Genomic DNA, 57,671 nt, shown 5'->3' on the forward strand with positions numbered 1-57,671 from the left:
TAATGATGGCAGAGAGGTCACACCCGTTCCCATACCGAACACGGAAGTTAAGCTCTCTAGCGCCGATGGTAGTTGGGACCTTGTCCCTGTGAGAGTAGGACGTTGCCAGGCTAATATTATTCCGCAGTAGCTCAGTGGTAGAGCTATCGGCTGTTAACCGATCGGTCGTAGGTTCGAGTCCTACCTGCGGAGCCATTATGCTTCCATAGCTCAGCTGGTAGAGCACTTCCATGGTAAGGAAGAGGTCACCGGTTCAAGCCCGGTTGGAAGCTTGGGAATAGGTTTAAAACTTTTTTGGCCCGTTGGTCAAGTGGTTAAGACACCGCCCTTTCACGGCGGTAACACGGGTTCGAATCCCGTACGGGTCACCACTTTTGGAGGATTAGCTCAGCTGGGAGAGCACCTGCCTTACAAGCAGGGGGTCGGCGGTTCGATCCCGTCATCCTCCACCATATATATTTAAAATGTCGGAGGGGTAGCGAAGTGGCTAAACGCGGCGGACTGTAAATCCGCTCCTTCGGGTTCGGCAGTTCGAATCTGCCCCCCTCCACCATTTTCTTTAAAATAACCTGAGAGGGTTTATTTTTTTGAAAAGATAACCATACTAGTAAATATTAATGGGCTATAGCCAAGCGGTAAGGCAACGGACTTTGACTCCGTCATGCGCTGGTTCGAATCCAGCTAGCCCAGCCATTTACGAGCCATTAGCTCAGTTGGTAGAGCATCTGACTTTTAATCAGAGGGTCGAAGGTTCGAGTCCTTCATGGCTCATCATTTTTGCGGAAGTAGTTCAGTGGTAGAATACAACCTTGCCAAGGTTGGGGTCGCGGGTTCGAATCCCGTCTTCCGCTTAATTAATAAGGGGCCTTAGCTCAGCTGGGAGAGCGCCTGCCTTGCACGCAGGAGGTCAGCGGTTCGATCCCGCTAGGCTCCATCTAAATAAAAAAGCTTATATCATACGATGTAAGCTTTTTTTGTGTTTAAAAAGACAACTTTTATACTTGTCGTTTAAAATGAAGAAAACGTAAAAATAAGGGATGGGGAGATAATTGTGAAAGTTGTTATTGCATCTGATTCATATAAAGAAAGCCTAAAAGCTATAGAAGTATGTGGAGCTATTGAAAGAGGTTTTAGAGCAATTTTTCCTAATGCAGAGTATGTGAAAATACCAATTGGAGATGGAGGAGAAGGGACGGTTGAATCACTTGTTGATGCTACAGGGGGGAGAATTATATCAATTAGTGTGACAGGACCGCTTAGAGAAGGTATACAAGCTTTTTATGGCATTTCTAAAGATAAAAAGACAGCGTTTATTGAAATGGCAGCAGCATCAGGATTACAGCACGTTCCAGTTGAAAAGCGCAACCCACTTATTACAACGACAAAAGGAACAGGAGAACTTATATTACATGCGCTAGATCAAGGAGTGGAGTACATAATTTTAGGACTTGGAGGAAGTGCTACAAATGATGGCGGGGCAGGTATGTTAGCGGCTTTAGGAGTAAGGTTTATAAATGGTAAGGGTGAAGTAATAGATCCATCTGGAGGCACATTACACTCGATTGTTACTATTGATTTTTCACGAATGGACCCACGCTTAAAGGGCGTAAAGATAGAAGCGGCATGTGATGTGGATAATCCATTAGTCGGAATGCAGGGAGCATCTTTCGTATTTGGGAGACAAAAGGGTGCAAATATAGAGATGATGAAAGAGCTAGATGAGAATTTACAACATTATGCGAATATGCTTAAACGATATGTATCTTTTGATGTATCTGAAATACCTGGTGCAGGGGCAGCGGGAGGAATGGGAGCGGCTGTTATTTCAGTGTTAAAGGGAGACTTGCGTAGGGGCATTGAAATTGTATTAGATTATACAAATTTCGATAAACATATAGAAGATGCACATCTTATTATAACTGGTGAAGGTAGAATAGATAAACAAACTGCATATGGAAAGGCTCCTGTGGGTGTTGCGGGGCGTGCAAAACGTTTTTCTGTGCCTGTAATTGCTATTGGAGGGTCTGTATCATCTGATTATTCAGCTGTGTACGAGAAAGGAATAGATGCGGTATTTAGTATCACAACGAGACCGATGACACTAGAAGAAGCATATAAAGTAGCAGAAGAAAATATTGAAATGACAACGAAGAATATTGCAACAGTATGGAAAATAGCATCAGAAAAACACTTCTAAATATAGGAGTGTTTTATTATTATTATTTAATAATAGTGATTGCGATTGTTTCATTAAGTTAATTTTATACATAGAATAGTCTTAAAATTTGGTTTTCAACGTGAATATAAGTGAATAAATTGTATATCCATACAGAAAAATGTCGAGTTGAGTCAGACTATATAAAAGATTTAAAATATTTAGTGAAGGCATAAAAGGGGGATACTATCTATGAAAAAAGAAATCTCAGTTATTGGAGTTCCAATGGATTTAGGACAGATGCGTCGTGGAGTTGATATGGGACCGAGCGCGATCCGTTATGCAGGGGTAATTGAAAGAATTGAAGAAATTGGATATGACGTTAAAGATATGGGAGATATATGTATAGAGAGAGAAAAAGAGATAGATGAAAATACAAAATTAAGAAACCTTACACAAGTTGCAACTGTATGTAATGAATTAGCAAGTAAGGTGGATCATATTATAGAAGAAGGTCGTTTTCCACTTGTATTAGGTGGTGACCATAGTATTGCTATCGGTACATTAGCTGGTGTAGCAAAACATTATAAAAACTTAGGCGTTATTTGGTATGATGCACACGGTGATTTAAATACAGAGGAAACTTCACCATCTGGAAATATTCATGGTATGTCACTTGCAGCAAGTTTAGGTTATGGACATTCTTCACTTGTAGATTTATACGGAGCATATCCAAAGGTGAAAAAAGAGAATGTCGTAATTATCGGTGCGCGTGCATTGGATGAAGGAGAAAAAGATTTCATTCGCAATGAAGGTATTAAAGTGTTCTCAATGCATGAAATTGATCGTATGGGGATGACGGCTGTGATGGAAGAAACAATCGCATATTTATCTCATACCGATGGTGTACACTTATCATTAGATTTAGATGGTCTTGATCCTCATGATGCACCAGGTGTTGGAACGCCTGTAATTGGCGGTCTATCTTATCGTGAAAGTCATTTGGCGATGGAAATGTTAGCAGAAGCTGATATTATCACATCTGCTGAATTTGTTGAGGTAAATACAATTTTAGATGAGAGAAATAGAACGGCAACAACAGCAGTTGCTTTAATGGGTTCTTTATTCGGTGAAAAACTAAAATAAATGTAAGAAAAGCAACTGAGAAGTTGCTTTTTTTATTTGAAAATAAGCGTATAATAATGATTTATATTATACTGTACAATAAAAATGTTTGACATCTTACCAATTTGAGCTAAAGGGGGTTGTTTGTAATTGTCGTTTGTTTCATGTATGGTATAATTAACTAGTTGTTGGAAATACATACAGATAGAGCATAAAACAATATTTCAATATATGGATAGAATTGCTCGTAAGTAGGAGGAAGGGATAGCATGCCTTTTGAAGATACGACCATTTTGAAATATCTTAGTACGGCATTAGATATTGCCATTGTATGGTTTATTATATATAAGCTAATTCTTATAATCCGAGGGACGAAAGCTGTTCAACTTTTAAAAGGGATTACAGTTATTATCGTCGTTAAGATGATCAGTATTTTCCTTGAATTGCGTACGCTATCTTGGCTAACTGAACAAGTATTAACGTGGGGATTTTTAGCCGTTATTATTATCTTTCAGCCAGAATTGCGAAGAGCACTTGAGCAGCTAGGGCGCGGGAGTTTATTTTCGCGTGTTGGAACGCATGAGGATGATGAACCTGAAATGGTTGCAACAGCGATAGCAAAAGCAACCGAATATATGGGGAAACGTAGAATTGGTGCATTAATTACTTTGTCAAAAGAGACCGGTATGGGTGATTATGTGGAAACGGGTATTCCGCTTAATGCAAACGTATCATCGGAATTACTTATTAATATTTTTATTCCAAATACACCTCTTCATGACGGAGCGGTAATTATGCAAGGAAGTACAATTAAAGCAGCAGCATGCTATCTTCCATTATCAGAAAGTCCGTTTATTTCTAAAGAATTAGGAACTAGACATCGTGCTGCAATGGGAGTTAGTGAAGTTACTGATAGTATTACAGTAGTTGTGTCTGAAGAAACTGGTCAAATTTCTTTAACGAAAAATGGTAAGTTGCATCGTGATTTGAAGACAGAACAGCTGAAAGATATGTTATTAGCTGAATTTAGTGGAAACGAAAAAACGACTTCTTCGTCTTTATGGAATTGGAGGAGAAAGCGTCATGGATAAGTTAATGGAGAATCATTGGTTTTTAAAAGGGATCTCATTACTATTGGCGTGTATGCTTTTTATGTCAGCGACGTTAACTGAAAAAAATACGACATCAGGTATATTACCTTTTGCAAATGATACGAAAGAAACATTAACTAATTATGCTATTAATCTTAAGTATGATGAGGAGAAATATATTGTAAGTGGTATTCCGGCAGAGGGCGTTAAAGTAAAATTAGAAGGCCCAAAAGCATCAGTTGCTACAGCAAAAGCAAAAAAACAATTTGACATACCGGTTGATTTGCGAGATAGTCCAAAAGGAACTTATGAGATTTCTTTAAAAACGAACGGGCTTCCAGATGATGTGAAAGGAACAGTTCAGCCATCAACAATTAAAGTTACTCTTCATGAAAAGGCGAGAAAATATGTTCATGTAGATCTGAAATTATCAAATGAGGATCAGATGCCAGCGGGGGCTACTCTAGAAAAATCAAGCCTTAAACCGGATACTGTTGAGGTAGTTGGGACGAAAGAAGAAATTGAAAGCATTTCCTCTGCCAAAGCGTATGTTGATTTAAAAGGTGTTAATAAAACTGTTACAAAAACGCCCGAAGTTACATTATACAATAAAGAAGGAAAACGTTTAAATGTAAGAACAAGTCCATCTAAGATTAGTGTAACGTTGAATGTGGCAACGCAAACTACAGCCAATAATACTGAAAAAACTGTTCCTGTAACGTATACGAAGAAGGGGAGTTTAGCAGAAGGATTGGCGGTTACAAATATCAGTGTTGAACCGAGAGAAGTAACGATAGCTGGTCCAAAAGATATTTTGGATAATATACAATCGCTAGAGGGGGTCGAAGTAGATCTTAGTCAATTGACAGAGTCTACAACATTCGATGCCTCTGTTTTATTACCCAAGGGTGTAACAAGTGCAAAACCGAATCAAGTGAAGGTTTCGGTGGGAGTGCAAAAAACAAAACAAACGAAAACAAAAACGATTGATGGTATCCCAATCCAGAAAAATGGACTGTCTAAAGATGTTACTGCTCAGCTACTTTCGCCGCAAGATGGAAAGATAAGTGTTGATATTTCAGGAGAAGCAAGTATAGTAGATAAAATAACAGCTGCTCAAATAACAGCGGTAATTAATCTGCAAAATGTATCCTCAGGGACGAAAGATATTTCCATTCAAGTGAGCGGTCCTGGTAATATTTCAATAGAACCAAAACAAAAAAGTGCTAAAGTTACTATTGTGAAGAAAGAAAAACCAGATAAAGAAGTACAGGGTAACGGTCAACAACCGGATTCAAATACGGATCAAGAAAATCAAAATGAGAAACCAAAAAATCCTGAACCTGATTCAGAAAAAGAACAGGAAAAGAATCAAAACCAAAATCAAAATCAAGATAAAGATAAAGAAACGAGTCAAGAACCAACAGTAGATAATCAAAAAGAGCAAGAAAAAGGAGCGAATCATAATGGGTAAATATTTTGGTACAGATGGAGTACGCGGAGTTGCAAATAAGGAGTTAACACCTGAATTAGCTTTCAAAATTGGACGTTTTGGTGGTTATGTATTAACAAAAGATACAGATCGTCCAAAAGTAATTATCGGTCGTGATACACGTGTATCTGGTCATATGTTAGAAGGAGCTTTAGTAGCAGGTCTATTATCAACTGGAGCAGAAGTAATGCGCCTTGGCGTTATTTCTACACCGGGCGTTGCTTATTTAACAAAAGCACTAGATGCACAAGCGGGTGTTATGATTTCTGCATCTCATAATCCAGTACAAGATAACGGTATTAAATTCTTTGGTTCAGACGGCTTTAAATTAACAGATGAGCAAGAAGCTGAGATTGAAGCTTTATTAGACAAAGAAGTTGATGAACTACCACGTCCGACAGGTACTAATCTTGGACAAGTGAGCGATTACTTTGAAGGTGGACAAAAATATTTACAGTACATTAAACAAACTGTTGAAGAAGATTTCTCTGGCCTACATATCGCTTTAGATTGTGCACATGGTGCAACTTCTTCTCTAGCTCCATACTTATTTGCAGACCTAGAAGCTGATATTTCAACAATGGGAACTTCTCCAAACGGTATGAATATTAATGAGGGTGTAGGATCTACACATCCAGAAGGCTTAGCTGAATTGGTAAAAGAAAAAGGTGCGGATATCGGACTTGCTTTTGATGGCGATGGCGACCGTTTAATTGCTGTAGACGAAAAAGGAAACATCGTTGACGGTGATCAAATTATGTTCATTTGTGCGAAATATATGAAAGAAACTGGTCAATTAAAACATAATACAGTTGTTTCAACTGTTATGAGTAACTTAGGTTTCTACAAGGCACTTGAAGCAAATAATATTACAAGTGATAAAACAGCAGTTGGTGACCGCTACGTAATGGAAGAAATGAAGCGTGGAGGTTACAACCTAGGTGGAGAACAATCAGGCCATATTATCTTACTTGATTACATTACAACTGGTGATGGAATGTTAAGTGCACTTCAACTTGTAAACATCATGAAAATGACGAAAAAGCCATTATCTGAGCTTGCAGGAGAAATGACGAAATTCCCACAATTGTTAGTAAACGTTCGTGTAACAGATAAAAAATTAGCATTAGAAAATGAAAAAATTAAAGAAATTATTCGTGTTGTAGAGGAAGAAATGAACGGTGATGGCCGTATTCTTGTTCGTCCATCTGGAACAGAGCCACTTATTCGTGTAATGGCAGAAGCACCAACACAAGAAGTTTGTGATGCATATGTACATCGCATTGTAGAAGTTGTGAAAGCTGAAGTTGGCGCTGAATAATTAGCTGAATTTATATGAAAAAGGAGCACAAAAAGTGCTCCTTTTTCATATGTTTTATAGACGATGAAAAAAATTTCATTGACGGTTTATCCATGTTTGTTATAAGATGGTCTTGTTCTTTTTCTCAAAGGAAATATTGTAAATTATAAAAGCGCCAGAACTACAAATAGTGTAGTTGACGAGGTGGGGTTTATCGAGATTTCGGCGGATGACTCCCGGTTGTTCATCACAACCGCAAGCTTTTACTTAAATCATTAAGGTGACTTAGTGGACAAAGGTGAAAGTGTGATGAGAGAAGAGGAACGGATGAAAACTAGCTGTATAAGTATATACGGACTTAAACCCAATCGAGAGGAAGGTGAAAGCCGTTACAAGCTTACAGGGCTAGCAATATGTAATCCGTTTTTTAGTATAAATAAAAATGGTATCGGACTATGTCGTTACATGTTCGCAGAGCAGTGTAAGCATTTGTAACGGCGACTAAACATGTGTGGAATCGTAGGATTTATTGGAGAGCAAGATGCAAAGGAAATTTTATTAAAAGGTTTAGAAAAGCTAGAATATCGTGGATATGATTCAGCAGGTATTGCAGTACAAGCAGAGAACGGTGTTGTTGTATACAAAGAAAAAGGCCGTATCGCAAAACTTCGTGAAATCGTAGATGAGAACGTAGCAGCAAGCGTGGGTATCGGACACACACGCTGGGCTACACACGGTGTTCCAAGTAAAGTAAACGCGCATCCGCATCAAAGTACATCAAAACGCTTTACATTAGTTCATAACGGTGTAATTGAAAACTATGAATTAGTGAAAAAGGAATATTTACAAGATGTAACGTTCGTAAGTGAAACAGATACAGAGGTTATCGTACAGCTTATGGAACAACAAGTGAGCACAGGATTAAGTGTAGAAGAAGCGTTCCGTAATACGCTATCTCTTTTACATGGCTCTTATGCAATCGGATTACTTGATGCTGAAAATCCAAACATGATTTATGTTGCTAAAAACAAAAGCCCGCTATTAGTAGGTGTTGGTGACAACTTTAATGTTGTGGCAAGCGACGCTATGGCGATGTTACAAGTTACAGATCAATTTATTGAGTTAATGGATAAAGAAATCGTAATCGTAACGAAAGAAAGTATTACAATTAAAAACTTACAAGGTGAAACGATTGAACGTGCACCGTTTACAGCGGAATTAGACGCAAGTGATATTGAAAAGGGAACATATCCTCATTTCATGCTTAAAGAAATCGATGAGCAACCACTTGTAATCCGTAATATAATTCAAAAGTATCAAGATGAAAATGGCGAAATTGAATTAAATCAAGACATCCGCAATGCGATCTTAGATAGCGATCGTATTTACATCATTGCATGTGGAACGAGTTATCATGCAGGTCTTGTTGGAAAACAATTTATCGAGAAGTTTGCAAAAATGCCAGTTGAAGTACACGTGGCAAGTGAATTCTCTTACAACATGCCATTATTAACAGAAAGACCATTCTTCATTTACATTTCACAAAGTGGTGAAACAGCTGATAGCCGTGCAGTACTTGTGCAAACAAATGAAATGGGCCATAAAGCATTAACAATTACAAACGTGCCTGGTTCTACGCTTTCTCGTGAAGCTGATTATACACTTCCGTTATACGCTGGACCAGAAATTGCAGTTGCATCAACGAAAGCTTACACAGCACAGCTTGCAGTACTTTCAATTTTAGCGGCTGATATTGCTAAAGCAAAAGGTGAAGTTCTTGATTTCGATTTAACACACGAACTAGGACTTGTAGCAAATGCAATGATAGAACTTTGTGATCAAAAAGAAGAAATGGACGCATTAGCAAAACAATTTTTAGCGACAACGCGTAACTGTTTCTTCATCGGACGTAGCGTAGACTTCTACGTAGGATTAGAAGGTGCGTTAAAACTAAAAGAAATCTCTTACATCCAAGCAGAAGGATTCGCTGGAGGAGAGTTAAAACACGGTACAATCGCTTTAATCGAAAATGGTACACCAGTTATCGCACTTGCTACACAAGAGCACGTAAACCTTGGAATTCGCGGCAACGTGAAAGAGGTAGTAGCACGCGGAGCTAACCCATGTATCATCTCAATGAAAGGCTTAGAAATGGAAGGAGACAGCTTCGTATTACCAGCTGTACACGAAGCGCTAGCACCGCTAGTAGCAGTTATTCCATTACAACTTATCTCATACTACGCAGCACTTCACCGCGAGTGTGACGTTGATAAGCCACGTAACTTAGCTAAGTCTGTTACTGTTGAGTAGGAGATTGGTAGGTTAATAAGTATAGTTATACGTTTGAAATAAATTAAAACTAAGAAAAAACTCTGTAAAAATCATTTTACAGAGTTTTTTTAGTTATTTATTGTTTTACATAACAAATTGTTACTTGTTCGTCTATGTGGAAAATCTGTAACGCTTTACCATCTAAATTTTTAACCTCATATGATGAATAAATAGGTCTTTCCAATTTCACTTCTTGACCATTTTGAGTTCCTTTTTCCACCATTAGCGTTAACTGATGGGAAGAAACGTCTGCTTGGTATGTTCCTGTTAAGTAATTATCTTTATTTGGATAAGAACCATTTGCATATGTTTCAAATGTCTTATCTGCTTTTAGGACTAACGTAGTTTTGACTCCGTCTCCGTAATCAATACCCCAATTACCTACAAGCTCTGTACCGTCTTTATAGTTGTTCTGTACATTCTTAAACTTAGCGGAATCCTCGTCTGGTGTATCAATTTTTCCTTTGAATATACCAGTTTTATCTTGGGTACTGTATGTTTTAACTGTATTACCACTAGATAAACTCGGTGAGTTAGAAGAACTAGTACCACTTGTTGTAGAAGTAGTTGTTGAACCACCCTTAGCTTCCGCTTTTAACTTATTAAATACAGGTTTCCAAATGCGTTTTGCTTCATCTAATTTATTGTTTGCTTTATCTATGATTGCATCATCCGTATCTTTAAGTGTTTTAGAGTAATCAAATAACTTCGATACTTCTTTGAAAGATTCTTTTAACTTTTGAACAGCTTTTACAATTTCCTTATGATCTTCCTTGTATTTTCCTGGTGCATCTATACGCTCTATTTTATTAAATACTTTATCTAAGTCTTTAATACTATCTCGTACCTCTTCATTTGACTTACTTCCCTTTTTATTATCCCTCACAGAAGCATCATAGTAATCTAGACGTCTTAATAAGTCTTCTTCAATGTCTACCATAAGTTGTGGGTAATCCTCAGGCAAAACCATAATCATCTTAACATCTTTACTTTCTTCTTTTGAGTTAGTTGATTTTTCCTTTGTTTCAGATGATTTACCTTCTGTCTTAGTTTCTTTACTTTCTTGTTTACCAGATTCAGCATTTGTTTTTTCTTTTTCTCCAAATAAATTTGTTACACTACAAGCTGACATAGAAACTACTAATCCAGATGCTAGTAAAATTTTACCTGTACTCTTTTTGAAATTCTTCATATGATTTTTCAATTCTCCCTTTCAAAACATAAAATAGATGTGCTTTAGCCCCTTTAAAACTAAAAAACATACCCCTTCTATATTTATTTTATAATACCTTTCTACGTATAATATTTTACAATTAATTACAGATACGGTCAAAATTTATCTTAGTTTAACGATGTTCACAAAAAAGATGCGAAGCTTTATTCCTTCAAGTAAAGATTCTAAGTGAGTTTTGATTAAAATTTTTTTATAAAAATCTCATACTTAGTTAAAAAGAGTGATTCTATTTTGATTAATCGTTTTTTCAAAATGAATTTTTTTGTTGTTAAATAAAGATTTGTGACTTCATTTTTATCAAATTTTATTCCAAACCAATATATAGTTATAGCTTTAAAATAAATTTACAAATTTGTATATAAAAGGGGTGTTTTTGTGTCGAAAAAGAACATCTAGAATTGGTAAGTGGATAGAACTCCATAAATTAAAGTTTTACTTTATCGACTTCACTTTTATTTATCTGAATTTTCCGTTATCATTTTAAGTATTCGTGAACAATTTCCTTTATTACGGCAAAAAGAGACGAGAGATTTATGGACATTTCAAGGGGGGATATTGATGAAAGTGAATGAAAAAACATATCTAAGTATAGAAGAGATTATTTCATTGCCAACCGTATCAAGTACAAACATAAGTGATGATGGTAAAAACGTAGCATTTGTTAAGAAGACGGCTGATTGGAAAGACAATACATATAGGAATCATGTATGGATATATGAAAAAGATAAGAAGCAGAGTTACCCATTATCAAATGGTGATATAGATAGTACACACCCATTATGGTCTCCAGATGCTAGGTGTATCGCATATCTTAGTCCAGTTGGTGATGGGAAAAATCAGATATTTGTTAAGTCACTAGATGGTTATAGAGAGGTTCAAATTACCGATGAGAAAGAAGGAGTCAGTACATTCAAATGGGGTCCTACTGGCAAGGGTCTTTATTATGTTACGCAGTCAAAAGAATGTGAGGAGATAAAGAAACGTAAGGATCTATATGGAGATTTTCAACATATAGGTAAGGAACACCAGAATAATTGTTTATATTACATTGAAATAGAGAAGGTGATACAAAGTGATACAGATGAACACAAGAACAGAGTTGTTTATCAATTAACGGATGGTAAGGATTTTCATATCCATGAATTTGATATTTCAAATGATGGTAAAAAGGTTGTATTTATGGCGACACCAAGCTCAAATATGGCAGATTATATAAATGGAGATCTATACATACTCCATATTAAAGCTGGAGAGCTACAAAAGCTGAATGTGGATAAGTTGTTGGGAGGGAGTGTTTGCTTTTCTCCTGACGGCAGTGAAATATGTTACACAGCAAGCATAAGAGAGAAGGGTTACTATAGAAACCATATACAAGATAGTACGTTAGAGATATATGATATAAATACCGGAGAGCTAATTCAACCTTTAACAGATTTTGATAGTACGGTTATGCCATTACAGTGGACAGCTAAAGGGGTTTTAATTAGGTGGCAGAATAAAACGAATTATCTTATTGGATTGCTAGCCGAAGATGGCACTGTGGAAATATTAAGCGAAAAAGTAGATGGCTTTATAATGGATGCTTCTATAACAAAGGATGGCAAACATATATCCTACAATAAGGCTATAACAAATGAAACCTTTGAAATCTATTTAGACGATAAAAAAATAACGGATGAAAATAGCTTTTTCAAAGGGAAACTTAGAAGTAACAGGGAAATCATCTCATGGAAAAGTAGCGATGGTCTTGAAATAGAAGGTGTTTTATCAACGCCAGTAGAGTTGGACACTAATAAAAAATATCCTTTATTAGTAGTAATTCACGGCGGTCCGGCTTGGGCATCTTTTCCGATATTTTCAGACTGCTTCAATGAGAAATATCCGATTGAACAGTTTGTTGAAAAAGGCTTTATCGTTTTAGAACCAAATTACAGAGGAAGTTCAGGTTATGGTAATGAATTTTTAAAAGCTAACTATAGAAAACAGGGGATTGCTGATTACGATGATGTTATATCTGGAGTGGATGAACTAGTAGAAAAAGGGATGGTAGACAAGGATAGAGTAGGAGTTATGGGATGGAGCAACGGTGGATATGTATCAGCTTTCTGTTCTACGTTTAGTAGTCGGTTTAAAGCTATTTCAGTTGGCGGTGGAATAACTAACTGGAGTACCCATTATGTAAATACAGATATACCTTACTTTATTAGAATGTATTTAGGAAATACTCCATGGAATGATCCAGAGATATATACGAAGACATCACCTATGACGTATATTAAATCAGCTTGTACGCCTACCTTAATTCAACATGGGGAAAAGGATGCAAGAATTCCAATTACAAATGCATATGATCTATATCAAGGATTAATGGATATGGAAGTTGATACAGAATTAATTATATTTAAAGGAATGGCATATAGTTCTGACCAACCAGGAGTTCATGTGGCTATTATGAAGCAGAACTTGATGTGGTTTTCACACTATATTCTTGGAGAGAGTATGGAGGGTTTTAGGACTTTGTAAGGGATGTTTGTACAAGACATAAGGTTGAAACGGTCTTCATATTGAGATGATTTATTATAAAATATATACTTAAACTACTATCAGTACATAAATCAGGGAGGACTAATATGACAGGAAATAAAAATGACTTACTAGTAGAAAAACGTGAAGAGTTATTGAAAGTATTGCAAGCTCGTTTTGAGAAAAACATGAACCGCCATGAAGGTCTTGAATGGGCTAAAGTTGAAGCGAAGCTGACTACTAATAATGAAAAAATGTGGTCACTTAACGAAATGGAAGTAACTGGTGGTGAACCGGATGTTGTTGGTTATGATGAAGAAAAGGACGAATATACTTTCTATGATTGTTCAAAGGAGAGTCCTAAAGGCCGCAGAAGTCTTTGTTATGATCTTGAAGCGTTAGAATCAAGAAAAAAACATAAACCAGAAAATAACGTTATTGATGTTGCCAATGCTATGGGCATTGAATTATTAACGGAAGAACAGTATCGGGAATTGCAACAACTTGGCGATTTTGACATGAAATCATCAAGTTGGGTACAAACACCTTCAGATATTCGAGAACTCGGTGGTGCTTTATTTTGCGATTATCGCTTTGGACATGTTTTCGTGTACCATAATGGAGCAGACTCTTACTATGCTGCCAGAGGTTTTCGTGGCTCGTTAAAAGTTTAAATTAGGAGAAATAAGAAAAAGAGCCTATATTCAGGCTCTTTTTCTTATTTATATTTTAAAAGTAAACTGTTACTATGCAGTTTTACTTAATTTATATGTTCCGTGGTTGTTTTTACGGAAAAGTTTAGGGAAAACATAGCCATCTAATCCAATACGTCCAGCGTTCTGCCCTGCAACTAAAATGAACATAGTCAAAATAAGCAGGTTTGGGTTTACACTAACGGTTCCACTTAATAAAAATGAAAGATTCATTATGATTCCGAAAAATGCAGCTGTTTTTGTTAATCCGCCTAAAATTAAACCTAGACCTACTAAAATTTCTCCCCATTGAACTAAAAAGCTAAATAGGTCTGCGTTTGGAAGGACAAAATGTTGAAGAAAATCTGCCCACCAACTTTGTACTGCAGGGTGGTCACCTGATGCTTGAGCAATAGCGCCCTTTAGAAAGCCACTTGCGTCAAAAGATTGTCCGAAGACTTTGCCTATCCCAGCAGCGAGCCATGTATACCCTATGTAAAGCCGTAAAAGTAATAATATGAAAGTAGCACGTTTATCAGTTCTTAAAAAATTGATAACCATTGAAATCCCTCCAATATTGTATTTACAAGTTTATTATATATCCATTGTGAATAAATTCACAATGGATATAATGTGAACAAGTTTATGATTTTTTATTTGTAAAATTGTACATAAAGCATTTTGAAATTTATTTTTGGAAGGTGAAGAATAAATGTGGTATGGGAGCTATCTATTTTAGTAGAGAGCTCCCATAGTAAACAGATTCATGTAGTTTTTTTAGTGTATCTGGGCATTACGTATTATTTCTCTGGCTTTATATAAGGAACAACTTGCGCAGTCACCCCTACAGAAGCACCGCGAATAAAATCTTGGTTTTCTAATGCTTTAAAGTTTTCCGTTTTTCCTGTTAGCATAACACCTAAAATTTTCACTTGATCAAATGGTTTGTTTTTGTTTGCTTTTAAAAACTTCTGTATATCTTCGTCATGTCCATCGTCATCGTATTGATTAAGTGAATCAATGAACTCTTTGTACGCTTCTTTAGGAGACTTGTCTGGATTGAATCCGTAAACAGGCATACCAGCAGGTCCTTTACTTTCATCTCTGATTGGTGAGGTCATATATAGCCATACGATATTTAAGTTATCTGGTATTTTTGTTTGAACCTCTTTTAATGTATAGGGTTGATTGAAAGAGATGGCAACTTCGGCAACATAGTTGTTCATTTGTGAAACTTCACCTAATTCATTTTGCACACCATCGTGATAATCTTTAATAGCCGGATTATAAAATGTCGCAAATTTATTCTTTGTTTGTTTATCATACTCATAGAAATTTGTATCTGACCAATAAAAGCCAGGTGTTAACTCATTGAAGTCAATATGAGTCAGGAACCAACCATAAGAACTTGTTAATGTGTTCCATGGGACTACATAACCGTTAATGTTTTTGGAACGGTTTGATATAATATTGCCGCCAAACATAGATGAATTACTTGTTACTTGAGAATCAATTTGTACATTCGGTTCTGCAATTGCGTTATGTAAAAAGAGATGTTCGTGAAGTTTCGTAGAGCTTTTCGCTGCGAAGTAATTGCCAACTTTATAAATGATAGGGATAAGCATCATGACAACGATAATAGAGGTAATGATGATTTTAAGCAACTGTTTCCTTTTAGCCTTTTTTAAAGCATCTTTTAAAGAAGTATCCATTAATTTTTTCCTCCTACTTTAGAATGAATTGTCTTACGTGCACGATGTAATTTTTGTTTGACGCTGTTTACTTGAATATCTAGTATTAGAGCGATTTCTTCGTATGTAAAATTGTAATAATATTTTAAAAAGAAGGCTTCTTTATATTCTAATTTTATATATTTTAATAAATAGAAAATCTCATCTTTATTTAAAACTGTATCCAATTCTCGGTCTGTATATTGAAGTTTTGAATAGATTTCTTCAGTTAAGCAGATGTTTTGCTGTTCTTTTTTGCGTTTTAAATCAATGTATTCATTTAATGCGACTCTGAAAAACCATGGACGTATGTTACTCTCGGTTAGATTATCTAGCAATGTGTATACTTTATAGAAGGTATTTTGGATGATGTCTTCTGCATCTTCTTTTATAGCCCCTTTCGCTAGTAGTAGTTTGAACACTTCCTCCCCTAGATTGATAAGATAGGAGGTAAATATATTTTCTTTTCCCATCACTTTTCCTCCCTACACTTATACAACGAATAGGTAATGATAAATGTATACACTTAAATTTAAATTAGTTATTCACTATGGTTTATAGTACACGATACTTTATAAATAGGAGTGGTTCTTTTATTTTTTGAAATATTAAATCTTTAGTGCTAAAATAAAATTTGGAGATATATGTAAAGGAGACAAAGACTCAATATGTGGATGAACTTGTAATGATTAGAAACTAGATAGATGAATTTTTCTCTCATAAGCGAGGGTTTATTTAGTTATCTGTAAATCATTCAAGGAATGCATATTTGGCTTGTACATCCCTTTTATAAGGATAGGTGCCTATTTTATGTATCTGTCTTTTTTGTGGGAAAGTTTATATCTCTTATATAAAATATGCGTCCTTTAAACTTGGAGGAGTATATGATGAACCAATTAAAAAATAAAGTAGCAGTTATTACAGGGGTAAGTCGTCTAGACGGTATAGGCGCAGCAATTTGCAAAGAATTGGCTGAATCAGGATACGATATATTTTTTACGTATTGGACGGATTATGATAAAGAGATGCCATGGGGCGTTGAGAAAAATGAACAAATACAATTAGAAGAAGAGCTATTACAAAACGGTGTTAGAGTATCAAGCATGGAGTTAGATTTAACTCAGAATGATGCACCGAAAGAGCTTATAAATAAAGTTACTGAACAATTAGGGTACCCTCATATATTAATTAATAATGCAGCATATTCTACGAATAATGATTTCTCTACGTTGACTGCTGAAGAATTAGATAAGCATTATATGGTGAATATTCGTGCGACTACATTGCTCAGTAGTCAATTTGCCCGAGGATTTGATAAAAAATCTGGTGGTAGAATTGTGAATATGACTTCGGGGCAATTTCAAGGTCCTATGGTAGGAGAACTAGCGTATGCAACAACGAAGGGAGCTATTGATGCTCTTACTAGTACGTTGTCAGCAGAGGTAGCTCATTTAGGAATAACAGTGAATGCAATTAATCCAGGACCAACTGATACAGGATGGATGACTGAAGAGATAAAACAAGGGTTAAAGCCGATGTTTCCTTTTGGCAGAATTGGTGAGCCAAAGGATGCAGCTAGACTCATTAAATTTCTAGTAAGTGAAGAAGCTGAGTGGATTACTGGGCAAGTTATTCATTCAGAAGGTGGATTTAAAAGATAAAAAAGAAGGTATCTCACCTTGGTGAGATACCTTCTTTTTTTAATCTTTCTTCAATCTTCGTGCAACACCATTCCCTAAAGACTGTAATCCTTGAACGAGGATAATTAAAATAAAGACAGTTGCATACATTACTTCAGGTTCATAGCGTAAATGTCCGAAGCGATATGCTAAGTCCCCTAGCCCACCAGCGCCTACAAGACCAGCCATTGCTGTTGCGCCGATTAAGCCAATCGTTGCGATTGTTAATCCAAGTACAAGGGAGGGACGAGCTTCTTTAACCAGGACGTGCCAAATGATTTTTATAGTAGAGACTCCCATCGCTTGGTAGGCTTCAATGACACCGCGATCGACTTCTAGTAAAGCTGTCTCCATTAAACGTGCGATATAAGGGGCTGTGAAGACGACAAGCGGTACGATAACACCTTGTACGCCAATGGATGTTCCCATTAGAAACTTTGTAAAAGGCAAAATAAAGAATAATAGAATGATAAATGGAAGAGAGCGAATAACATTAATAACCGTATTAAGAATAGGATAGATGATTTTATTTTCATGCTGTCCACCAGGTCTCGTTAAAACAAGTGTAACACCAAGTGGCAGTGCAATAAGGATCGAGATGAGTAATGAAATAGATGTCATTTGAAAGGTTTGGATTGTGGCTTCCCATATGACTTTACCCCATTCATCCAAAAAGGACTTGTTTCCCATAATCTGTTCTACCTCCTTCTACGATGATTCCTTGCTCTTGTAAAAATGATAAAGCACGGTGGATTTCATTTTGTTCCCCTTGCATATGAACGACTAGTTTCCCATATGCTTCATATTTTAACTGCGTAATATTACCGGATAAAATATTCGGATATACTTGGAACCGTTTTGTGGCAACGGCTAAGGCAGGTTCCCCTGAAGTAGTGCCAATAAATGAAAGTGTTACAATTTCTCCAGTACTTTGTAGTTCTTTCTGTACCTTTTCTGGAATTTTCGCTGCAAATGCGCTATTTACAAATTTCTTCGTTGTTACATGTTGTGGGTTTGTGAAAATATCTTTTACAGTCCCACTTTCGACTACAGATCCATGTTCCATAACAGCAACGCGGTCACATATACGCTGGATGACATTCATTTCATGTGTAATGAGTAAAATCGTAATTCCGATTTCTTCGTTAATCTTTAATAGCAAATCAAGGATAGAATCGGTTGTTTCTGGATCTAATGCGCTCGTTGCTTCATCACTTAATAACACTTCAGGTTCATGTGATAGCGCACGAGCAATTGCGACACGCTGTTTTTGACCACCAGAAAGTTCGCTTGGATACGCATCTTTTCTATTAAAAAGATCGACAATGTGTAAATACTTTTCTACTCTTTTTTCAATTTCTGCTTTTGGAATGCCAGCAAGCCGTAACGGTAATGCGATATTTTCATAAACGGTAACAGTTTTAAGTAAATTGAATCCTTGAAAGATCATTCCGATTTTTTGTCTCGCTTTTGCTAGTTCTTTTGTCGATAACGTTGTTAAGTCTTGTTCGTTTACAATGATATTTCCTGTCGTTGGTTTTTCTAATAAATTTACACATCGAATCAATGTACTTTTACCAGCGCCACTATACCCAATGATTCCAAATACCTCGCCTTTTTCTACTTTAAGGGAAGTAGACTTAAGAGCCTCAACATTCCCTTTTTTTGTTGTAAATACTTTGGATATGTTTTTTAATTCAATCATTATCGTCAGCTCCTACCAAGATGGTAAAACTGAACCATCAAATTTTTTCTCGATAAACTCTTTTACTTCTTTAGATTGATAAGCTTTCTTTAATTTATTTACAACGGCATCATCTTTATTTTCAGTACGAACAACAACCCAGTTCACATAGGGTGAATCTTTTCCTTCGCGGAAAATAGAATCTTTCGCTGGACTTAATTTTGCACCTAATGCAAAGTTTGTGTTAATTGCAGCTGCTTTCACTTCACTTAGTTGCGTTGGTAATTGAGATGCCTCTAATTCGACAATCTTTAATTTTTTTGGATTTTCAATTACATCTTTTGCAGTCGCTTTTTCTGTAGCCTTTGGATCAACTTTTAAAACCCCTGCTTTTTCAAATAATTTTAAAGCTCGAAGTTCATTCGTTGGGTCATTTGGTACAGCAATTGCATCGCCCTCTTTTAAGTCTTTTACATCTTTTATATCTTTAGAATATACACCCATAGGGAATGTTACTGTTGAAAATACTTCAGCTAATTTCATATTGCGTTCAGCTTTAAATACATCTAAATACGATTTCGTTTGGTAGCTATTTACATCAAGGCTTTTTTCATCTAATGATACGTTTGGCGCTACATAATCATTAAATACTTTTATATCAATTTCGAGGCCATCTTTTGCTGCAACTTCTTTTACCTTTTCAAAAATTTGTTCATGTGGTCCACCTGTTACACCGACAGTAATCTTTTTCTCGTCTAATTCTTTTACCTCTTTATCTGAACTCACACTACATGCGCCTAATAATAATACTGCTCCGCTTACAATGCTTAATAATACCTTTTTCATCTATAAATCCCCCTTCATATACGTTCCAAAATAAAAAGCACCTCCCAAAAAATAAGAGAGGTGCCGAATAGACGAAATAGATTCCTCTCTTATCTTCCAAAACGAAAACTCGTTTTGCAGGAATTAGCACCTTAGCTTATACGTCATAAGCTCGGTTGCCGGGCATCATCGGGCCAGTCCCTCCGCCACTCTTGATAAGAGTATGTGTATGTAGTTTTGAATATGGTACTAATAGTAAATCGTACAAAAAGAATTGTCAATGATATTTTCAGAATATATTTTATTTTAAGGTAATCGAAACGTTCCCCTTTTTATGTCCTTTTTCTACATATATATGAGCTTCAGCAATTTCTTCTAATCGGTAAGTTCTATCAATAACAGGCTTTAGCTTTTCTGTTTCAGCTAGTTGTTTTAGTAGGTTCATATCTTCTTTACTGACTTTTGCCATCATTCCGTTCACAGATACATATTTTCCATTAGGCATTAATGCATCTGTACAAAGAGACTTATTATATTTTCCAACTGCATCAAATATAATATCATAGTGCTCGCCCCGCTTAGTAAAATCTTCTTTCATATAATCAATTACGTTGTCTGCCCCTAAAGCTGTTACTAAATCGAAATTCGAACTACTACAAATGGCTGTGACAGTCGCCCCGAAGTATTTCGCAAGTTGTACGGCAGCTGTCCCTACTGACCCAGAGGCGCCGTATATAAGTACTCGTTGCCCTTTTTTTATCTGTCCTTTTCTAAGGAAGTGCAATGCTGAAGTTCCGCCAAAAGGAATAACGGCAGCTTCTTCATATGTCACATTGGTAGGTTTTAATGCTATTAATCCACTTTCATGCACGCATGTGTATTCGGCATAACCACCAAGGTTTAGTTCTGTTAATGCAAAAACTTGATCTCCTTTTTTAAATTGTGTTACATCTGTTCCAATGTCTTCGATTTCACCGGATAACTCCACGCCAAGTATAGGTTTTCTCGGTTTTCTGAAACCTAATATGATCCGCATAGGAATCCAAAATAAGAGGGGGCTATTAAAGCCACGTATTCTACAATCTCCAGTCGATACACTTGTTGCGTGAATTTTAACTAATACTTCATTTTTTTTAGGTTTAGGCTTTTCTATATTTTGAAGTTGGAGAACATTAGGTGGTCCATACTTTGTGCAAATAATAGCTTTCATAATGACCTCCTGAAATGAGTTGTTATTATTTACATCATATTTAAACTTTTTCTCAAACATGTTGCTATATAGGAAATAAATTTAAAGAAGAATATTACGAATTATATAGATTTCATAGGAAAAGAGATGATATTATTTTTGGGAAGGAGGGGACGTTATGAAAAAAATTATTTTAATTTCAAGTTTAGTACTTGCAGTCGGTCTAGGAGTAGGGTGTAGTAATGAGAAAGCAAAAAAGACTGATGAACCGAAAAAAGAAGCTGTGCAGAAAGAAAAGGAATTAACAGCGAAGGATGTTTTTAATAAAGCGAATGAAGCTTTTAAAAACGAAGAAAATGTAACGATGACATATGATGTGGGAATAAAGGCTGAAGGAACAGAGATGAATGTAATAAAGGCCAAAATGCAATTAGAGCCGAAGAAAAAAAATTCTCGTTCTGAAATGAATGTTTCTGGTACAGAGGTTGTTGTTTATGATGTGGGTGGCAAAATTGCTGGTCAGTTGAAAAATCCTAATACGGGTGAAGTTATGTCTGTACCAGAGGAACAATTAAATGCTAACGGAATGAATGCGACTCAAGGAATGGTAGATAATTTAGAGATTCCATCGGAAATTTTAAATAAAGTGAAGATGGAGAAAAGTGGAGATAATTATAAGCTGAAGTTTGCATTAAAAGGGCAAGAGACAGAGAGTATGTTAGCTAGTATGGATGAAAAGCAGAAACAAATGCTACAAGGCCAAAATGCAAAGATAGAAGAAATAGATGGAGAATATATTATTACAAAAGATTTTAAATATGAATCAGCAAAGATAGATATGGTTATGAGTAGCAATGGTGAGGATAAAGCGCACATTATTACGGATGCGAAGTTTACATCGTATGATAAATTTGATCCAATACAATTGCCAGCAGCAAAGTAATCACTGTCAAGAGAGGTACCTGAAAGAACGGGTATCTCTTTTTGTTGCTAATAAGGAGAGTGTCCTTTGAAAAAAAGAAAGATAGTAGTGGTCATTGTCGCATATACGGTTTTGCTTGCAACGTCTGTACATACGTATAAAAAACAAATTGATCATCCTATTATGAGTGATGTAGGTAAATTGCTTCCGACAAAAATAAAACGTGTTGAAAGTGCTACGGAAGAGCGCTCGTTAATAAAATTAGTGCGAGATGCAAAAGTTTCAGGAGAGAAAATTTCCATTGCAGGCATGCAACATAGCCAAGGAGGACAGACATATTATCCAAATGGCACGATGCTCGATATGAAAGGATATAATAAAATATTAGAATTTGATCCAGAGAAGAAGCAGATTACAGTTCAAAGTGGTGTCACGTGGAATGATATTCAGAAGAAAATAAATCCATATGGCCTTGCGGTACAGGTCATGCAGTCTCAAAATATTTTTACTGTTGGTGGTTCATTAAGTGTAAATGTACACGGGCGTGATATTCGTCATGAGGCACTAATTGATACAGTAGATTCATTTAGATTGTTAATGGCAGATGGTACGGTACGTAATGTAAGTAGAGAAGAAAATGCAGAGTTATTTCCATATGTCATTGGGGGTTACGGTTTATTTGGAGTTATTTTAGATGTGACGCTGAAGTTAACAGATGATGAATTATATGAAATGCACACGAGAATGATAGATTATAAAGAATACGTATCTTATTTCAAAGAGAAAGTGAAAAGAGAAGAAAATGTTCGTATGCACTTAGCGCGTATTTCTGTTGCTCCAAATTCATTTTTAAAAGAGATGTATGTGACAGATTATACTTTGGCACAAAATCAAAATATGAGAGAAGAGTACAGTGAATTAAAGGAAGAAAATATTATAGCGGTACCGAAATTTTTACTTGGGTTATCACGTTATAGTGATTGGGGAAAGAATACATTTTGGGATATACAAAGAGGCTATTTTGAACGTACAGATGGAAAGTATGAGACGCGTAATAATGTTATGAGATCAGATAGTGCTTTTATGGAATATGAAAATCCAAATAGGACCGAAGTGTTACAAGAATACTTTGTGCCTATAGATGCTTTCACGGAGTATATAGATGATTTACGTAACGTATTAAATGAAGAAGAGTTTAATTTACTCAACATTACGATTCGTTACGTGGAAAAGAATGAAAATGCAGTTTTGTCCTATGCGAAAGATGATATGTTTGCGCTGGTTCTTTTGATTAACCAGGGACGCTCAGAGAGTGAGATAAAGAAAACAGAGGATGTCATTCGGAAGATGATTGATGTTACTTTAAAGCATAACGGTAGTTACTATTTGCCGTACTATTCTTATCCAACGAAAGAGCAGTTAAAGAGGGCATATCCTCGTATTGAAGAATTTCTCAAGAAAAAGAAGGAAGTAGATTCAGAAGAGAGATTTGTGAATTTATTTTATAGGGAGTATACGAAATGACATATAGAAGATTTGTGGCTTCGCAAAGTATCATCATGATGGCAGGAAGTATGGTATTTCCTTTTTATATATTATTGCTTCGAAACGTTGGAAATAGCTTCTCGCAATTTGGCTGGGCGTATGGCTTATTTGCTTTAACATCAGCACTTGTATATCCACTAGTGGGAAAGATATCTGATCAAGTAGGTGATAAAAAATTATTAATCATATACGCTTGGTCCATGGCAATCTTAATGCTTTGCTTTCCGATTGCCACGGAAGTATGGCATGTATATATTCTTCAAATTGTAATGGGCATTTTAGGTGCTGTGCAGCGTAATACTGAGAAGACTTCGTTAGCACGAAAGGTTGCGCAGGAAAAGGCTGGTTATGAGATTGGAAAATACCATGTGTGGACATCCATTGGCGGAGCAGTAGCGGTTATTGCCACGGGATATTTAGTAGATTTCTTTACGATTGGTACAATTTTTTATATTGCATCTATTCTATATGTAGCGAGCGGGATTGTATTAAGTAGTAAAAAAATATAACTATTCCTATTTTCACCTTAATACCCTTTATTTGTTATACTAAAAGGGAATACAAAAGAAAAGGGGACAGTGCCTTTGATGAAATTTGTAGTTTTAGCTATTCTTACTTTGTTTTTGATTCCATGGACAAGAAGTAGTAGTAAGCTTCGAGCAGTGGATAAGAAGGGAGATAAGAAGGTTGTAAAGGGTAAGAAATCATCTATTTTAGTTATTCCTGTTTTATTTTGGATAGGTATTGCAATCTATGAATACTTTTGGCTAATTGATGATCGGGTAGACTCGATTCTTACTCATTATTCTGTTGCAGTAGCAATTTTAATTGGGCTTGTTTTATTTTCACAAGATCAAATAGGGAAATTAGAAGGCACATTAAAAGGACTTCTAATGTTTATTTTACTCGCAAGTTACGGCTACTTTGGTTATTTGCATGATATAGTAATCTCGCAAAAGAAATATGATTCTGTTGTTAAGGTAGAGAAAGATATTTCAGAGCCATTTACTGAAAATGACCAGCCGTTTACAGTGCCGCCAAAGACAGCGGAGAATAAGATGAAAAAAGTATTTGGTGATATTCCAAAAGTAGCTTATTTTGAGCTAGGAGAATTAACGCCACAAATGGTAAACGGCGAGGCTTTATATGTAGCGCCGATTGAAGTTTCAGGATTTTTTAAAGCGCGTAAAGCTGAGACAATTCCAGGGTACGTAACGATGTCAGGTACGAATCCTGATGCGGAAGCGAAACTGCACCTCGGTTATAAAATGAAATATGTGCCAAGCATGTTTTTTGGTAATAATTTAGAGCGTGTGGTAAGGCAAGCAGAACCAAATTTAATCTTTAAAGGAAAACCTAAATTTGAGGTTGATGATAAAGGAAAACCATATTATACAATGACGTATGGTGAATTTATTTCAGGAAGATCTGGATTTGAGGTAGAAGGTGTTGTCGTAGTAGATGCACAAACAGGTGAAGTGAAAAGATATGATAAAGGAAAGGCACCTAAATTTGTTGATGGTGTATTAAATCATGAGACTGCATCTACGTTAAATACGTACTTTGGTAAATATATTCACGGATTTTGGAATACGAAATTCTCACAAACAGATATGAAAATTCCGACTGAGTGGGGAACGAAAGAAGGCGTGACCCCGATCTTTGGTAAAGATGGAACATTGTATTATTTTACAGACTTTACTTCTCCAAAAGAAGGAGTAGATTCAGCCCTAGGCTATTCATTAGTAGATGCACGCACAGGCAAGCTATATTACTATAATGGAAAAGAAGTAAAGGGGATTATGGATGGTTCAGCAGCTACAGAAGTAGTAGATAATTCCTTTAAGAGAGAGAAATGGCATGGGACAATGCCTGTCATTTATAACGTATACGGTAAACCAGCTTGGATTATTCCGGTTGTTGATGACGGAGGCCTAGTACGTGCACATACAGTTGTATATGCTGCTAATGCAAAAATATTTGCGACAGGTTCTTCGCAGAAAGAAGCGCTTGAGAATTATAAAAACGTAATGAGCGGTAATGGTGATACATTTAGACCAACATCAACAGGAAAAGAAGCGCAAAAAGAAGGTATTGTACAACGTGTATATAAAGAAAAATCAGGTGAAAATACAATCGTGTACGTACTTTTAGAGAATGAACAAAAGGTATTTATGATACCGGTGAAGAAATTCCCATATGCTATGTTTACAGAAGTAGGAGACCCAATTCAAATTACATATTTAGATACGGGAGAGATGATGTCCTCAGTATCTAAATTTACGAATAGCAATGTGAAAAAGTAAAGCGATAGAATTTCTATCGCTTTTTTTACATTATGAAAGAGGAAAATGCGCTGTACTTGACGTATGTTTATGATGTAACTATAATTGTTACGATTCAGTTTGTATAGGAAAGGGTGAATTGAAAAAGTGAATGAAGTTAATCACGAAATATATAAACCTGTAAAGGCAAACAGGTTATGGATGATTCTTGTATTAGGAACACTTACGGCGATTGGACCATTATCTATTGATATGTATTTGCCTTCATTACCGAAGTTAACGGATGATTTGCAAACAGGTGCATCCCTCGCGCAGCTTACATTAACAGCTTGTTTGCTTGGGCTGTCAGTAGGACAATTATTTGTTGGCTCAATTAGTGATATTTACGGAAGACGCAAACCTCTTATTATTGCTCTTATTATTTATGTTGCTTCTTCTTTACTTTGTGCTGTTGCGCCATCTATTTGGACATTAGTGTTATTGCGCTTCCTACAAGGAGCTTCAGGATCAGCCGGGATTGTTATATCACGTGCGATGGTACGTGATATGTATTCAGGTTCTGAAATGACGAAGTTTTTCTCACTGCTTATGTTAGTAAACGGAGCAGCACCTATTTTGGCACCGATTATTGGGGGGCAATTATTACAGTTTACAACGTGGCGCGGTGTTTTCATCGTTCTTGGAGCAATAAGTGTATTCATGTTAATCTCAGCTACTTTTGTATTGCGTGAAACATTACCTCCTGAAGAAAGAGAAACGGGTGGTTTGTCAGGGACTTTGGCGACGTACGGAAAATTGTTAAAGGGCCGTCTGTTTATGGGATATGCATTGTCACAAGGATTAGTAACAGCGGCAATGTTTGCATACATTTCGGGCTCACCATTTGTGTTGCAGAACATATACGGAGCATCACCACAGCAATTTAGTTTATTCTTTGCGATTAACGGCATCGGTATTATTATTGCTAGTCAGGTAACGGGTCGTTTAGCGGGGAAAGTGAATGAGAAGACATTATTTGTTGCTGGTATTATTATCGCAGCTGTTGGTGGCCTATCTTTACTACTGACAATCGTACTAGGAATAGGTTTAATCGGTGTTTTATGTTCGTTATTCCTTGTCGTATCAAGTGTCGGGGTTGTATCAACAACTGGGTTTTCATTAGCGATGAGAAATCAGAAACAAGCTGCAGGAACAGCATCAGCTTTATTAGGCTTATTACAGTTCATTTCAGGAGCTCTTGTTGCGCCGCTAGTAGGTATCGGTGGAAGTAATACAGCATTACCGATGGGGGTTGTTATTGCGCTTTGTGAAGTAGGAGCAGTGTTATGTTATCTATTTATGGCCAGAAGAAGTGAGAAGCAGTTTGAACTGCAGCAAAAACAAAATTTAGAGGCTTAACAAAAAAGAACTGATTCAAAGGGAATGTTTGAATCAGTTCTTTTTTTCATTTCTTTGAAATACCTCATACATATTATTCATGATCGTATCATATAAAACAGCAAGTTTATCCCACACCCAGCGATTACTATCGACTTCTTTTTCCCCACAGTCGATAATATCGGTATGGTCAGTAATTTTATACGCTTTTTTAACGATAATAGGAGCAATCTTCGGTATACGTGGGATTTCCTTTAAGGTATCTGCAAAGTTTCCAATGTAGACATGACCGATGATTTCGATTGTTAATGATTTATCCGATATATTGAGCACGGTATGAAATTGATTTGTATGTTGTTGTTTTAAATATTGAGCTAACTTAAATGGAGCATGCTTCTTCTTTAATACGCGGCGAAGGCTCTCTGTATTTTCGATATGAAGTGATTTTTCGCGAATAAGGAAACGAATATCTTCTCCCATAAAAGGTATTGTGTTGTACATAGATGATTCTCCTTAAAACCTTACATATGTTTGCGTTATGCATATGTAAGTCTAGCATGGTTTGTTCTTTATGTGTGCTTACAGTTTTGTAAGGTGAGTAGTAAAGCAGTGCAAAAGTTATTTGTATAAAGTGACGATACTGTGACAAACATGTTGGTATACATGTTACGATGTCGTCTTAAGTGTAAAAAGTAGGATGTTCTCGGTATAATAACAAGTGGAGATAAAAGAAACTATAATGAGTAGTAGCTGTAGATAAAAGGAGAAGAAGAGATGAAGAAGGTTTTGGGTATTGCTGTAATGGGAAGTATGATCCTTCTAGCAGGATGTAATGGAAATAAGGATACGAAAGAACCGAAAGAAAAGGTAGAGCAATCTACAGAACAAACAGAAGAAATGAAAGAATACCTTGCAGTACATGAAAAATACGATTTGAAAATGAATAAAGAAATTAATAACGCACTGCAGTTATTTGAAGTGGCAAAAGAAAAGGGCGGTAAGGAAATAACGACTGCTACATATAAAGAAGATGTGCAAAAGGTAACAACGAGCATGTTAGAAGATATTGATTATATACGAAAAGAAATTCGTGTTCCGAAGTCGAAAGAGCAAGAACATGAGGTATATGTCGGTTTCTTGAATGAATCGGAACAAGCAATGAAAAAATTACAGAAGTTAGCTAAAGAAGAAGATTCATCGTTGATTCGTGATATAGAAATTAATTTTGCAACAGCATCGACATACTATAAACGTTTTCAAGCAGAAACGAAAAAATAACCTTGCCTATGCAAGGTTATTTTTTCTTCTTACTACCGCCTACTTCTTTATTTTATTTCTCTTTTATATTCTTTTTTCGTTCCATCAGAGAAGACAACTTCTAAATCGAATTTTTGATAGTCTTTATCAAGTTTGAACACGTTCACTACTTGATCGATTACTTCTTGATCAGGAGTATCTTTATCAAATTTTAATTCTTGTAGAAGTGGGCTTAATTTTGTGATAGCCTCGTCTCCTGTTAATTTTACATCTGCTTTATGATCTTCGATTTTTGCTTCCATTTTCTTGTCAGCTGCTACATTTTTATAGTCTGCTTCGTAGTCTTTCTTTGTATCTTGGTAGTCTGCCTTTAAATCGAATTCATTGAAGTTTAGTTTTAAATCTGCAGGAGCCTCATTTTTTGCTTCTTCAGTCGTCTTTTTATTAGAAGTTGTGTCTTCTTTGGCAGGAGCTTTACATCCTGTTAATGCAGGTACTAGCATAAGAGCTAATAAAACTGATAGTAGAATTCTCATTATAAATTCCTCCTTATGTAAATTCGTTCTATACAAGTTTTTCCCAAAAACATGTAATTATGTATGTGTTGAAAATAAATTATTATCCTGCAGTCACAAGGACTAATCCGCAATTTAAATCAAAAACGATTTGTATGTATATGGTAAATTGAAGTTGTGAGGGAGGGGCTAAAATGCATGAAGAATATAAAGAGATAATAAAAAAATCAATTGAATATATAGAGAATCACTTACATGAGGAGCTTACAACAGAAAGAGTGGCATCCCACAGTGCAGTATCGATGTACCATTTTCATCGCATCTTTCAAAGATATGTTGGGATGAGTGTAACAGATTATATTCGAAAGAGAAGGTTAACTCATGCTGCGCAAGTTTTAGTGTCAACGGAGAGAGCTGTTATTGATATTGCAGTGCAATACGGTTTTTCCTCACAAGAGGCATTTACGAGAGCTTTTAAAAGAATGTTTCAATTGCCACCAAAGAAATATCGAAAGTACTTTCAGTCATTTTATATAGAAAGAGAGGGTGTTTCAATGCAAAAAGGTATACCGAAAGGATGGATCTTAAGTGGAAGTCATCCTGCTGAATATGAGATGGGTTTAGATTATGAAGTTGTCCATCAAGGAAAAGTATCTGCATACATAAAAGCAAAAGAGAATGTTACGCATGGAGGATTTTCAACATTAATGCAAATGTTCCGAGCGGATAAATATGTAGGGAAGAGATTACGTTTTACAGCATTTATTAAGAGTGAAAATGTAAGAGATTGGGCAGGATTGTGGATGCGAGTAGATGGAAAAGATACAGAACCGCTCGCTATGGATAATATGCAAAATCGCCCCATTAAAAATACGAATAACTGGCAATCGTACTCGGTTGTATTAGATATAAAAGAAGAAGCACTTGGTATTGCATTTGGTGTTTTATTATCAGGAGAAGGTTGTGTGTGGCTAGATAGTATTCGATTTGATGAAGTAGATGAAAAAATCCCTTCAACAGATTTGGCAGAGAACTTTTATGAAACACTTTTAGAAGATCCGGTGAATCTACAGTTTGAAGAAGTAGAAAAATAAAAACAAGGAGAAAAGATATGCTCAAATATGTAAAACTAATAAGTATTAGTTTAGTAATATCGTCTTGTATTATGGGAATTAATTATTTAGTTAGCTATCTTTGGTCAGGGCATATACCTTCTTTGACGTGGAGAACATATTTGATGTTTGTGTTTATATTTATGATGAGTTTTGGTTCAATGCAAAAAGAAGGAAAAGAGGATTATTGACAATAGTCTTTTTCGCCTTTCTTTCATTAACACAAATGGTTGTAACTGTGCCACATGAAATGCTTTCTAAAACATATCAAACAATTAGTGAATTATTTCCTGCAACATATGCAGCGAATGGCTATTATACAATAATATTTGGAGGAGTTAGTTTAGAGAGAAATATTATTTCATTATTAGTTATTGTATTGGTTACACAATCAGTAGCAGTGATGACTTTAGCTATAAAAGGAATGGTAAAGGGAAGAAGAAGCTCTGTAGTTAAAGAAGTATAAAATAAAAAGGTATCCTCGGTGGGATACCTTTTTATTAGCACTTATTATTTTGTAACTTCTGTCCACTTGTAGTTAAACTCACCACCGAAGTCAGTTGTTACAAGTCCTTTAATGAAAGAGCGTTGTAAGTAAGAACGGCCTTGTTGGTATAAAGGAGCGACAGCGCCGTCTTGTAATAGAATTTTTTCAGCTTGCTTCATTGCTTCAAAGCGTGCTTTTTCATCGCCAGCTAAATCTGTTTTCACTTTATGAATTAGCTCATCGTACTCTTTGTTAGAGTATTTATCGAAGTTATAAGCACTATCTGTTGTAAATAAATCTAAGAATGTAATTGGATCAGCGAAGTCAGGGCCCCAGCCGTCAATACCAATTTCATAGTCACCACTTAATAGTAGTTTTAGCTGTTGTTTACGTGGTTGTGGTTTTAAATTCACTGTTAATCCATCTAGGTTCTTTTCTAATTCACCTTTTAAATATTCACCAGTCTTTTTAGCTAAAGCATTGTCACTTGTTAATAGTTCGATTGTTACTTTGTCAGTACCAAGTTCTTGTTTTGCTTTTTTCCAGTTTTCTTTAGCTGTTTTCACATCATCCTTGACTAGATTTCCATTTTCTTTACGGAAGTCATTGCCTTCTGGGCTCTTTGCAAATTTCGCAGGAACCATTCCTTCAGCTGGAACAGCGCCGTTATTTAAGATTGTTTCTACGTAAGCTTTTTTATTCATTGCGCCGTTAATAGCAAGGCGTGCATGTTGATTTTTTAATGTTTCATTTTTCTGATTTAATCGTAAGAATTGAATACCGACTTCAGCGCGTTCTTTGAAGTTTGGATCGCTCTTATATTTATCAACAAACTCTGCAGTTAAAGCAACACGATCAATTTGTCCTGAATCATATAAGTTCACTTCTGTAGACTTATCTTTAACGACATTGAAGTTGATTTCTTCTAATTTTACAGTTTTAGCATCCCAATAGTTAGGATTTTTCTTCAATTGGAAGCTTTGTTCATGTTTCCAGTTATCTAATGTGAAAGCACCGTTATAAATTAAATGATTTGTTTCTAAACCATATTTATCGCCTTGAGACTTTAAGTACTCTTCATTAATTGGTAAGAATGTTGAGAATGTAGTTAAGCTTAAGAAGTAGGGAACAGGACGGTCTAGTTGTACTTCTAACGTTTTATCATCAACAGCTTTGACCCCTAGTTGATCAATTGGCAATTGTTTTTGGTTTATTTGTTTCGCATTCTTTATATCGAAGAATAAGAATGCGTATTCAGCTGCTGTATCAGGATTTACGGCACGTTGCCAAGCGAAGGCAAAGTCCTTTGCTGTAACAGGAGTACCGTTTGACCATTTTGAATCACGGAGATGGAATGTATATTTTGTTTTATCGGGACTAATGTCAACCGACTCAGCGACACCAGGAACCGGTTTATTATCTTCTCCCATTGCATATAGCCCTTCAAAAACATTACGCATTACGTTCATGGATTCCCCATCCGTTGCTTTTGCAACATCCATTGTTGGAATTTCTGAAGCGAATGATAAGTTAATTGCCTGTTTATCAGGTGCTTTATCGTTTGCTTTCGCTCCGCTTGCATTATCTTTATTTCCCCCGCAAGCAGTTAGTAATAGACTTGCCCCTAAAACAGATGCAACAACAGGTACAACTTTTTTCTTCATTGTTCGTTCCTCCCTAAATGTGTTGTTCGTAACGTCATAATGTCCGTGTCTTGAAGTAGCTATAGAAGGAGATAAAACCTATTATAAATATTTGTTTATAGGTAATCAGGTGTTCTATATGTATATACATGTCGAACTATAATCTATCGTTATATGTTTCAACGTAGTAGACATTATATTTTGATGGTGAAATATTTTGTTTCTTTGATTATTTAGAATATTAACACTGAAAAGAACTATATGTCAATAATAAAAATAGATTGTTAATTTCTCAGAATAATATATTAAAAAAGCAGATTCTCATGTGTGAGAGAACCTATTTTTAATATATTTTGCTAAAAAAACAATTGGTGTGGGCTAATAATAAGTGGGGATGAAGAAACCCCCACTTATTAAAGTTTCACTTTATTTTTCAATTTTTGCCCACTTGAAGTTTAATTGACCTGCAAAGTCTACTTGCACAATTCCTTTCACATAAGAACGTTCTAAATAAGATTCGCCTTTTTGGTAAAGAGGAGCGATAACAGAGTCTTTAAATAATATTTTCTCGGATGCTAGTAATGCTTCCCAGCGAGCTTTTTCATCACCAGCTAAAGTTGTTTTCACTTTTGCTATTGTTTCATCGAATTCCTTATTAGAGTAATGATCTAAGTTATAAGGGTTATTCGTTGTAAATAGCTCAAGGAATGTAATTGGATCCGCAAAGTCAGGGCTCCAGCCATCAATTCCGATTTCGTAGTCACCTTTTAATAAAAGCGAAACTTGTTGCTTACGCGGCTGAGGTTTTATATTTACTGTTAATCCATCTAGATTCTTTTCTAGTTGTCCTTTTAAGAATTCACCAGTTTTCTTATCAAGGTCAGCATCACTCGTTAATAATTCTAATGTTATCTTTTCAGAACCAAGCTCTTGTTTAGCTTTTTTCCATAACTCTTGTGCAGATTTTGTATCAACTTTTGTTAAATCGCCGTTTGCAGTACGGAAGTCTTTTCCTTCAGGTCCTTTTGCAAAGTTTTTTGGAACGAGACCAAATGTTGGTGTAGAGCCATCATTTAATAACGTATTTACAAAGGATTTTCTATCAATTGTTTGATCAATTGCTTGGCGTGCAGAAACGTTTTGAAGTACTTTGTTTTGTTGATTCATACGTAAAAATTGTACGCCTACGTTTGGACGTTCTTTAAAGTTAGCATCCTTTTTATATTTATCGACGAAGTCAGATGTTAGTTTTATACGATCTAATTGTTTTGACTCGAATAAATTTACTTCTGTTGATTTTTCTTTTACGACATTAAAATTGATTTCTTCTAGTTTGACAGTATCTTTATCCCAATAGGTAGGGTTCTTCTTAAATTTAAAGCTTTGTTCGTGCTTCCAATCGCTTAGTGTAAAAGCTCCATTGTACAAAATTGTATTATCTTCTAAAGCGTACTTATTACCTTGTACTTTAAAGAATTCCTCATTAATTGGTAGAAATGTTGGGAACGCTGTTAAGCTAATAAAATAAGGAACAGGACGCTCTAATTCTACCTCAAACGTATGGTCATCAACTGCTTTTACACCAAGTTGGTCGGCTGGAAGTTCTTTGTTGTTAATTTTTGTTGCGTTTTTAATATCAAAGAATAAAAATGCATATTCAGAGGCTGTTGCTGGATCTACGGCACGTTGCCAAGCGAACACAAAATCTTTAGCTGTAACAGGAGTGCCATTTGACCATTTTGAATCTCGCAAATGGAATGTGTATTTCGTTTTATCGCCACTTACTTCATGAGATTTTGCAACACCAGGAACAGGTTTGTTACCTTCACCAAGATTATACAAACCTTCAAATACGTTTCTCATTACTTGACCAGAATCAGTATCTGTAGCACGAGCCGTATCCATTGTTCGTATTTCAGTAGGTGAAGATAAGTTTAAAACCTGTTTACTAGGTGCCTCGTCTTTTGCATTTGCTCCGCTTGCTTCGTTTTTATAACTACCGCAACCAGTTAATAAAATACTTACTCCTACAACTGATGCAATACCGGGTACAAACTTCTTTTTCATTTGATTTTCCTCCTAAATAATTAAGTTTGGATGATGATGAGGGAAATGAAAAATAAAAAATCCCTCTTTTCATATTGAGAAAGAGGGATTTTTACGTACAAGTTATGCACCCGTATATAAACGAAGTCCCTCATTCTATCTTTCAAGCATAAAGCTTGCAGGAAGTGGCACAGTATTCAAAATGAACCTGTTGCCGAGGTTTCAAAGGGCCAGTCCCTCCACCTCTCTTGATACAATGAGTAAACGAATAAATTTTATTAATTTTTTTGTTTCTTTGATAATTCAAAATCTTACACCTTGAATAATGAAGTGTCAACTAAATGAAATATAGTTTAAATTTTCAGTTTTCTTAAATGAAAAAACCACTGCATATGGCAGTGGTTTTTCTACTAGAAGTTAAAGTTATCTGGATCTGGACCAACGCGACGATCTTCATTTAAAGCTTGAATTGCTTTCATATCATCAGCACTTAATTCAAAGTCGAAGATGTTTGCATTTTCAATAATGCGATGTTCTTTAATTGATTTGGGAATTGTTACAACTTCGTTTTGTAAATCCCAACGTAAAATAATTTGCGCAGTTGATTTATTATATTTTGTCGCAATTTCTTGTAACGTTGGATTATCTAGTAGTTGTCCTTGCATTAATGGTGACCAAGCTTCAAGCTGGATATTATGTTCTTTACAGAATGCATGTAACTCTTCTTGTGCTAAACGTGGGTGGTATTCCACTTGGTTGACCATTGGCTTAATTTCAGCAATTTCAAATACGTCTTGTAAGTGGTGAATGTGGAAATTACTCACACCGATAGCGCGAACACGGCCATCTTTATAAAGTGTTTCTAATGCTTTCCATGATTCAGTATATTTCCCTTTTACAGGCCAATGTACTAAATATAAATCTAAATATTCTAGACCTAATTTCTCTAATGTAGTTTCAAATGCTTGAAGCGTTGTTTCATATCCTTGATCGCTATTCCATACTTTTGAGGTAATAAATAATTCTTCACGTGAAACACCGGATTCACGAATCGCTTGCCCAACGCCTTCTTCATTTTGATAGATTGCTGCAGTATCGATGCTGCGGTAGCCATTTTTAATTGCTGCTTTTACAGAATCAATTACTTCTGAACCATCTTCTACTTTAAAAACACCTAAACCAAACCAAGGCATTTTTACACCGTTATGTAATGTTGTATAGTCTTTTAAACTTGTTAAAATCATATTATTTCCCCCTAGCTTTTTTGTTTGTTGCTTCTACTGCTTTTTGAATTGCCTCTGAAAAATTATATTCGTATAAAGTTTTGAGACCCTCAGCTGTGGAACCACCTGGCGTTGTTACTTGTTCGCGAAGGTTAGCTGGATTTTGCGTTTGTTCAAGCATAGAAGCAGAGCCAGAAATCATTTGAATGACAAGATGTTTTGCGGTTTCTTCATCAACTCCATAACTTTTTGTTGTTTCAATTAAGCTTTCAGCAAAGTAATAAAGGAAGGCTGGTGCACTTCCAGTAACTGCAGTAAGCTGATGAACTTCTTCCTCAGTACAAAGTTGCGAAGTACCAATACCTTTTAAAAGTAGTTGCAGGGTTTCTTGATGTATCTCGTTTACTGATTGTCCCATTGTATATAAGGAGATAGACTTTCCAATTTCAGCAGCTGTATTAGGCATAATCCAAGCAACAGGCGTGCCTTTTGGGAGTCTAGCTTCTAAATAAGATGGTCCAATGCCAGCTGCTACTGTTACGACTAGTTGATTTGATATTAACGGAGATAGCTCAGCTAATAACTCTTCATGAGCCGAAGGTGGCATTGCTAAAACAACCGTATCAACAGATGTAACATGCTGTTTCCAATCTGTTGTAGTAGACACATTATATCGATGTTGTAACTGTTTTAGCTTTTCTATGTTGCTTCGGTTAGAGACGATAATTTCTTCGATGTACTCTTTGCTTGTTTTAAGTAATCCGGAAAATATAGCTTCTGCCATACGACCGGCACCAATAAATAAAATTCGATGTTTAGTTAGCATATCCTTTATTCCTTTCTAGTAGAGATATGTTATAAAAACGATATCATCTTTAAGAGAATTTTGTAAAAAGAAAAGACTTATCGTAGATGGAATGGATAATGAGAAGGAGGAAATTCATGCTAATATTAGCTATTATTAATCTCTTTATATGTGTAGCTGGTTTGCTAGAGTGGAAGAGCAATTATAAGGGGCAAGAACATACAAATAATTATATCTAGAAAATAATTAGAATTAAAAAACCCCTGAAGTACATATGCTTCAGGGGTTTACTAATAGAATATAAGATTATGCTTTTGTCATACCAAGTAATACAGCGCCGCCGATAATTAAAACACTACCTAGTGCAATAAAGATCAATTGACGTTTTGTTTTCTTTTCACCTAAGAATACAATCGCACCGAATGTTGAGATAACGATTCCAGTTTGAGATAATGGGAAGCTTGTTGCTACTCCAACACGTGGTAATGAAAGAAGTAAGAATAAGTTTCCAGTTCCCCATAGTAAACCAGACAAAGCATTACGGATTGCATATTTGTTAAATGGTTTATGTTTAGACGTCAGTACAACCGCACCAACAAACATACCAACTGCTTGTGGTAAAATAGCAGACCAACCATCGATATTATACCAACGAATAATAATTACATATACAAGATAGCCGAAAGTAGAAACAATTAAAGTAAGAAGTCCTTTTTTCAATTGTCCAGGTGGCTGAGCATTTTCTTTATCATCTAATGATGTGAATACAACACCAACTACGATTAATAGGATTGCAATCGTTCCCAGAATGATCGTTGTAGTAGTAGTCCACTCACGGAAAGCGATAACCCCAAAGATAGAAGTTGCAACAAGTTGCATACCAGTAGAAATCGTTACAGTAGTTGAAACACCTAGTTTTTCAACTGTTTTTAATTGGTTTACTTGTCCTAAAGCCCAGAATAAACCTGAAATAAAACCAACAATTAAGATTGTCATTGTTAAAGCTGGTTGAGTAAATACATACATAATTGTTGCGAAGAATAGAGCACCGATTGTCATACCTACCGTTTGGCTATATGCACCACCGCCCATTTTTACGCTTACTAATAAGATGTTTCCCCATGCAATTGCAGGAAGAAGCGCTAATAAAATGTCCATTACAAGACTCCCTTCGGTTTGCTATACCAATATAGTTACATATCGTTCTAACGATCGGTAATGCCCCACTAATAGAGTAGAAGATTACCGATCGCTAAAACAGGATGAAGAATTCACGATATAAATGCGTTTTCATTTCTTCATTTTTTGAAACACCTCCATATAATAACAGGAAATTGCCTATTTTAGAAAGTGAATTCAAATAAAATGTATATTTTAATAAGAGGTAAAATTCAGTTATTTCCCGGTGGTATATTTTATTTCCTAAGAAATAAAGAAGCAGCTTCGAAAAAAGCTGCTTTAAGAGTTAGTAATTCTTTTATTAATAAGTTGAATACATAGTAGAAATACGAGTGACATACCGATAGTAATAACTACAAGTGTCCATGCGAGTTGCATATTACTTGCATCAATAGCCATGTAAATTGCAGTTGGGATTGTCTGTGTTTTACCAGGAATGTTCCCGGCAAACATAAGTGTAGCACCAAATTCACCGAGCGCGCGGACAAAGCTCAAAATCATCCCGCTTAGTAAGGCAGGAAATGCGAGCGGAAGTGTAACGTGCAGAAAAACTTGATATTCACTTGCGCCAAGGTCACGAGCACTTTCTTCAATTTGTACATTTGCGATAGAAAATCCCGTTTTCGCTGATTGGTACATAAGCGGAAATGCAACAACTGTAGAAGCAATGATCGCAGCAGTAGATGTGAACATAATAGACTGCTGAAATAATGATTCAACCCACTTTCCGATCGGGCTGTTGTTTCCAAAGATGATAATGAGAAAGAAGCCGATAACAGTTGGTGGAAGTACCATTGGTAATAAAAATATGGTTTCTAATAGTACTTTATATCGCCATGAGGAGCGAGCTAGTGCTCGCCCGACAATTGTCCCTAAAATTGTAACGAGAATAGTGGCGCATGCAGCTACTCTTAAAGATAGAAAGACAGGCGATAAAATAGCATCAATGCTCATAGTAATTACGACAGGACTGTAAATCCATATTTTTTAAAGATAGATTGTGCATCTTTTGACTGCAAATACTCATAAAATGAAGTCGCCTCTTTCTTATGTTTAGATTCCTTTATAACACCTAAAGGATAGTGGATTGGCTCATGAGAAGTAGCTGCTGCTGTCTCACCAATCTTTACTTTATCCGAAATGAGAGCATCTGTTTTGTATACGATACCAGCATCGACATTCCCTGTTTCTACATATGTTAACACTTGGCGAACATCTTTTGTAAATACGACTTTATTTTGAACATCATTCCAAAGGTTTTCGTGTGTTAGAGAAGCCTTTGCATATTTGCCAGCAGGTACAGATTCAGGTGTACCAAGTGCAATTTTTTTTATTTTTTCATCTTTTAAATCTTGAATTTTTGTAAGAGAACTATCTTTTGGGACGACTAGAACGAGTTCGTTTCCAAGGAGATTTTTCCCCTCTTTTTCATGAATGAATCCTTTTTTTACAAGGGTTTGGAATTTATCTTCTGCTGCTGAGAAGAATAAATCAGCAGGTGCACCTTGTTCAATTTGTTGTTGAAGTGCTCCAGAAGCACCGAAGTTAAAAGAAAGTTTGATATTTGGCTCTTTTTCTTTATATTGTTTTTCGATTTCTTTTAATGCATCTTGTAAGCTTGCAGCAGCTGAGATAGTCAGTTCAACTGTTTTATCCTCTTTAGCAGCTGACTTTGTATGCTTTTCCCCACTTGTACAAGCAGCGCTAAATATAAGAAGGAAAGAAAGTATAAGTGCCCCGATGGGACGTAATATAAATTTATTCATAAAAAAATCCCCTTTCATTTTGACACATTTAATTATAACTAAATATAACTAAATATAACTAGTTATAATTGAGTATAATTTGAACATATGTCTATTTTTAAAAAATAGGAGAAATATTCTTTTCTTTGTTACAATGAAAGGAGAAAGTGAGGAATCGTCTATGGATCATCATTCCTACACAACGGAAGAAGTAGCAAAGCGATTAAAAGTATCAAAATTAACTGTATACGACTTAATTAAAAAAGGAGAACTTCCTTCTTATAGAGTTGGTAGACAGATGCGCATTGATGCAGCAGATTTAGATCAATATATAAAGCAAATGAAAACAGGGAAAGTACAAGTTAATCCTGTAAAAAACGATGGTAGTAGTATATTGAACACGTGTATTATTAGTGGTCAAGAACTAACGTTAGATATGTTAGCTAAACGTATAGAAAATCGTTTGCCAAGTTCTAATGTTTTAAGAGCGTATCAAGGTAGCTTAACGAGTTTAGTGAAAATGTATCAAGGAGAAGGAAGTATCGTTAGTTTGCATTTGTTTGATGGTGAAACGGGTACATATAATATTCCTTACGTAAAACGTATTTTAGTAGGACAGCCATGTCTTATGATTAATTTATTGTCCAGAAATGTAGGGTTTTATGTTCAAAAAGGAAATCCGAAGAAAATAAAGACATGGGCTGACATATCCGGGTCCACTATAAAGTTTGTGAATCGAGAAAAGGGTTCTGGTATTAGAGTGTTAGTGGATGAACAATTACGAATCCGAAAATTAAATAAAGCTGATATTAGTGGATATGAATGGGAAGAATCGAATCATCTTGGTGTTGCCACGCAAGTTGCAAATGGAAAAGCTGATGTAGGAGTAGGTTCAGAAAAGTTTTCGCAAATTGTAAATGTGGACTTTATTCCAATCATGAAAGAACAGTATGATTTAGTAATTTTGAAGAATAAAGAAAATGAAGAGCTGATTGAAGTTGTGAAAGACATTCTGCAATCGGAAGAATTTCATAATGAATTAAATGCGATTGGCGGATATGATATTACGAAAACAGGTCAAATTGTATATGAAATAAAGTGAAGGCTAATAATCAGTGTGGGGGTTCTTCATCCCCCACTGATTATTAGCCTTCACCAATCGGACTTTTATGGGCAGCCCGACCCCCACCTAACTTCTTTGCTTTCGCTGAATTTTGAGGAGGGGGTCTTACTGCCCATTAAAGCGGGACAAACTAAAAAGCTGCTTGTCTATAAGACGAGCAGCTTTTTCTATATATAAAGGGGTTTGGGGAAACAAAGTGTTAAATAAGACCTTGAGCAAGTGTATAAATGAAAGCCGTAAGAAGAGTAGCTCCACTTGCAAGTCCGATAAAGTCTGATTTGTTGAAAGTAATGTTGTTCATTATAATCTCTCCTTATTTGTTTAATGTAGTTGCAACAGCTTTTGCATCGACAAGTGCGGATAGCACCATGCCCATTGTATTTAAAAATTTATTTGATTTCATATTGTTCATCATGCGTATCCGCTCCTTTTCGAATAGTTGTTGCCCTGCTTATGTCTTAATTATAGGGAATATGGATACTTCCAACTATCGAATTAGCTTACGAAAGACTTACACTTTTGTAAGAAAAAAAGACATTCATGTAAGAATGTCTTTCACAGCATATTGATATGATGATGGTCTTCAATTGTTTTTAAAAAACTACGCATTGAATTCGTCATATAGCTATCTTTACGGCGTATGAAAACCGTTGAAATACTGCCGTATTTTTCAGGGATTGCATGACAATGTACCTTACCTGCTTTAGAAAGATGATGGACAGCAGACTGTGGTACGAGTGTAATTCCGAGACCGAGTGCAACACTGTTTAATATTGTCTCTAATATATTGAATTCCATAATTCTTTTTGGTAGCAAACCTTCGTCTTTAAGCCAACGTTCTAGTTTGGAGCGGTATCCACATCCTTGGTTAAAAACGAGTAGAGGCGTTGTTGTAAATTCTTCTATATGAAAGGCTTTATTTTGTGTTATAAGCATTAATTTCTCTGTACTAACATCGTATTGTTCGATTAGTGGATGTTTAATAGGACCTGATATAAAGGCGCCATCTAATTGATGATCAAGTACTTCTCTAATTAATTCTTCTGTTAGACCCGCTTGTAATGATAAATCGACATTCGGATAGCTTTTATAGTAAGAAGATAAAATGGTAGGCAGTGTACTTACTGTTTCGACTGTACCGATTTTTAATATACCAGAAGGTGTTTCGCTATCTAAAAATACTTGTTTTAGTTCGTCGACATCTTGCAAAATTTTACTAACATAAACGAGCATTTTTCTTCCTTCAGCTGTTAAAGTCATTCCTCGTTTATGGCGGTAAAAGAGTGGGGTTTTTAATTCGTTTTCTAGTTGTTTAATACGTGCAGTTACATTTGATTGTACATAATTTAATTCCTTTGCTGCGCTACTTACACTACCCTGATCGGCAACGCTTTTAAAGATTTGTAAGTCTCTTAATTCCATTTTGTAATCCCCCTTGATGTTAACTATCATTATAAATGATAGTTAACATCATTTTGAATCATTTTACGTGATATATTTTTTCTTTTACAATTCTCTTTGTGCAAATAGAAAGAAACGGGGGATTGCGGTGAGAAGAGGTCAAATGATAATAGGGGCTTTGGCGTGTTTAATTGCGAGTATGTCATGGGGAGCGATGTTTCCAGTTGCTGATCATGCGCTAGAATACATAGATCCATTTTATTTTTCGCTTATTCGCTATGGAGCAGTGGCGATAATGCTGATTGTATTGTTGTTAGTGAAAGAAGGAAAACAGGCATTTTGTTTAGAGGGAAGAGGAAAGTTACTTGTCTTTTTTGGAACGATGGCATTTACAGTATATAATGTCCTCATATTTTTAGGGCAAATGTTAATGGGTAAGTCGGGTGTAATGGTAGCTTCCATTATGGAAGCACTTATGCCGATGATTTCTATTTGTATTTTATGGGGATATAAGCATATAAAACCGAAGAAGTATATGATAACGAGTATGGTTATTGCTTTTGTAGGAGCTGTGTTTGTTATTACAAAAGGTGACATGAGTTTCTTTGTAACATTGAAAGATAATATGTTCCCATTAGCATTTATATTTATTGGTGTTGTAGGGTGGGTTATTTATACGATGGGTGGTCAAACTTGTAGTGATTGGTCAACATTACGTTATTCTACGTTGACGTGTGTATTCGGTACGACTGTTACAGCGATTATAACGGTAATTATTACGTCGCTTGGATATATTTCAGTTCCAAGTATGGGAACGATATCTATTGTGAAATATGATTTGTTGTTCATGATGACATTGCCAGGTATTGTAGCGCTACTTGCTTGGAACTATGGTGTGAAAATTTTATCATCCATTAATGGGATTTTATTTATTAATTTTGTACCAATTACGACTTTAGCTATTATGATGGTGCAAGGGTATCAAATCACAATGTTTGATATTATAGGGACTGTACTTGTTATTGCAGCGCTTATTCGCAATAACGTTTGCCAGAGAAAAGAAGAAAATATAAATAAGAGAGTTTTACAAGAAGAACAATTACGTCAAGCTGTTTAATAGGCAAATGGAGGATTTCACATGTTAGAAAGTTTATTGTTTTTCTTCGCCGTCGGAGTTGCCTGTGAGCTTGCAGCAATTAATCGAAATGGTCGTAAAAAGATAAAACAACAAGCTGAGCTGATACAGCTTTTAAAAGAATTGAAAGAAAGAAAAAATTAAAAAGACGACCGGGCATAGACGGTCGTCTTTTTCTATATAAAGGGGAAAGGGGACACAAAGTTATACAAGCGTAGCAGCGTAAATGAAAGCAGTAAGAAGAAGAGAGCCGCTAGCTAATCCTAAAAAATCTAATTTGTTAAAAGTAATGTTATTCATAATACATTCTCCTTACTTGTTTAATGCAGAAGCAACAGCTTTTGCATCGAAAAGAGCCGATAATACCATGCCCATTGTATTTAAGAAATTGTTCGTTTTCATTTTGTTCATCATATTGATCCACTCCTTTTCGAATAATTGTTGCCCTGTTTCTGACTTAATTGTATGAAATATAGTAAGAAGTAACTATCGAATTAGCTTACAAGAAAATTACACTTTTGTAAGAATTGAAATTTAACAATTCATCCTTAATTTTATTACCAACTCCTAAAACTTAGTGTTATAATTATTATAAGAATATGATTATACTTCGGATGTTTAGAAAGGAACGAAATAAATGTATAAACCAATTACATTTTTGTTGAAATATATATTTAAAACAGCTGGGAAAGTAGAAGTACAAGGAAGAGAAAAGCTACCAGAAGGTGGACCCTATGTTGTTGCATGTACACATACAAGTTTTATGGATGTATTAATGTTAGCTACAGGGATGTATCCAACTCAAATTCATTACATGGCCAAAAAAGAATTATTTGAAGGGAAATTCAAAAATTGGTTCTTTAAAAATGTAAATGCATTCCCTGTAGATCGTGCGAATCCAGGACCAAGTACACTTAAAATTCCATCACGTTTATTAAAAGAAGGAAAGGTAGTAGGGATTTTTCCGAGTGGAACAAGATCAGCGGAAGATGTTTCATTAAAAGCGGGTGCTGTGACAATTGCGATGCGTTCCAATGTTCCGTTAGTACCAGCAGCTTATGTTGGTCCATCAAGTGTAAAAGAATTAATAAAGGGGAAAAAGGCACAATTGATTTTTGGAGATCCAATTCAAATTGAGGCTGGAGAACAAATAGATCGAAAAACCGCTATGAAAATGATGACGGATCAATTAAATGAGAAGTTTGAGGAGTTAAAAGAAGCTTTGCAATCAAATCAAAAATAAGAAAAGACGACCGGGCATAGACGGTCGTCTTTTCTATTACTATTTATAATAAAGGGGAAAGGGGACACAAAGTTATACAAGCGTAGCGGCGTAAATAAAAGCAGTAAGAAGAATCGAGCCACTAGCTAGTCCTAAAAAATCTAATTTGTTAAAAGTGATGTTATTCATAATACATTCTCCTTACTTGTTTAATGTAGAAGCAACAGCTTTTGCGTCGATAAGAGCGGAAAATACCATGCCCATTGTATGTAAGAAATTGTTCGTTTTTATTTTGTTCATCATATTAATCCGCTCCTTTTCGAATAGTTGTTACCTTGTTTCTGACTTAATTGTATGAAATGTTGCGGAAAGTCACTATCGAATTAGCTTACAGAAAAATTACACTTTTGTAAGAGAAACGAATGAAGGTGTAATGATAAGAAGATTTGACATATGTTCATGAGATTCATTAAGTTAAAGGTAGAGGTGAGTGTATGGCTAATATTAAAGATATTGCAAAGATGGCGGGAGTTTCAGTTACGACTGTTTCGAGAGTGTTGAATGATCACCCATATGTAAGTGAAGAAAAAAGAAAAGCGGTTATAGAGATAGTTGAGAAATTGAATTACTCGCAAAACGCAAATGCTGTTCATTTATCAAAAGGAAAAACGAATATTGTTGGTGTGATTTTACCGTATATTAATCATCCGTGTTTTGATGCGATGGTGAGCGGAATGATGGAGACTGCGTTAGCGCATAATTACAGGGTGCTACTTTGCCAAACGAATTATAATAAAAAAGAAGAAATGAAAAGTTTACATATGTTAAAAACAAAACAATTGGATGGTCTTATTATTTGTTCACGTGCAAATGATTGGGAAACGATAGAACCGTATGCTTCTTACGGCGCAATAATTGCCTGTGAAGACAATGATATTTCAAACATCTCAAGTGTATATACGAATCATTCAGCGGCCTTTCAATTAGGAATGGATTATTTGATTGAGAAAGGTTATAAAAAAATTGGTTATTGTACGGGAAGAAAATTAGGGCCGAGTAGTCAAAAGCGTTTTGATGTTTATAAACAGCAATTGCAATCTATAGACGAAGAGGTTAATGAAGAATGGATTTTTACAGAATGTTTTACACTAGAAGATGGTGTAAAAGTGGCTCATAAGTTAAAAGAGATGCAGGATCTTCCTGAAGCATTAATAGTAGCAGGTGATGAAGTTGCGATTGGGGTTATGACAGAGGTTGAAAAATTAGGGATTCAAGTTCCTGAGGATTTAGCGATTATTGGCTTTGATAATCAACCTATCTCGCAAGTGTTACAATTGACAACTATTGATCAAAATTTAAAGGAGATAGGGAAAACTGCTTTTGAAATGTTGCATAGAAAAGTGAATGACGAGAGTTCTGAACAAGAAAAGCTGGAAATTCCATACGAACTTGTGGAACGCTCTACAGTTTAATCGTAATCCGTTATGTGTATAATCGCATAACGGATTATTTTTTTGAAATATCTTTGACAGGAAACGCGTTTCATACTTTATAAAGGAGTTAAACCGGTCTGTAATAATCCATGGATTCTTTTCAAGTGTTAATGCAGTGAATAGAATTTGGAGGAATATGCATGAATGAACTTTTATCGAGTATGAAAAAGTATGTAGATGATGATGAAAAGATTCTGGCTTTTGTGGTAGGGATATTTGAGAAGGATAATTTTATATTATCGTATCAACATGGGGTTTTTGTTGCCACTACTAGACGTCTCCTTTTTTACGGGAAATTTCCGTACTATTCTTCAACATTTAAAGAGTATTCATATTTGTATATAGATAGCATAGATTTTCATCCGTATTTTGAATTTACTTGTAGTCATGAAACCATTCGCGCTAAGTATATTCAGAAAGGGAATGTGGAGCGATTTGTCCGTGCAGTTAGAGAAAATATGAATAATTAATCAACCCTCTGTTTAAACATAATATTTCAATTTTTAAGAGGGAAAATGCGGAATAAAAACCACTTCTAAACCTCTAGGAGATAGTGATACAATGTCAAATGGGGGGAGGGTATGAACTATGGTTAATCAACGTATAAAGGAAATGACACTAATTACAATTGGTTCATTATTATTCGCAATTGGTATTAATTACTTTGCAATTCCAAACCGTTTATCGGAAGGTGGAATTATTGGTTTAACGGTTGTTACGTACTACTTATTTGATTGGTCACCAGGAATTGTGAACTTTGCTATAAATGCAATTTTACTAGCTGTTGGTTATAAATTTTTTGATAAGAAAACAATGATTTATACAATTTTAGGGATTGTAGAAACATCTTTGTTTTTATACGTTACAGAACATATTGAGTATCATGTAAATAGTGATACATTATTAGCAGCTTTATTTGCTGGTTTATTTGTGGGAATTGGATTAGGTTGTATGTTCAAAGCCGGAGGTACATCGGGAGGATCAGCAATCTTAGCTCAGTTAGCAAATCAATATTTAGGTTGGAGTGTAGGTAAAGGCGTACTAATTATTGATATTGTTGTAATTGCTGGTTCTGTATTTATAATAGGGCAAGAAAAGGCGATGTATACACTTGTGGCTGTGTTCATTGGAGCGAAGGTGATTGATTTCATTGTAGAAGGAATGGACACAAAAACGGCTGTTACGATTATTTCGAATCAACCAGATTTAATTCGTGAAGCTATTACGAAAAATATGACACGCGGTGTTACTGTATTAGAAGGGCGCGGCGGATATACTGGTAAAAATAAAGAAGTTTTATATGTTGTTATTAATAAACAAGAGCTTGTTAAGTTAAAACAAGTTATTAGCCGGGTAGATGAAGATGCTTTCGTTGTTATACATGATGTACGTGATGTACTTGGCGGTGGCTTTAAAGCAAGCTAAAAGGTGAACGAGCAAATTCGTTCACCTTTTTTAATTCTTACAAAAATGTAAGTGTAATGTAATGAGATTCAATAGTAGATTTTATTCCCCCTTTTTAAAATGTATATATATCCTGCAGAGGAGGAATGTTTATTATGAAGAAAAAAATGATCACTACTATAATAGCGATGATAGTGATAGTAGTAATGTTACTGCCTACGAAACTTGGACCAGTTATCGATAAATATAATCCATTTTATAAGACGAAAGAATACTATACGGTTGTGAATACAATTGGTCAGCATATTGGTGATGAGTGGTATGAATATGAATTTATTGCATTCGATGAACGTGGTAGAGAGCAGAAAATAAAGAAAACGGTTAAGCATATGTTAAAGAGAGATGAAGCATTAAAGGTTTTTGCAAAAGGACGTTACGGTGAATCGATTGAAGAGATTGAGGTTGCAAATATTCCTATAAATGCGAAGAGCAAACTTTTAACGATGAGATAGCGAAATATACCCCCGGCTATTTTTTGTCGAAAATAAAAATACTGGGTAAGGGTATTTTTGAGATTAACAAAAAAGCCTTAGTCCATATAGACTAAGGCTTTTTTATTATATAAAGGGGAAGGGGGTACATTGTAGTAGCATGGGTGAAAGGTATAAGAAGAGTAGCTACTAGCAATGTAATTTGGTTATGTGAGTGTTCTTCTTATTTGGCTTACTTTCTAACTTTATTGTACGAAATATAAGTAAGGGGAACTATCGAATTACATTACACATAACTTACAAACATGTAAGCCTTCTGTAATGTAATTCGATAGTTAAAAGATAGTAATTTTCATATAGTGTAACTAGAAAGTCTCAATGTATTACTTTCTGTTTGTAATGAAGAATGAAAAACCAACTAATTTTTAATAATCTTCATCTGAATAAAGATGGGGATCCTTTTTTAAACCTTACAACATTGTAAGGTTTACGTAAGTTAATTCGATAGTAAATTTGTCATATTTTTTGCATAATAGATACAGATAGAAAAATAATTAGGGATCTAGTAAGAAGGGAGAAAAATGGGATGCGTAAAGAAGAAGTAGTGAAGTTACCAATTAAAGATTTCTGTAGCTACTTTACTGTTGCCGTAGTGTGTATTGGATTATTTGATATCATAACAAACTTAATTGTTAAATAATATAGATGCTAAAACAAGAAAGGAACTCCTTTCTTGTTTTTTTATGGGGGCATAAAGATGAAATGGATTGATAGTCATATACATGTTGATCAATATAAGGATGAAGAGAAGAGCAGATTACTAAAAGAGGTGGAAAATAGTAAGGAAATAAAGGGGCTTATTGCGGTATCTATGAATTATCAATCTTGTAAGGAAACGTTATCTTTAGCGAAGAAGTATCCCTTTATATATCCAGCGATAGGGTTTCATCCAGAGCAACAGATTCATAAAGAAGAGTGTGAACAGATTTATCAACTTATTGAACAGAACGCAGAGGAAATTGTTGCGATTGGTGAAGTAGGTTTGCCCTATTATTTGAGAAAAGAAGATGAAAGAATTGCTGCAGATCCATACATAGCTGTATTGAAAAAATTTATAGAACTAGCTAGTAAGTATAATTTGCCGATTGTATTACACGCAGTTTATGAAGATGCTGACATTGTATGTGATTTGCTAGAGAAATATAAAGTTTCACGTGCACACTTCCATTGGTTTAAAGGAAGCGATGAAACAATGAAACGGATGATGAAAAATGGTTATTATATTTCGATTACACCGGATGTTTTACATAAGGAGAAGATTAGAAAAATCGTTTCGTATTATCCGCTTGAATATATGATGGTAGAAACAGATGGTCCGTGGGAATTTCAAGAAGATGTTATAACGCACCCAAGAATGATTCGAGAGGTATTAAAGGAAATTAGTTCTATAAAAAACATATCCATTGATAAGGTCGCAGAAACAATATATGAAAATACAAGTCGATTTTATTTGAAAGGATAGGAGAATTATAGTTTTAATCATGTAACGGAAAAAGTAAAAGTTGAATTTATTTAATAAAATGCCATGGTTTGATATAGGACAAAAAACCACCAAGCGTTCCGCTCGGTGGTTTTGTATTAGGATTCTAATTTTTTCGCACGTTTTAATAATAAAAGAAAGACAATGATAACGAACCCTAGCATAAGGAAGAAGCCATATTGCTTTATATAATCAATTATGTCATTCGCACTGGTTGGTTTTTCAACGTGAATGCCGTCTTTATTCGTCGTAATATGAATATCTTTCATTTTTACTTCATTCTTTTCCTTTTGTAAATCAATCCATTCTATATTTGGAATACTTTCTAGATCCTTTAACACTTCTTTTAATGGTTTCGCACCTAAGTAAGGATGATAGAATGCACCAATAACTCCATCGGATAATTTAGAAACAGATAGAGCACGCTCTTTCATTTTAGCAGTAGTTTGTGGCGTATCTTCTTCAATAAATCCGACTGTTTCAGGCAATAGTTTCATTCCATGTAAAAATGATGGAGTACTTGTATAATATGGTGAGTGCATGGATTTCCAAGTTGTATCATTTAACTGTAGTTGTCCTACATAAGTTGAAAAGTACCTTGATAATATTTCATATCCTTTTTGAGACATCGTGTAATGAGGTGCTTCAAAGGCAACAGGATATAGTTTAGCATCTACAAGTTCTTGAATTCCTTTTTCGATATGATCTTTCGTATATTTTTCCTCGAATTCTTCCCCTTTTTTTACATATTGGTTATATGCCTCTATATTTGGAAAGTCATCTTTTGTCTTCGGTTTTTCATGCTTCGGTTGGCGAATTGGTTGATCTGTTTTTACATCCCAAAATTCAAAGCCTTCACCTGTTTCACTGTCATAAAATTGGTGAGTATAACCATGCATAATAATTGCTGCACCATCATCTTGCATAGAGCGTAAAAGATCAACTAGTTCTGGTTTATCTTTTAAATGTATTATCTTTCCTGTATCTGGATCTTTATATACTGGAATAACAGTAATCATGTAAGGCATCTTTTTCTCTTTTAGTAATTCAGCAATTTCTTTCAATTGATTTATATCTGCTGCGGGGTGAACATCCTCAAGGCGTAAATAAGCTTCAACTTTATTTTTCGTTGGTTTTTGGCTGAAATAAGAAAATAACATTTCACCGACGTAATGAGACATCCAGTCAAAGAGGTTAGGTGTTGCAACATAATAAGATGTTTCATGCTGAACGATTAGTGGGTTAGTGTTATTTGAGCTTAAGGCGTTAGCAAGCACAGTTCCATTCGTATCAAATGATTGAATTAATCGTTCCTCCTCTAAGGTATTTTTTAGCTTCTTGTCTGGATATTCAATTTTATTAACTCGTATATCATCACTATTCAAAGTAATGAAAGAAAAACGCTTAGATAATTGTTCAACATTTTGTCCTAATACTAATACAGGGCCGGAGAAGTTTTCTAGAAATTGTTTCGTTTCATCAGAAAACGCTTCTTTTGTTTCACCGATATAAACAATATGTGTATAGGAGGATACGTTATTAATTGAAGTTGCTTCTTTTAAGTTTTTTACGGTTATATCATTTGTAAAATGTCCTAATTGAGTATTAAGGATTTGGACATTATTTGAAAATTTATCGTCTTGTGTACTATACAAAACAAGTACTTTTGGTTTTGATGATGTTTGTGCAGAGGTGTAGGTAGGGATGAGTAGTAAAATGCTGAACAAGAGTGTTAGGCATTTTTTCATTTTGTATGCTCCTATTCTATATATAGAGTTCAGTTTACAATTATATACAATAAATGCGTTATAGTCTATGAAAGTTACATTTTTGTACGTATTTACCAGCTGTTTTTTCACAAAATCGGTCTAAAGCATGATGATAATATGTATAGTTATTTGCTATGATAAAAGAGTAGTAGAATGTAGGTAATTGTAAAGGGAAGGCTGAAAGGGGACAAATTTCAGCGGAGAAAGAGGTAGAGGTAGTGAAGAAATTCTTTGTAGGATTTTTAGTTGTTCTTGGGGTATATTTATATTTCCAAGGAAAGTCTGAAGGAATGGATAAGCTAGTGAATGGAACAAGCTATGTTGATTCAGAAGAAGCAAAACAGATGAAACAAATCATTATAGAGGAAGCGAAGAAAGTAAATCTTCCGGAATGGATACCTCTTGCAATTGCTGAGCATGAAAGTCGATTAAATCCAAGAAGTGTTGGAGATAATGGAACTTCATTCGGATTGTTTCAACTACACCGCGGCGGCGGGCTTGCACCAGAGCATTTAACTGATGATGAGCTGAAAGATCCACGTACAAATGCGCAAATTGCAATGCCGCATTTAATGAAAGGATATAAGCGTGGGGTGCAAAAAGGTTTGACTGATTTTGCATTACTGAAATATATAGCGAATACATCTGGATGGCCAGGGAATTTAGGGCCAGAGTGGACGGATAATAACATGAAGTATAACATCGGATTAGAAGATGTGTACTATCGAAATAAAGGTGTAATTAAAGAGTAGGTTTTCTATACCTACTCTGTTTTTTTATGAATAATTTCATCCTTTTCTTTCGTGAAATACTGCGTGAGTTGTATTTTCACCTCTTCTAGTTTTGTAGAAACTTGCGGTATTTTATATCCTACATACAATGGTGAAACGACAAATCTAGGTACAACTTTACAAATGATTTTTCCATTTAAGTAATAGAAGAATAAGTTATAACTACTGCATCCTTTATGGAAATCTGTCAGTATGTAACGTACAGTTTGCTGAATGTAATTTGCCATTTCATCTATATATGAAATGTTATCAATGATTATATTGAATTCAGTGAAGCCAATAATGGGACGCTCTGAAATATTAAGCTCAATGCATTCATTTTTTTGAACAATTAACCCTTGGAAATTTTCTTCTTCAATATTTTCAAGATAATCTACATATTTCATTCCGATAATTTGCATGTGTGCATGATGCAAACTTCCACCTGAAAATGGACCGTGATTTTTATATAAAATCACAGATGCGAACTCCTTGTTCTTCTGTAAGTGTAACCAATGTTGAATAGAAAATTGCATTAATTTTCTCATATGTTCTTCTGTATATGTTGCGATATGATCTTCGCAATTATCGGTTTCGATTAACACTGTTTGAAATGTATCTTGTAATGTAGGAAATTTATTTTTTAACCAAATAATAGAACCATTAGTTGCTAAAATATCCGTTAATTGTTCTTTATCGCAAAATGGACATGCAGCGCTTCTATTCCGAATACTTTCTGGTTTTTGTTTACCGATATCGTTTAAAAAATATAGTTGTTGTGTATCCATTTGTATATATGCCCCTTTAAAATATGTGTAAAAATCCCGCTTAATACATTCGGGAAAAGGAGAAGGAAATCCTCTAAAGGAATAGGGGAAAAATAAAAGACAAGATATCCTCATTACGATAGGGTACCTTGTCTTTTATTTTTTCTCTAATAGTGTGTATGGATAATATAGAACATTTTCATTATTTTTCTTTTTTCTCTTTTTTATTGTGTATAAGGTAATTGCTGTGCTTGCAATTATAATAATGGCTTTCTTCATATTCATATACCCCTTTTTATTGTTGGTTTAATTCTTGGCTAACTGCTTTTGCATCGACTAAAGCGTGTAAAATCATTTTCACCATGTTCATCATATTTCTTCACTCCTTTTTATAGTTCATTTAGTTCTTTTACAACTGCTTGTCCGTTCACTAATACCTCAAAGATTGCTTTTACGATTTCTTTCATCATGTTTGTTTCCTCCTTTTGTTTGTCTCGCTTGTTTACATCTTTATTGTATAGGGAGGCATCTTTTCGTACTATCGCTTTCCATTACGTGAACATAACAGTTTTGTAAGATTTGATGTCACTTATTGAAATGTTTAGTCTATCTTCATTATTTTCAGAAAAATGACTATTCAAACATGAAATTGGAAAGTATAATAAAGAAGTAAGTATTAAATTCCGTACGAAAGGGGTGAATGAGATGAAACGTTCTTTAGCTGCGCGTGCCAAATTTTTAGATTTTATTTATTTTTGTCGTGCGATTTTTCATGATGTAGTTGTTAACGGGATACGTATGCCCTTTTTTAACAATTGCATAGTGACTATTGAACGATAGAAATCTCTTCACCCATTTTTAATAAACGTGTGAAAAGGGAGCTATTTGGCTTCCTTTTTCTATGCCGAAAACCATGGGGAATGTTTCTTTCTCATGGTTTTTTATATTGAAAGGAGTACGGAAAATGACTATTTGTAGTGTAAATAATGTAATGAAATCTTTTGGTGGAAACATCATATTTGAAAATATATCGCTTGAAATAAAGAATGGTGAACGTGTTGGGTTAGTTGGTCGTAACGGTAGTGGGAAGACAACAATCTTTGGACTTCTAACGGGAAAGGAGAGTTTGGATGCAGGAGCCATCCATATGAAGAAAGGTACACGTATTGGTCATGTCGCACAAATTCCGAAGTTTGATGAGGTTATGACTGTATATGATGTATTGAGTTCTGCTTTTAAAGTAGAAAAGGAATTAGAAAAAGAAATGCATGCTTTAGAAAAAAATATGGCGGTGGAACAGGAACAATCTGCTTTGGAAAAGCTAATGGAGAGGTACGGAGTCATTCAAGAAAAATTTGCATTTCTCGGTGGTTATGAAATCGAGGCAAATATAATGAAGGTAGCAAATGGCTTACAAGTGACAGACTTATTTTCAAGAGTATTTACGGAATTAAGTGGAGGAGAACAGACGAAAGTAAGCCTTGCATATATGCTATTGCAGAAACCAGATTTACTTCTATTAGATGAACCAACAAATCATTTAGATTTATTTGCAGTTGAATGGTTAGAGCAATTTTTAAAAGAATACACTGGAACAGTTATAGTTATTTCACATGATCGCTATTTCCTTGATGAAGTTGTAACGAAAATTTTTGATTTGGAAGATGGAGAGATTCACGTGTACCATACGAATTATTCTCAGTTCGTTGAGGAGAAGGAAGAAAGATTACTTCAAGAGTTTCAAGCTTATCAGGAGCAACAAAAGAAAATAAAGAAAATGAAAGAAGCAATTAAGCGTCTACGTGAATGGGCAAATCAAGCGAACCCTCCGAATGAAGGATTGCATAAAAGAGCGAGAAATATGGAACGTGCGTTAGAACGTATAGAGAAATTAAAGAGGCCAATTTTAGAACGAAAACAGATGGGTCTTCAGTTTGAAGGGCAAGAGAGAAGCGGGAAAGATGTTGTTGTAATGAAAGAAGTGAGTAAAGGTTTTGCTGGACGACCTTTATTTGAACAAGCGAATTTACATGTTCGTTTTCAAGAGCGTGCGGCTATCGTTGGTCGTAATGGTACAGGAAAGACTACATTATTAAAACTACTATTAGAAGAAATAAATCCAGACGTTGGTGAAATTCGAATTGGTAGTAGTGTCAAAATTGGTTATTTATCACAGCATACGTATGGAAATGTGAAGAGTAATGTATTGGAAGCGTTTAGAGAGTATGTAGCTGTAACAGAAGGAGAAGCAAGACATATATTGGCTAAGTTTTTATTTTATGGTCCAGCAGTATTTAAGAAAGTAACGCAACTGAGCGGTGGAGAAAAAATGAGGTTAAGACTTGCGCAACTTATGTATCAAGACATCAATTTTCTAATTTTAGATGAGCCGACAAACCATCTTGATATTGAATCAAGGGAAGTTTTAGAGGAAGCCCTTGAGCAATATAATGGAACAATCCTAGCTGTTTCACATGATCGTTATTTTTTAAATAAGTTATTTGAAAAGACGTACTGGATTGATGAATGTAAATTATTTGAGTTTGCAGGAAACTATGCATGGGCTCGTCAAAAATGGGAAGAAAAGCTTGAGAAGCAAGTAATAAAGCAAAAACGCCAAGGGAGAAAGAGTGTTGAAATGGTTCCAGTAAAAGAGAAAAAAGCTAGGAATCTTGAAGAGATTGAAAATGAGTTAATGCATGTAGAAGAAGATATATATGCAATAGAATGTGAAATGGAACATGTAGCTGATGTTGAAAGACTTGAAAAATTATATGAGGAAAAAACGATGAAAGAGTTGTTACGAGCGAAGTTATATAGTGAGTTAGAGAATATTGTGGAGTAAAGAGTAGAAAGCCACTTCCTTTCAGTTTTGTTGGAGGAAGTGGCTTTTTCATAATGATATTTTGCTTTAAAGATTAAATGAAACGATGTGTTTCACGTGAAACAGTAACTTAGATAAATCCGTGTTCCTCAATTTGCATAGCTTGTGAAGCGTATGAAATGATAAGGTGAAAAATAAATGTCATTAGTGGCTTTTCAATAGGAGTAATCACAAAAACAAAGGCTAATTATTTCCCGAGAGATAAAGTGAGGGCTTTTACGGGCAGCCCGACCCCGACCTAACTTCTTTTGCTTTCGCTGAATTTTGAGGTGGGGTTCTTACTGCCCGGCAAATAGCGGGATAAATATGTATAAAAGAGACTAGTGAATGAAAACGAAAAGAGAGCAAAGTTACAGCTTTACGCGCTGAACCCTGCTCTCTTTTTGCGTGGCATCTTCTCTCGTTGAAATTATAATAGCGATCCCGAGCATGATAAAAAAAGCTAAAAAGAGGACGAACTTTGGGAAGAACGGGAATAGTAATAGCGCTCCGACTATCATAATTGTTAATAATACGTAGTGCAGGACGTATTGGAATAGGTTGTCCATATTTTCGCCCCCTTTTTGGTAATTGGTTATTAGTATTCTATGTTTCATGTTGAAGGAATAGAAGTAGATTTTTAAGTTTTTTAATACGAAGTATAGCTGAGTTTTCTTAAAGTATAAATATAGAGTAATAATTTTGGAAAAATTCTCAAAATATTTATTTAGAAAGAATTGACAAAACATAATGAACGATATAAGCTAATAACCATAAAGTCTACCGGAAAGGTCGGAATAAGATTGTTACCCCTCAAAAACATCTATTTTTTTACGATTAAAACCGACTTTTCCGATTGGCTATAAATGTTGCTGTGGGAGGCATACATAAGGTAATTCGTTCAGAGGGTATAATCATAAAAAGTTAGGGTGGGGACAATGAAGAAAAAGACAAAAAAATGGGCTGGTGTATTTTCGGTATTAATGAGTAGTTCGCTTGTGTTGTCTGCTTGTGGGGGACAGGAGGACGCGGCTTCTACAGAGCCGGTTAAACAGCAGGATTTAAAAAATGTGAAAATTGAAAAGATCGCTGCGACAGATAAAACGAAAGTGCCAGACAAAGCGAAGAATAGAAAAGATACGTTAGTAGTTGGTATTAGTAAGCCAGGCGGCGTATTTTTGCCATACTTCCAACAAAATGGTTGGGATGGAAACGTAACTTCAGTTATTTTTGCATCTCTCGTATCAACCGATAAACAAGGGAAACCAATTCCAGAATTAGCTGAGAAGTGGGACGTTTCTTCTGATCAGTTAACATATACATTCCATTTACGTAAAGATTTGAAATTTAGTGATGGATCGCCATTAACGGCGGATGATGTAGCTTTCACATTGACGCTTTTACATGATAAGGCATATGAAGGTGAAGTAGATATCTCTCAATATGCGGTTAAAGGTGGTAAAGAATATAAGGAAGGAAAAGCAACTTCAATTGAAGGTATTCAAGTTGTTGATCCACAAACAATTAAAATTACAACTGAAAAAGTGAATTCACAAGCTATATTTGTTTTAGGAGGTACAGTACTATCAAAAGCTTATTATGGAAAAGATTATAAGCAAAATACAAGCTTAGATTACTTAAAAGATTTATATGGAAAGCCATTAGCTGCGGGTCCATATAAATTTGAAAAGTATATTCCAGGTCAAGAAGTTCGTTTTGTAGCAAACGAAAATTATTATGCGGGTAAACCAAAAATTCAAAACTTCATTTATAAAATTACTTCTGGTGATACGAAGCTTCAGTTATTCCAAACAGGAGAAGTTGACCATACTGGCTTAGGTACTGGTGATGAGGTTCTTGAACAGGCTAAGGCTTTAGAATTCGCCAATATCCAAATCGAAACAGCACCGTCATTTAGTTATATTTATATGAATAATAATAAGCCTTACTTAAAGGATAAAAAGGTTCGCCAAGCACTTATTTACGGATTAGACCGCAAAAAATATGTTGATACAGCGTTAAAAGGATACGGTACAGTAGCCAATGTACCAATTCATCCAACTTCTTGGGCTTATACGGAAGAAGGAGTTAATAAATACGAATACGATAAAGAAAAAGCGAAAAAATTATTAGATGAAGCAGGGTGGAAAGTTGGTTCGGATGGAATTCGTGAAAAAGATGGTCAAAAATTAAAACTTTCTTATTTCGGTCCAAGTTCGGCTAAAGATAGTGATTTATTAATTCCGATTGCGAAAGAGAATTATAAAGAAATAGGTGTAGAGTTTAATCCTGAATTTATGGACTTTAATACGATGCTTTCTAAGGTAAACAAAGGGGATTATGATTTAGCTTCTGTTTCGACACCGATTACAAGTGATCCGAGTGAAACAGCTGGTGAATATTTGTCTACTGCAAATGAAACTAGTCTTGGTTATAAGAATGCAAAAGTAGATGAGCTAATTCAAAAAGGTATTGAAACTGTAGATATCGAAAAGCGTAAAC

At 35.2% G+C, this 57,671-nt stretch carries 57 protein-coding genes, 9 tRNA genes, 1 rRNA gene and 2 riboswitches (1 of these 69 running past the window's edge); of the genes, 42 read left to right on the top strand and 25 right to left on the bottom strand.

What is annotated here, in order from left to right:
* From rrf to glmS, 17 genes are all read left to right on the top strand, one after another.
* Positions 1–111 (top strand): 5S ribosomal RNA (gene rrf / locus ACTFR3_RS26670); the annotation flags it as partial.
* Between the two features lie 9 nt (positions 112–120).
* Positions 121–195, top strand: a tRNA-Asn gene (locus tag ACTFR3_RS26675).
* Between the two features lie 4 nt (positions 196–199).
* Positions 200–272 (top strand) — tRNA-Thr (locus ACTFR3_RS26680).
* A 24-nt stretch (positions 273–296) separates the two neighbouring features.
* Positions 297–371, top strand: a tRNA-Glu gene (locus tag ACTFR3_RS26685).
* 5 nt (positions 372–376) lie between these two features.
* Positions 377–452: transfer RNA gene (locus ACTFR3_RS26690), tRNA-Val, on the top strand.
* Positions 453–469: 17 nt separating this feature from the next.
* A tRNA-Tyr gene (locus ACTFR3_RS26695) sits at positions 470–553 on the top strand.
* A gap of 65 nt (positions 554–618) precedes the next feature.
* Positions 619–693, top strand: a tRNA-Gln gene (locus tag ACTFR3_RS26700).
* Between the two features lie 5 nt (positions 694–698).
* Positions 699–771, top strand: a tRNA-Lys gene (locus ACTFR3_RS26705).
* Positions 772–779: 8 nt separating this feature from the next.
* Positions 780–851: transfer RNA gene (locus tag ACTFR3_RS26710), tRNA-Gly, on the top strand.
* A 10-nt stretch (positions 852–861) separates the two neighbouring features.
* A tRNA-Ala gene (locus ACTFR3_RS26715) sits at positions 862–934 on the top strand.
* Positions 935–1,051: 117 nt separating this feature from the next.
* Positions 1,052–2,197 (top strand): glycerate kinase, encoded by a 1,146-nt coding sequence (locus ACTFR3_RS26720; RefSeq protein WP_000869587.1) that lies wholly within the window; start codon positions 1,052–1,054, stop codon positions 2,195–2,197.
* Between the two features lie 210 nt (positions 2,198–2,407).
* Positions 2,408–3,301, top strand: coding sequence for an arginase (gene rocF, locus ACTFR3_RS26725; protein WP_000711563.1), 894 nt, complete (start codon positions 2,408–2,410; stop codon positions 3,299–3,301).
* A 248-nt stretch (positions 3,302–3,549) separates the two neighbouring features.
* Positions 3,550–4,371 carry a diadenylate cyclase CdaA gene (gene cdaA / locus ACTFR3_RS26730; RefSeq protein ID WP_001115697.1) on the top strand — a complete coding sequence of 274 codons (822 nt, stop codon included), beginning with the start codon at positions 3,550–3,552 and terminating at the stop codon, positions 4,369–4,371.
* A complete protein-coding gene (locus tag ACTFR3_RS26735; protein WP_000359601.1) occupies positions 4,364–5,845 on the top strand; it encodes a CdaR family protein in 1,482 nt (493 codons plus the stop codon). Before cdaA ends, ACTFR3_RS26735 begins: the two co-directional genes overlap by 8 nt.
* The gene (gene glmM, locus ACTFR3_RS26740) at positions 5,838–7,184 is read left to right on the top strand and encodes a phosphoglucosamine mutase (RefSeq protein ID WP_000521476.1); all 1,347 of its coding nucleotides are present in this window, start codon (positions 5,838–5,840) and stop codon (positions 7,182–7,184) included. Before ACTFR3_RS26735 ends, glmM begins: the two co-directional genes overlap by 8 nt.
* Positions 7,185–7,472: 288 nt before the next feature.
* Positions 7,473–7,658: a hypothetical protein gene (locus ACTFR3_RS26745; RefSeq protein ID WP_001206405.1), complete on the top strand. Its 186-nt coding sequence runs from the start codon at positions 7,473–7,475 to the stop codon at positions 7,656–7,658.
* Positions 7,659–7,670: 12 nt separating this feature from the next.
* On the top strand, positions 7,671–9,473 hold the full coding sequence (gene glmS / locus ACTFR3_RS26750) for a glutamine--fructose-6-phosphate transaminase (isomerizing) (protein WP_000334163.1): 1,803 nt from the start codon (positions 7,671–7,673) through the stop codon (positions 9,471–9,473).
* 97 nt (positions 9,474–9,570) lie between these two features.
* On the opposite strand, the gene ACTFR3_RS26755 is transcribed toward glmS, so the two are convergent.
* A complete protein-coding gene (locus tag ACTFR3_RS26755) occupies positions 9,571–10,698 on the bottom strand; it encodes a DUF3994 domain-containing protein (protein WP_011109777.1) in 1,128 nt (375 codons plus the stop codon).
* A 588-nt stretch (positions 10,699–11,286) separates the two neighbouring features.
* Here ACTFR3_RS26755 and ACTFR3_RS26760 point away from each other — a divergent pair.
* Together ACTFR3_RS26760 and ACTFR3_RS26765 are read left to right on the top strand one after the other, a co-directional pair.
* Positions 11,287–13,251, top strand: a complete 1,965-nt coding sequence (locus ACTFR3_RS26760) for a S9 family peptidase (protein ID WP_048655828.1) — start codon at positions 11,287–11,289, stop codon at positions 13,249–13,251.
* Positions 13,252–13,358: 107 nt separating this feature from the next.
* Positions 13,359–13,925, top strand: coding sequence for a DUF4256 domain-containing protein (locus ACTFR3_RS26765; RefSeq protein ID WP_000147394.1), 567 nt, complete (start codon positions 13,359–13,361; stop codon positions 13,923–13,925).
* Between the two features lie 72 nt (positions 13,926–13,997).
* Here ACTFR3_RS26765 and ACTFR3_RS26770 read toward each other — a convergent pair whose 3' ends face one another.
* From ACTFR3_RS26770 to ACTFR3_RS26780, 3 genes are all read right to left on the bottom strand, one after another.
* The gene (locus tag ACTFR3_RS26770) at positions 13,998–14,504 is read right to left on the bottom strand and encodes a DoxX family membrane protein (RefSeq protein WP_000236367.1); all 507 of its coding nucleotides are present in this window, start codon (positions 14,502–14,504) and stop codon (positions 13,998–14,000) included.
* 239 nt (positions 14,505–14,743) lie between these two features.
* The gene (locus tag ACTFR3_RS26775) at positions 14,744–15,655 is read right to left on the bottom strand and encodes a sigma factor regulator N-terminal domain-containing protein (RefSeq protein ID WP_006920121.1); all 912 of its coding nucleotides are present in this window, start codon (positions 15,653–15,655) and stop codon (positions 14,744–14,746) included.
* Positions 15,655–16,146, bottom strand: a complete 492-nt coding sequence (locus ACTFR3_RS26780) for an RNA polymerase sigma factor (RefSeq protein WP_137396316.1) — start codon at positions 16,144–16,146, stop codon at positions 15,655–15,657. Before ACTFR3_RS26780 ends, ACTFR3_RS26775 begins: the two co-directional genes overlap by 1 nt.
* A 411-nt stretch (positions 16,147–16,557) precedes the next feature.
* Here ACTFR3_RS26780 and ACTFR3_RS26785 point away from each other — a divergent pair, with 411 nt between their 5' ends.
* Positions 16,558–17,334 carry an SDR family oxidoreductase gene (locus tag ACTFR3_RS26785; protein ID WP_033684235.1) on the top strand — a complete coding sequence of 259 codons (777 nt, stop codon included), beginning with the start codon at positions 16,558–16,560 and terminating at the stop codon, positions 17,332–17,334.
* 39 nt (positions 17,335–17,373) lie between these two features.
* On the opposite strand, the gene ACTFR3_RS26790 is transcribed toward ACTFR3_RS26785, so the two are convergent.
* The 4 genes from ACTFR3_RS26790 to ACTFR3_RS26805 form a co-directional block, all read right to left on the bottom strand.
* Positions 17,374–18,042: a methionine ABC transporter permease gene (locus ACTFR3_RS26790; protein ID WP_000527148.1), complete on the bottom strand. Its 669-nt coding sequence runs from the start codon at positions 18,040–18,042 to the stop codon at positions 17,374–17,376.
* Complete coding sequence (locus tag ACTFR3_RS26795; RefSeq protein WP_440044986.1) at positions 18,017–19,057, bottom strand: methionine ABC transporter ATP-binding protein; 1,041 nt, start codon at positions 19,055–19,057, stop codon at positions 18,017–18,019. The genes ACTFR3_RS26790 and ACTFR3_RS26795 overlap by 26 nt, the downstream gene beginning before the upstream one ends.
* A 12-nt stretch (positions 19,058–19,069) precedes the next feature.
* Entirely contained in the window at positions 19,070–19,882 is an 813-nt protein-coding gene (locus ACTFR3_RS26800; protein WP_000756994.1) for a MetQ/NlpA family ABC transporter substrate-binding protein, read from the bottom strand.
* A gap of 86 nt (positions 19,883–19,968) precedes the next feature.
* Positions 19,969–20,083, bottom strand: a riboswitch (SAM riboswitch).
* Between the two features lie 79 nt (positions 20,084–20,162).
* A complete protein-coding gene (locus ACTFR3_RS26805) occupies positions 20,163–21,071 on the bottom strand; it encodes an NAD(P)-dependent alcohol dehydrogenase (RefSeq protein ID WP_000643856.1) in 909 nt (302 codons plus the stop codon).
* Positions 21,072–21,228: 157 nt separating this feature from the next.
* Here ACTFR3_RS26805 and ACTFR3_RS26810 point away from each other — a divergent pair, with 157 nt between their 5' ends.
* The 5 genes from ACTFR3_RS26810 (at position 21,229) to ACTFR3_RS26830 (ending at position 27,200) form a co-directional block, all read left to right on the top strand.
* A complete protein-coding gene (locus tag ACTFR3_RS26810) occupies positions 21,229–21,993 on the top strand; it encodes a DUF6612 family protein (RefSeq protein WP_000720580.1) in 765 nt (254 codons plus the stop codon).
* 66 nt (positions 21,994–22,059) lie between these two features.
* Positions 22,060–23,496: an FAD-binding oxidoreductase gene (locus tag ACTFR3_RS26815; RefSeq protein ID WP_414764733.1), complete on the top strand. Its 1,437-nt coding sequence runs from the start codon at positions 22,060–22,062 to the stop codon at positions 23,494–23,496.
* Positions 23,493–24,026 carry an MFS transporter gene (locus ACTFR3_RS26820; RefSeq protein ID WP_440044987.1) on the top strand — a complete coding sequence of 178 codons (534 nt, stop codon included), beginning with the start codon at positions 23,493–23,495 and terminating at the stop codon, positions 24,024–24,026. Before ACTFR3_RS26815 ends, ACTFR3_RS26820 begins: the two co-directional genes overlap by 4 nt.
* A 78-nt stretch (positions 24,027–24,104) precedes the next feature.
* Positions 24,105–25,823: a DUF3981 domain-containing protein gene (locus ACTFR3_RS26825; protein WP_000674047.1), complete on the top strand. Its 1,719-nt coding sequence runs from the start codon at positions 24,105–24,107 to the stop codon at positions 25,821–25,823.
* A gap of 117 nt (positions 25,824–25,940) precedes the next feature.
* Positions 25,941–27,200: a multidrug effflux MFS transporter gene (locus ACTFR3_RS26830; RefSeq protein WP_440044999.1), complete on the top strand. Its 1,260-nt coding sequence runs from the start codon at positions 25,941–25,943 to the stop codon at positions 27,198–27,200.
* A gap of 33 nt (positions 27,201–27,233) precedes the next feature.
* Here ACTFR3_RS26830 and ACTFR3_RS26835 read toward each other — a convergent pair whose 3' ends face one another.
* The gene (locus tag ACTFR3_RS26835; protein WP_440044989.1) at positions 27,234–27,680 is read right to left on the bottom strand and encodes a hypothetical protein; all 447 of its coding nucleotides are present in this window, start codon (positions 27,678–27,680) and stop codon (positions 27,234–27,236) included.
* Positions 27,681–27,953: 273 nt separating this feature from the next.
* Between ACTFR3_RS26835 and ACTFR3_RS26840 the strand changes: the two genes are divergently transcribed.
* Complete coding sequence (locus ACTFR3_RS26840) at positions 27,954–28,457, top strand: hypothetical protein (RefSeq protein WP_139020197.1); 504 nt, start codon at positions 27,954–27,956, stop codon at positions 28,455–28,457.
* 47 nt (positions 28,458–28,504) lie between these two features.
* On the opposite strand, the gene ACTFR3_RS26845 is transcribed toward ACTFR3_RS26840, so the two are convergent.
* A complete protein-coding gene (locus ACTFR3_RS26845) occupies positions 28,505–28,972 on the bottom strand; it encodes a YusW family protein (protein ID WP_001221552.1) in 468 nt (155 codons plus the stop codon).
* Between the two features lie 173 nt (positions 28,973–29,145).
* On the opposite strand from ACTFR3_RS26845, the gene ACTFR3_RS26850 reads away from it, so the two are divergent.
* Genes ACTFR3_RS26850 through ACTFR3_RS26860 form a run of 3 tightly spaced genes read left to right on the top strand, consistent with a single transcriptional unit; the run spans position 29,146 to position 30,529 of the window.
* Positions 29,146–30,045 (top strand): helix-turn-helix transcriptional regulator, encoded by a 900-nt coding sequence (locus ACTFR3_RS26850; RefSeq protein WP_000544202.1) that lies wholly within the window; start codon positions 29,146–29,148, stop codon positions 30,043–30,045.
* A 17-nt stretch (positions 30,046–30,062) separates the two neighbouring features.
* Entirely contained in the window at positions 30,063–30,254 is a 192-nt protein-coding gene (locus tag ACTFR3_RS26855) for a hypothetical protein (protein WP_000922547.1), read from the top strand.
* Positions 30,251–30,529 (top strand): hypothetical protein, encoded by a 279-nt coding sequence (locus ACTFR3_RS26860; protein WP_000156944.1) that lies wholly within the window; start codon positions 30,251–30,253, stop codon positions 30,527–30,529. Before ACTFR3_RS26855 ends, ACTFR3_RS26860 begins: the two co-directional genes overlap by 4 nt.
* A 44-nt stretch (positions 30,530–30,573) precedes the next feature.
* Here the strand turns inward: ACTFR3_RS26860 and ACTFR3_RS26865 are convergent, their stop codons facing one another.
* The 7 genes from ACTFR3_RS26865 to modA form a co-directional block, all read right to left on the bottom strand.
* A complete protein-coding gene (locus ACTFR3_RS26865) occupies positions 30,574–32,214 on the bottom strand; it encodes a peptide ABC transporter substrate-binding protein (protein ID WP_000731086.1) in 1,641 nt (546 codons plus the stop codon).
* Positions 32,215–32,619: 405 nt separating this feature from the next.
* Positions 32,620–34,260 (bottom strand): peptide ABC transporter substrate-binding protein, encoded by a 1,641-nt coding sequence (locus ACTFR3_RS26870; protein WP_063535480.1) that lies wholly within the window; start codon positions 34,258–34,260, stop codon positions 32,620–32,622.
* A gap of 132 nt (positions 34,261–34,392) precedes the next feature.
* Positions 34,393–34,497: riboswitch (SAM riboswitch) on the bottom strand.
* A 152-nt stretch (positions 34,498–34,649) separates the two neighbouring features.
* Positions 34,650–35,483 carry an aldo/keto reductase gene (locus ACTFR3_RS26875; RefSeq protein WP_000604203.1) on the bottom strand — a complete coding sequence of 278 codons (834 nt, stop codon included), beginning with the start codon at positions 35,481–35,483 and terminating at the stop codon, positions 34,650–34,652.
* 1 nt (position 35,484) lies between these two features.
* Positions 35,485–36,288, bottom strand: coding sequence for a pyrroline-5-carboxylate reductase (gene proC / locus ACTFR3_RS26880; RefSeq protein ID WP_426867396.1), 804 nt, complete (start codon positions 36,286–36,288; stop codon positions 35,485–35,487).
* 285 nt (positions 36,289–36,573) lie between these two features.
* A complete protein-coding gene (locus ACTFR3_RS26885; protein WP_000353544.1) occupies positions 36,574–37,425 on the bottom strand; it encodes a GRP family sugar transporter in 852 nt (283 codons plus the stop codon).
* Between the two features lie 300 nt (positions 37,426–37,725).
* A complete protein-coding gene (gene modB / locus ACTFR3_RS26890) occupies positions 37,726–38,400 on the bottom strand; it encodes a molybdate ABC transporter permease subunit (RefSeq protein WP_000020526.1) in 675 nt (224 codons plus the stop codon).
* A 5-nt stretch (positions 38,401–38,405) separates the two neighbouring features.
* Entirely contained in the window at positions 38,406–39,212 is an 807-nt protein-coding gene (modA, locus tag ACTFR3_RS26895) for a molybdate ABC transporter substrate-binding protein (protein WP_440044990.1), read from the bottom strand.
* A gap of 160 nt (positions 39,213–39,372) precedes the next feature.
* On the opposite strand from modA, the gene ACTFR3_RS26900 reads away from it, so the two are divergent.
* Positions 39,373–40,293, top strand: a complete 921-nt coding sequence (locus ACTFR3_RS26900) for a substrate-binding domain-containing protein (protein WP_002180310.1) — start codon at positions 39,373–39,375, stop codon at positions 40,291–40,293.
* Positions 40,294–40,513: 220 nt separating this feature from the next.
* On the opposite strand, the gene ACTFR3_RS26905 is transcribed toward ACTFR3_RS26900, so the two are convergent.
* Entirely contained in the window at positions 40,514–40,615 is a 102-nt protein-coding gene (locus ACTFR3_RS26905; RefSeq protein WP_001060017.1) for a DUF3948 family protein, read from the bottom strand.
* A gap of 254 nt (positions 40,616–40,869) precedes the next feature.
* The gene (locus ACTFR3_RS26910) at positions 40,870–41,736 is read right to left on the bottom strand and encodes a LysR family transcriptional regulator (protein WP_000423031.1); all 867 of its coding nucleotides are present in this window, start codon (positions 41,734–41,736) and stop codon (positions 40,870–40,872) included.
* A 127-nt stretch (positions 41,737–41,863) separates the two neighbouring features.
* Between ACTFR3_RS26910 and ACTFR3_RS26915 the strand changes: the two genes are divergently transcribed.
* Together ACTFR3_RS26915 and ACTFR3_RS26920 are read left to right on the top strand one after the other, a co-directional pair.
* Entirely contained in the window at positions 41,864–42,832 is a 969-nt protein-coding gene (locus tag ACTFR3_RS26915) for a DMT family transporter (RefSeq protein ID WP_440044991.1), read from the top strand.
* A gap of 21 nt (positions 42,833–42,853) precedes the next feature.
* Positions 42,854–42,994, top strand: a complete 141-nt coding sequence (locus ACTFR3_RS26920; RefSeq protein ID WP_000894065.1) for a YrzO family protein — start codon at positions 42,854–42,856, stop codon at positions 42,992–42,994.
* Between the two features lie 60 nt (positions 42,995–43,054).
* Here ACTFR3_RS26920 and ACTFR3_RS26925 read toward each other — a convergent pair whose 3' ends face one another.
* Positions 43,055–43,150, bottom strand: coding sequence for a DUF3948 family protein (locus ACTFR3_RS26925; protein ID WP_001060007.1), 96 nt, complete (start codon positions 43,148–43,150; stop codon positions 43,055–43,057).
* A 337-nt stretch (positions 43,151–43,487) separates the two neighbouring features.
* Between ACTFR3_RS26925 and ACTFR3_RS26930 the strand changes: the two genes are divergently transcribed.
* The gene (locus ACTFR3_RS26930) at positions 43,488–44,093 is read left to right on the top strand and encodes a lysophospholipid acyltransferase family protein (RefSeq protein WP_000277778.1); all 606 of its coding nucleotides are present in this window, start codon (positions 43,488–43,490) and stop codon (positions 44,091–44,093) included.
* 72 nt (positions 44,094–44,165) lie between these two features.
* On the opposite strand, the gene ACTFR3_RS26935 is transcribed toward ACTFR3_RS26930, so the two are convergent.
* On the bottom strand, positions 44,166–44,261 hold the full coding sequence (locus ACTFR3_RS26935; RefSeq protein WP_001059999.1) for a DUF3948 family protein: 96 nt from the start codon (positions 44,259–44,261) through the stop codon (positions 44,166–44,168).
* 305 nt (positions 44,262–44,566) lie between these two features.
* Here ACTFR3_RS26935 and ACTFR3_RS26940 point away from each other — a divergent pair, with 305 nt between their 5' ends.
* The 5 genes from ACTFR3_RS26940 (at position 44,567) to ACTFR3_RS26960 (ending at position 48,982) form a co-directional block, all read left to right on the top strand.
* Positions 44,567–45,544: a LacI family DNA-binding transcriptional regulator gene (locus tag ACTFR3_RS26940; RefSeq protein WP_001273903.1), complete on the top strand. Its 978-nt coding sequence runs from the start codon at positions 44,567–44,569 to the stop codon at positions 45,542–45,544.
* A 161-nt stretch (positions 45,545–45,705) separates the two neighbouring features.
* Positions 45,706–46,035, top strand: coding sequence for a PH domain-containing protein (locus ACTFR3_RS26945; protein WP_440044992.1), 330 nt, complete (start codon positions 45,706–45,708; stop codon positions 46,033–46,035).
* A 118-nt stretch (positions 46,036–46,153) separates the two neighbouring features.
* The gene (locus tag ACTFR3_RS26950) at positions 46,154–46,990 is read left to right on the top strand and encodes a YitT family protein (protein WP_440044993.1); all 837 of its coding nucleotides are present in this window, start codon (positions 46,154–46,156) and stop codon (positions 46,988–46,990) included.
* Between the two features lie 134 nt (positions 46,991–47,124).
* The gene (locus tag ACTFR3_RS26955) at positions 47,125–47,481 is read left to right on the top strand and encodes a YxeA family protein (protein WP_000728422.1); all 357 of its coding nucleotides are present in this window, start codon (positions 47,125–47,127) and stop codon (positions 47,479–47,481) included.
* A 736-nt stretch (positions 47,482–48,217) separates the two neighbouring features.
* Complete coding sequence (locus tag ACTFR3_RS26960; protein WP_000871100.1) at positions 48,218–48,982, top strand: TatD family hydrolase; 765 nt, start codon at positions 48,218–48,220, stop codon at positions 48,980–48,982.
* A 116-nt stretch (positions 48,983–49,098) separates the two neighbouring features.
* Here the strand turns inward: ACTFR3_RS26960 and ACTFR3_RS26965 are convergent, their stop codons facing one another.
* The gene (locus ACTFR3_RS26965; RefSeq protein ID WP_000710597.1) at positions 49,099–50,748 is read right to left on the bottom strand and encodes a DUF2334 domain-containing protein; all 1,650 of its coding nucleotides are present in this window, start codon (positions 50,746–50,748) and stop codon (positions 49,099–49,101) included.
* A 239-nt stretch (positions 50,749–50,987) separates the two neighbouring features.
* On the opposite strand from ACTFR3_RS26965, the gene ACTFR3_RS26970 reads away from it, so the two are divergent.
* A complete protein-coding gene (locus tag ACTFR3_RS26970) occupies positions 50,988–51,521 on the top strand; it encodes a transglycosylase SLT domain-containing protein (protein WP_000713249.1) in 534 nt (177 codons plus the stop codon).
* Between the two features lie 11 nt (positions 51,522–51,532).
* Here the strand turns inward: ACTFR3_RS26970 and ACTFR3_RS26975 are convergent, their stop codons facing one another.
* Positions 51,533–52,327, bottom strand: coding sequence for a DUF4931 domain-containing protein (locus ACTFR3_RS26975; RefSeq protein ID WP_440044995.1), 795 nt, complete (start codon positions 52,325–52,327; stop codon positions 51,533–51,535).
* 135 nt (positions 52,328–52,462) lie between these two features.
* Positions 52,463–52,591 (bottom strand): hypothetical protein, encoded by a 129-nt coding sequence (locus ACTFR3_RS26980; RefSeq protein WP_002023099.1) that lies wholly within the window; start codon positions 52,589–52,591, stop codon positions 52,463–52,465.
* A 420-nt stretch (positions 52,592–53,011) separates the two neighbouring features.
* On the opposite strand from ACTFR3_RS26980, the gene ACTFR3_RS26985 reads away from it, so the two are divergent.
* Entirely contained in the window at positions 53,012–53,146 is a 135-nt protein-coding gene (locus ACTFR3_RS26985) for an RAxF-45 family protein (protein ID WP_000830643.1), read from the top strand.
* A 73-nt stretch (positions 53,147–53,219) separates the two neighbouring features.
* The gene (gene abc-f / locus ACTFR3_RS26990) at positions 53,220–55,151 is read left to right on the top strand and encodes a ribosomal protection-like ABC-F family protein (protein WP_002025206.1); all 1,932 of its coding nucleotides are present in this window, start codon (positions 53,220–53,222) and stop codon (positions 55,149–55,151) included.
* A 389-nt stretch (positions 55,152–55,540) separates the two neighbouring features.
* On the opposite strand, the gene ACTFR3_RS26995 is transcribed toward abc-f, so the two are convergent.
* Entirely contained in the window at positions 55,541–55,738 is a 198-nt protein-coding gene (locus tag ACTFR3_RS26995; protein WP_000369254.1) for a hypothetical protein, read from the bottom strand.
* A gap of 369 nt (positions 55,739–56,107) precedes the next feature.
* On the opposite strand from ACTFR3_RS26995, the gene ACTFR3_RS27000 reads away from it, so the two are divergent.
* On the top strand, positions 56,108–57,671 hold the 5' portion of the coding sequence (locus ACTFR3_RS27000; RefSeq protein WP_000730692.1) for an ABC transporter substrate-binding protein. 164 nt of this gene lie beyond the right edge of the window; 1,564 of the gene's 1,728 nt are visible here — the first part of the coding sequence; the start codon lies at positions 56,108–56,110; the stop codon falls past the right edge of the window.

This window comes from Bacillus cereus group sp. MYBK14-1, from assembly GCF_051916885.1.
In the GTDB taxonomy this organism is placed as follows: domain Bacteria; phylum Bacillota; class Bacilli; order Bacillales; family Bacillaceae_G; genus Bacillus_A; species Bacillus_A cereus.

Excerpts from the sequence above, each read along its gene's own strand:
- ACTFR3_RS26955 (WP_000728422.1), top strand. The coding sequence starts at position 47,125 with ATGAAGAAAAAAATGATCACTACTATAATAGCGATGATAGTGATAGTA.
- ACTFR3_RS26965 (WP_000710597.1), bottom strand. The coding sequence starts at position 50,748 with ATGAAAAAATGCCTAACACTCTTGTTCAGCATTTTACTACTCATCCCT.
- proC (WP_426867396.1), bottom strand. The coding sequence starts at position 36,288 with ATGCTAACTAAACATCGAATTTTATTTATTGGTGCCGGTCGTATGGCA.
- ACTFR3_RS26925 (WP_001060007.1), bottom strand. The coding sequence starts at position 43,150 with ATGAATAACATTACTTTTAACAAATTAGATTTTTTAGGATTAGCTAGC.
- rocF (WP_000711563.1), top strand. The coding sequence starts at position 2,408 with ATGAAAAAAGAAATCTCAGTTATTGGAGTTCCAATGGATTTAGGACAG.
- ACTFR3_RS26960 (WP_000871100.1), top strand. The coding sequence starts at position 48,218 with ATGAAATGGATTGATAGTCATATACATGTTGATCAATATAAGGATGAA.
- ACTFR3_RS26940 (WP_001273903.1), top strand. The coding sequence starts at position 44,567 with ATGGCTAATATTAAAGATATTGCAAAGATGGCGGGAGTTTCAGTTACG.
- ACTFR3_RS26825 (WP_000674047.1), top strand. The coding sequence starts at position 24,105 with ATGAAATTTGTAGTTTTAGCTATTCTTACTTTGTTTTTGATTCCATGG.
- glmM (WP_000521476.1), top strand. The coding sequence starts at position 5,838 with ATGGGTAAATATTTTGGTACAGATGGAGTACGCGGAGTTGCAAATAAG.
- ACTFR3_RS26910 (WP_000423031.1), bottom strand. The coding sequence starts at position 41,736 with ATGGAATTAAGAGACTTACAAATCTTTAAAAGCGTTGCCGATCAGGGT.
- ACTFR3_RS26985 (WP_000830643.1), top strand. The coding sequence starts at position 53,012 with ATGAAACGTTCTTTAGCTGCGCGTGCCAAATTTTTAGATTTTATTTAT.
- ACTFR3_RS26865 (WP_000731086.1), bottom strand. The coding sequence starts at position 32,214 with ATGAAGAAAAAAGTTGTACCTGTTGTTGCATCTGTTTTAGGGGCAAGT.
- modA (WP_440044990.1), bottom strand. The coding sequence starts at position 39,212 with ATGAATAAATTTATATTACGTCCCATCGGGGCACTTATACTTTCTTTC.
- ACTFR3_RS26800 (WP_000756994.1), bottom strand. The coding sequence starts at position 19,882 with ATGAAAAAGGTATTATTAAGCATTGTAAGCGGAGCAGTATTATTATTA.
- ACTFR3_RS26775 (WP_006920121.1), bottom strand. The coding sequence starts at position 15,655 with ATGGATACTTCTTTAAAAGATGCTTTAAAAAAGGCTAAAAGGAAACAG.
- ACTFR3_RS26855 (WP_000922547.1), top strand. The coding sequence starts at position 30,063 with ATGCTCAAATATGTAAAACTAATAAGTATTAGTTTAGTAATATCGTCT.
- ACTFR3_RS26765 (WP_000147394.1), top strand. The coding sequence starts at position 13,359 with ATGACAGGAAATAAAAATGACTTACTAGTAGAAAAACGTGAAGAGTTA.
- ACTFR3_RS26780 (WP_137396316.1), bottom strand. The coding sequence starts at position 16,146 with ATGGGAAAAGAAAATATATTTACCTCCTATCTTATCAATCTAGGGGAG.
- ACTFR3_RS26840 (WP_139020197.1), top strand. The coding sequence starts at position 27,954 with ATGAAGAAGGTTTTGGGTATTGCTGTAATGGGAAGTATGATCCTTCTA.
- ACTFR3_RS26870 (WP_063535480.1), bottom strand. The coding sequence starts at position 34,260 with ATGAAAAAGAAGTTTGTACCCGGTATTGCATCAGTTGTAGGAGTAAGT.
- abc-f (WP_002025206.1), top strand. The coding sequence starts at position 53,220 with ATGGGGAATGTTTCTTTCTCATGGTTTTTTATATTGAAAGGAGTACGG.
- ACTFR3_RS26810 (WP_000720580.1), top strand. The coding sequence starts at position 21,229 with ATGAAAAAAATTATTTTAATTTCAAGTTTAGTACTTGCAGTCGGTCTA.
- ACTFR3_RS26850 (WP_000544202.1), top strand. The coding sequence starts at position 29,146 with ATGCATGAAGAATATAAAGAGATAATAAAAAAATCAATTGAATATATA.
- ACTFR3_RS26945 (WP_440044992.1), top strand. The coding sequence starts at position 45,706 with ATGAATGAACTTTTATCGAGTATGAAAAAGTATGTAGATGATGATGAA.
- ACTFR3_RS26805 (WP_000643856.1), bottom strand. The coding sequence starts at position 21,071 with ATGAAAGCTATTATTTGCACAAAGTATGGACCACCTAATGTTCTCCAA.
- ACTFR3_RS26785 (WP_033684235.1), top strand. The coding sequence starts at position 16,558 with ATGATGAACCAATTAAAAAATAAAGTAGCAGTTATTACAGGGGTAAGT.
- ACTFR3_RS26820 (WP_440044987.1), top strand. The coding sequence starts at position 23,493 with ATGACATATAGAAGATTTGTGGCTTCGCAAAGTATCATCATGATGGCA.
- ACTFR3_RS26760 (WP_048655828.1), top strand. The coding sequence starts at position 11,287 with ATGAAAGTGAATGAAAAAACATATCTAAGTATAGAAGAGATTATTTCA.
- ACTFR3_RS26920 (WP_000894065.1), top strand. The coding sequence starts at position 42,854 with ATGTTAGAAAGTTTATTGTTTTTCTTCGCCGTCGGAGTTGCCTGTGAG.
- ACTFR3_RS26980 (WP_002023099.1), bottom strand. The coding sequence starts at position 52,591 with ATGAATATGAAGAAAGCCATTATTATAATTGCAAGCACAGCAATTACC.
- modB (WP_000020526.1), bottom strand. The coding sequence starts at position 38,400 with ATGAGCATTGATGCTATTTTATCGCCTGTCTTTCTATCTTTAAGAGTA.
- ACTFR3_RS26770 (WP_000236367.1), bottom strand. The coding sequence starts at position 14,504 with ATGGTTATCAATTTTTTAAGAACTGATAAACGTGCTACTTTCATATTA.
- ACTFR3_RS26935 (WP_001059999.1), bottom strand. The coding sequence starts at position 44,261 with ATGAATAACATCACTTTTAACAAATTAGATTTTTTAGGACTAGCTAGT.
- ACTFR3_RS26930 (WP_000277778.1), top strand. The coding sequence starts at position 43,488 with ATGTATAAACCAATTACATTTTTGTTGAAATATATATTTAAAACAGCT.
- ACTFR3_RS26795 (WP_440044986.1), bottom strand. The coding sequence starts at position 19,057 with ATGATTGAATTAAAAAACATATCCAAAGTATTTACAACAAAAAAAGGG.
- ACTFR3_RS26735 (WP_000359601.1), top strand. The coding sequence starts at position 4,364 with ATGGATAAGTTAATGGAGAATCATTGGTTTTTAAAAGGGATCTCATTA.
- ACTFR3_RS26950 (WP_440044993.1), top strand. The coding sequence starts at position 46,154 with ATGGTTAATCAACGTATAAAGGAAATGACACTAATTACAATTGGTTCA.
- ACTFR3_RS26845 (WP_001221552.1), bottom strand. The coding sequence starts at position 28,972 with ATGAGAATTCTACTATCAGTTTTATTAGCTCTTATGCTAGTACCTGCA.
- ACTFR3_RS26995 (WP_000369254.1), bottom strand. The coding sequence starts at position 55,738 with ATGGACAACCTATTCCAATACGTCCTGCACTACGTATTATTAACAATT.
- glmS (WP_000334163.1), top strand. The coding sequence starts at position 7,671 with ATGTGTGGAATCGTAGGATTTATTGGAGAGCAAGATGCAAAGGAAATT.
- ACTFR3_RS26745 (WP_001206405.1), top strand. The coding sequence starts at position 7,473 with ATGAGAGAAGAGGAACGGATGAAAACTAGCTGTATAAGTATATACGGA.
- ACTFR3_RS26905 (WP_001060017.1), bottom strand. The coding sequence starts at position 40,615 with ATGAACAACATTACTTTCAACAAATCAGACTTTATCGGACTTGCAAGT.
- ACTFR3_RS26875 (WP_000604203.1), bottom strand. The coding sequence starts at position 35,483 with ATGATTTTAACAAGTTTAAAAGACTATACAACATTACATAACGGTGTA.
- cdaA (WP_001115697.1), top strand. The coding sequence starts at position 3,550 with ATGCCTTTTGAAGATACGACCATTTTGAAATATCTTAGTACGGCATTA.
- ACTFR3_RS26835 (WP_440044989.1), bottom strand. The coding sequence starts at position 27,680 with ATGTACAACACAATACCTTTTATGGGAGAAGATATTCGTTTCCTTATT.
- ACTFR3_RS26975 (WP_440044995.1), bottom strand. The coding sequence starts at position 52,327 with ATGGATACACAACAACTATATTTTTTAAACGATATCGGTAAACAAAAA.
- ACTFR3_RS26900 (WP_002180310.1), top strand. The coding sequence starts at position 39,373 with ATGGATCATCATTCCTACACAACGGAAGAAGTAGCAAAGCGATTAAAA.
- ACTFR3_RS26885 (WP_000353544.1), bottom strand. The coding sequence starts at position 37,425 with ATGGACATTTTATTAGCGCTTCTTCCTGCAATTGCATGGGGAAACATC.
- ACTFR3_RS26790 (WP_000527148.1), bottom strand. The coding sequence starts at position 18,042 with ATGGGAAACAAGTCCTTTTTGGATGAATGGGGTAAAGTCATATGGGAA.